This is a genomic window from Janthinobacterium sp. CG_23.3 (assembly GCF_046115965.1).
Lineage (GTDB): Bacteria > Pseudomonadota > Gammaproteobacteria > Burkholderiales > Burkholderiaceae_D > Janthinobacterium.
On record NZ_JBJXIB010000008.1, the window covers coordinates 1 to 56,681 of the forward strand.

The following is a 56,681-nucleotide window of genomic DNA, read 5'->3' on the forward strand; positions in this document are numbered from 1 at the left end:
GAGCGAGCCGAAGTGATCAGCGCCGCCAAGAGCCTCGTTGAACAGGTCGGCGTGGCCGCCGCCTGCCGCGCCCTGCGCCTGCCACGCAGCGCCCTGTATCGCGACCGAGCCGCTTGCCACGTCTGTCCATTGCCGGCCACCGCAGCACCGGCCCGGCGACCGCCGCTGGCGCTGTCGGAGCTGGAGCGCCGCGTGGTGCTCGACGTGCTCAACAGCCCACGCTTCGCCAATTGCGCTCCGGCGGCCATTCACGCCCAGTTACTCGACGAGGGACGTTACGTGGCCTCGGTGCGCACCATGTACCGCCTGTTGCAAGGCTGTGCCGCGGTGCGCGAGCGCCGCGACCAACTACGCCATCCCGAGTACGCCAAACCGGAACTGCTGGCCGTGGTGCCCAATCAAGTCTGGAGTTGGGACATCACGAAGTTGAAGGGTCCGGTCAGGGGCACCTGCTTCCACCTGTATGTCATTCTCGACATCTTCAGCCGCTACGTCGTCGGCTGGATGGTGGCCGAGCAGGAAACCGCCGAGCTGGCCGAGCAGCTCATTGCCGACAGCGCCGCCAAGGAATGCATCGCACCGGGAACGCTAACCTTGCATGCCGACCGGGGCAGCAGCATGCGCTCCAAGGCGGTGGCCACGCTGCTGTGCGACCTGGGCATCGCCAAGTCGCACAGCAGGCCTTACGTCTCCGACGACAACCCGTACTCGGAGGCGCAATTCAAAACCATGAAGTACCAGCCCGGCTTTCCGCCACGCTTTGGCTCGCTGGCCGACGCGCGCGCGCACTGTGTCCAGTTCTTCTCTTGGTACAACCGACAGCACCGCCATTCCGGCATCGGCATGATGACGCCTGAGAGCGTTCACACCGGCCGCGCCGCCGAAGTGCGCAAGCAACGACAAACCACTCTGGCAATCGCTTTCCAGCGCACGCCGAACCGCTTCAAACACCGCATGCCACAGCCGCAAAAATTGCCGACGTCGGCTTGGATCAACCCGCCACCAATGGAGAAAAAAGCTGCCTGAAATACGAGATTTAGACTCTCGCCGATTCAACCAGGTGTTTCAAAGTCATTGACACGCTCCGTACCCAGGGCTAGATTCGCTAGATTAGTGCGCAGCTGCTTAGACACCTTGTTGTCCTCGAACTGAATGTAGAGTCATCGTGCGGCTTTGCTTGCAAGTAGCGCGGTTTCCGTAGGTCGGGTTAGCGAACCACCGACGACTGCCACGGAAGTGCTTTCTCAACTAGTTTGACACATGCCTCGCCTTGGAACTCAGCGCGAGGAATTCCAGCGCCAGCGTCAGAAATATTGTGACAACTACACTTTTCTCCATGTAAAATGCGCCCCAATACGTGAATGGTGCCCTCCCGCTTGTCGGTTGGAGGGTGAAACGGGAAGCCGGTGACGCGCGAGATTTCCATCTCGCGCCAGTCCGGCGCAGCCCCCGCTGCTGTATGCCTGACGACTTTGATCGAACGCCACTGTGCATCGCACGGGAAGGCAGGACCAGGGAAGGATGACGGCAAGCCAGAAGACCGGCCAGTCACGATGCATGCGCAAAACCCGGGGTGTGGTTTTGCCTGTTATTTGTTCGTCTTTTTTTTCGTTTTGCCAACGCAATCGCACGCCGCAGCCGTGCGCGCGTCCGTTCGCCCTGCGCGCGCGGCGCGCGCCGGCGCGGCCGCGTGCGCCGTCGCGAACTCACCCCCGGGATTTCCCGGCAATTCACCACGTAGACGCCTCCATGACCCATTCCAGCCCAGCTTGTTCCACGCCCATCCGCCCCATCGCCACCGCCATCGCACTGCTGTGCGTGTCCGGCGCCTGGGCCCAGCAGACCGCGGTGATGCCGACCGTGACCGTACAAGGGGCTCTCGCGCATGAGGGAATGGGATTGCAACGCCAGAACGCCACGGCCAGCCGGCTGAGCCTGACGGCGCAGGAGCTGCCCGCCAGCGTCGAGTCGCTCAGCGCCGATACCATGCAGTCGCGCGGCGACCTGCAAGTCAAGGACGCCGTCACCCGCACCACGGGTCTGACCGATATCAGCTCGCCCGGCAACGGCGTAGCCTACTCGGCGCGCGGCTTCAGCGGCAACGGCGCCATCGCCCAGCTGGAAAACGGCCAGCGCCCGCAGGTGGCCTCGGGCACGGCGACCTATCCGTCCGATCCCTGGGGTTATGAATACATCGAAGTGCTGCGCGGCCCGAGTTCGGTTGTCTACGGCAGCGGCACCACCGGCGCCACCATCAACGCCGTGCGCAAGGCGCCGACGCGCGCCGCCTCGCTGGAGGCGATGGCCGGCATCGGTGGCGGCCGGGCGCTGCGAGGCGGCGTCGGCGCCACCGGCGCGCTGGGGGAGAACGGCGCGTTCCGCCTCGACGCCTACGCCGACCGCGGCGACGGCATGCTCGACCGGGGCCAGGCGCGCCACGGCAAAGTGCTCACCAGCCTGAGCTACGCCCTGACGCCCGAGCTGGACCTCGACATGCAGCTCGACCATCTCGAACAGAAACCGCAGCGCTACTTCGGCACGCCGCTGGTGAATGGCGGCATCGCGGGCGCGCTGCGCGGCCAAAACTACAACGTGGGCGACGCCGACATCGACTTCGTCGACGACAAGGCGGTGGCCCGTCTGACTTGGCGCGTGGCGCCGACGCTGACCATTAGCAACGAACTGGCCTATATGACAGCGCGCCGCAACTGGCGCAACGCCGAAAACTATGTTTACCACGCGGCGGCGGACGTGGTCGAGCGCAGCGACTACATCGCCATCCAGCACGACCAGGAACAGACCGGCAACCGCCTCGAGGCGCGCTGGGACGGCGGCGCCAACCGCGTCGCGGCCGGCTGGGAGGCCGCCACGGTCAATTTCACCCACACCAACAACTCGCCGTACGGCGGCGCGTCGAGCGTGGCGCCGACCGGTTTCAAACCGGGCCTGTTCGACAGCCCCGATCCCTTGCGTCCGAACTTCAGCACGCACACAGTCACCAACGCGCTGTATGTCGAGGACGCCTATAAACTCGGCGAACGGCTGCTGCTGCTGGCGGGCCTGCGCCACGACCGCTACAAGGTCGAGCGCGTCAGCCTGCTGGGGGCGGCCGGCTTCACGTCGACGCTTCAGTCGACCGCGGCGCGGCTCGGCCTGACCTGGAAGCCGGCGGCCGATACGTCGCTGTACGGCCAGTTCAGTAGCGGCAGCGATCCGGTCACCAGCCTGCTGTCGCTGAACCTGTCCAACAGCCGCTACCAGCTGACCCGGTCGCGCCAGGTGGAAGGCGGCGTCAAGCAGTCGTTGGCCAACGGCAAGGCGGAATGGACCGCCGCGCTGTACCGCATACGCAAGGATGACATCGTCACGCGCGACCCGGCAAATCCGGCGCTGTCGATCCAGGGCGGCGCGCAATCGTCGCAGGGGGTTGAGATCGGCGCCAGCGTGGCCCTGGCGCCGGCATGGCTTCTGGAAGCGAACGCCGCCTACACCGACGCCAGCTTCGACCAGCTGATCGAAGCTGGCAACGTGTCGCGCGCCGGCAACCGTCCCGCCGACGTGCCGAAGACCTCGGCCAACCTCTGGCTCAGCTACCGCGCCAACGGCTGGCGCGCCGGCACCGGCGCGCGCTACGTCGGCGAACGTTTCATCGACAATGGTAATACGCAGTCGCTTCCGGCCTATACCACGCTGGACGCCACGCTGGGCTGGAACGTCAACCGTAATGTGCAGGTGCAACTGAACCTGCGCAACCTGACCGACAAGCTGTACGCCAGCACCTCGTACAGCGCCAGCCAATACCTGCTGGGCGACCGGCGCCACGCCGAATTGACCGTGCAGTGGCGTTACTAAAGGACAAGATGATGGCAACCGCTTCCGGCTGTGCCGGAAACGCCTGTCGAGCGGAGCGCCGACAGCGCAGGCTTACTGCTGCGGCGGCAGCGCGGCGCTCTGCGACATGCCCATCTTCAGCGGCTCGCCGCGCTGGCCGCCGACGGCCCGGCTAAATTCCTCGGCAAACGTCGGCGCCACCCGCCACGTCTGGCCACCGGCGCTGCGCTCAAACGTAAAGTCGGCCTGCAAGACGGTGGAGGAGCCGACGCCGATGGCGGCGAGCAGCGGGTCGTTGCGCTCGAACATTAGGCGGCAGGCGTACTGGGTGCCCGGCTTGAGCACCCGGCAGGCGCCCAGCGGCTCGAGTTCGGCGATTTCGCGCAGGCGCTCGCGGGCGCTACGCGACACCGCCGAGGCGCGCCGCATCTGTTCCAGCATCAGCGCGTGGCGCGCGCTGGTGGCGTCGTGCCGCAGCGTGTCGACGCCGGCGCGGAAGGCGCGCTCCAGCTGGTCGCGCCCGACCGGCTCGGCTTTGTTGCCGAAGCCGCCGTCCGGGTCGATCCGGCCGAAGCGCGCCGCCACCAGGGCCGGCTCGGCGCCGGTGATGTCGAACTGCGCGCTGTCGTCGGCCGCCGGCCCGATCGTGTAGGCGTACGGCGTGCGAATGCCGTGGTCGTCGAGCTTGGCCGCGCAGCCGCGCAGCCGCGGGCCGCTGGCGTAACCGACCTCCCTCACCTCGCCCAACGACGGCGCGCCGGCCGGCGCCTCGACCAGGCGCGCGTCCTGGCGCGCCGAGACGTGCGCCAGGAATAACATGTTTCTGACCGTGTTGACGGTCAGCGCGGCGTCGCACGCGGGCACGGCAACCGGCATCAACAGGTACCAGAGCGGGCCGCCCAACACCAGCGCCACGCCGCCCAGCCACAGCCAGGGCGAGCCGGGCAGGACCTGGCGCCAGAACGCCGCCAGCAGCGCGCGGCGCGCCTGGCGCAACGTAACGCGTGCCTGTTCGACGATCTTCGACCTGGCGCGGGCGGCGCCCGAGCGTTCGGCGCGCACGCGGGCGCGCAACTGGTCGAACTGGGCGCGTTCGAGCAAGCCGCTCATGACCATCCAGGCCAGCGCCGCCGCCGGCGAGCCGAACGCCCGTTCCGACGGCGCCCGCCGCGTCGCGGCGCTGCGCTCGGCAACGCTGATCAAGCCCTCGGCGCACAGTGTCGCGATGGCCTGCCGGTTGGCCTCGCGGCGCAGCGCCAGCAAGGTCTTCATGGTCTGCTCCAACACCGCCTTGCGTTCCTCAAACGCTTCGCCCTGGCGCCTGGCAAGCAGGCGCTCGGCCGCCTTTTCGGCCAGCGCCCGCTCCGACAAGATGCCCACCGATACCAGCCACACCAGATGACGGACCAGGTCATCATCGAAGGCGACCTCGTCGTAGCGCGGATGCGCCAATGCCAAACCGCGTTGCGCGTCGGTCATCAAACCGAGCGAATTCAAGCCGGCAAAAGGGTGGTCTTGCGTGTCTGTGGTCATGGATTGCAGTCGTAAAGATAGTGCACCGGTCGACATAATATAAGAAAGACCATAATTCGTTGGTTCTTCAGACAAAATTTTCTCTCCATGTGCGCAACCGCACAGACGAAGGCGACGCTGGATGCTCTCGCCGCCTACCCATGAACCAGTTCGGCGCCATGGCGTCCAACTGTGTCAGGCAAGGCGCCGGCGCTTGCCCTACCTTTACCGGATCGGGTTGCCCATGACGCCACTACGCCATCTGTCGGGGATTGCCATGCTGCTGCTGGCAGGCGCCGCCGGCGCCAATGCGGCCGACGCCGGCGCGCCGCCCTTGTGGGAAGTGGGGCTGCTGGGCGGCGCCCTGTCGACGCCGGCCTATCCCGGTTCGAACCGACGCGCCGGCCGCGCGCTGATGGCGCCGTTCCTTATTTACCGCGGCCCGGTGCTGCGCGCCGACCGCTCCGGCGTCGACGCCCGCCTGCTGCGCGCCGGCAACACCGAACTCGACATCGGCTTCGCGCTGTCGCTGCCGGCGCCGTCGGCCGGCATCCCGGCGCGGCGCGGCATGCCGGACCTGGACTGGCTGCTGGAATTCGGGCCGCGCCTGAAAGTCGAACTGGCCCGCGTCGACGCCGACAGCGGCCTGCGGCTGGAACTGCCGCTGCGCGCCGTGTTCGCGCCGCGCGGCCCGCGCCGCCAGGGCTTGTCGCTGGAAGCCCGGCTGGTCTATGAAACCGGCCGGGCCGGCGTGTGGGGGCTGGACGGCAACCTGGGCGTCATGGCCGCCGATCGCCAGTTGCACGCCTATTTTTACCAGGTGGATCCGGCGTACGCGACGCCGCAGCGCCCGGCCTACCAAGCGGACGCCGGCCTGCTGCTGGCGCGCGCCGGCGTCAGCGGCTGGCGCCGGCTGGATGCGGACTGGCGCGTGTTCGGCCTGCTTCGCTACGACAACTACGCCGGCGCCGCCAACCGCGCCAGCCCGCTTTTCCGGCAACACAGCGGCTGGTCGGCCGGCGTCGGCTTTACCTGGACGGCGCGGCGCTCCGCCGCCCGCGCCGCGCCGTGAGCCGGCGCGCGGGTAACGCTGGAATCGAGCAAAGACGACGAGCCGGGGTCACGCCCTTGCTTTCCATTACTTAGCGGCAACCCAAGCGAGCCAACGGTCGCCTTCGGCGCCGGCGCATACAGCCGCGACAACCGCAAAGCAGGCGGCTGACGCAGGCGTGTATACTTGGCGGCTGGCCGGCTTCCGATGTGGAAGCGGCGCCGCTTCAGGAATTGCCAATGCGCCACAAAGAAAACCCTGCGGCCGTCGCCCAAGGGGCTGCATGAATTGCCGTGACAACTGCGGCGCGTGCTGCACCGCCCCTTCCATTACCAGTCCGATTCCTGGCATGCCCAACGGCAAGGCCGCAGGGGCGCGATGTATCCAGCTGGGCGACGACAACCGCTGCCGCATTTTCGGCAAGCCGGAACGGCCCGCGTTTTGCGCCGGACTGCAGCCGTCGGACGAGATGTGCGGCACCAGCCGCGAACACGCGATGCAGTGGCTGGATGCGCTGGAGCGCGCCACCGCGCCGACGCCGGACGCGTCAATTCGACCCTAGCCCGTCGCTCAACGCGGCCGGAAGCTGCGCAGCACCGGTTCGCAGGGTCAGACCGCCAGGGTTTCACCGCGGCTGTTTGCCTCTGCTTGATTTTTAGCAGTGCCGGGCCGCGGACCATGATGTTTTTGCGGGAATCGGTTGACTGTTTCTGCACGTTTGCGTATATTTGTACGCATTTCTGCACGATTACCCCACCTATGCCCACGCCGAATCTGCTGCTGAAAGAACGCCACGCCCTGATTCAACAACGCTTGCTGGCCGAGGGACGGGTGCTGGCGCTGGACCTGGCGACGCAATTGAATGTCTCGGAAGATACGATCCGGCGCGATCTGCGCGACCTGGCCGCCGCCGGGTTGTGCACCCGCGTCTACGGCGGCGCGCTGCCGCTGGCGCCGGCCGCCGGCGGCACGCTGAGCGAGCGCCGCGCCGAGGCGCCCGACCGCAAGTGGCGCTTGGCCCAGGCCGCCGTGACGCTGGTGCGCGCCAACAGCGTGCTGTTTTTCGACGCCGGCTCGACCAATATGGCGATCGCCGAGGCGCTGCCGGACCTGCCGCTGACCGTGGCGACGAACGCGCCGGGCATCGCGGTGGCCCTGCTCGACCGGCCCAACATCGAAGTCATCCTGATCGGCGGCCGGCTCGACCGCAGCGCCGGCGCCAGCCTGGGCGTCAAGGCGCTGCGCGACGCCGAGCAGATCCGCGCCGACCTGTGCTTCCTGGGCGCCTGCGGCGTCGACGCCGACGCCGGCATCACCGCCTTCAGCTACGAGGACGCCGAATTCAAGCGCGCCGTCGCCGGCATGAGCAAGGCGGTGCTGGTGGCCGCCACCAGCGCCAAGCTCGGCACCGCCGCGCCGTTCACGGTGCTGCCGGCCTCCCACCTGGGCCACCTGGTCGTCGAACACGACGCCGACCCGGCCCGGCTCGGCGCCTTCGCCCAGCTGGGCGTGCACATCCTGCGCGCCGATGCCGCCTGAACCGCCTCCGCCACCATTTCGCCACCCCACCAAGACACACTATGAACAGCATCGGCCCCCCGCAACGACGCGCGACCCGCCTGGTCTTCTTCACCGCCGGCCTGGCGATGGCCGCCTGGGCCCCGCTGGTGCCCTACGCCAAGGTGCGCCTCGGCCTGAGCGAGGGCGCGCTCGGCCTGCTACTGCTGTGCCTGGGCGCCGGCTCGCTGCTGGCGATGCCGCTGACCGGCGCGCTGGCGGCCCGCTTCGGCTGCCGCCGCGTGATCCTGGCCTCCGGCGCGCTGTTGTGCCTGGCGCTGCCCGGCCTGGCCCTGGCCGCCACCCCGCTGCAATTGGCCCTGGTGTTACTGCTGTTCGGCGCGGCCATCGGCACCTTCGACGTTTGCATCAATATCCAGGCGGTGATCATTGAAAAGGCCAGCGGCGGCGCGTTGATGTCGGGCTTCCACGCGCTGTTCAGCGTCGGCGGCTTCGCCGGCGCCGGCTGCGTGGCGCTGCTGCTGTGGCTGGGCGTGGCGCCCGGCTGGGCCTGCGTGGCGATCGTCGCGCTGCTGGTGGCGTTGTTGCTGGCGGCCGGCCCGCAATTGCTGCGCGGCGCCGAGCAGGAAGCGCGCGACGGGCCGCTGTTCGTCATGCCGCACGGCTCGGTGATCGTACTCGGCCTGCTGTGCTTTATCGTCTTCCTGGCCGAGGGTTCCATCCTCGACTGGAGCGCGCTGCTGCTGACCGGCAGCCGCGGCGTCGACGCCGCCCGCGGCGGCCTCGCTTACGCCGCCTTCGCCATCGCCATGACGGCCGGGCGCTTCAGCGGCGACTACATCGTGCGCCGCTTCGGCGGCCGCCGCGTGCTGCTGCTGGGCGGGCTGTGCGCGGCCGCAGGGTTTTTCCTGACGGTGCTGGCGCCGTCGGTCAACGGCAGCCTGCTCGGCTTCGTGCTGATCGGGCTAGGCGCCGCGAATATCGTGCCGATCCTGTTTACCGCCGCCGGCAACCAGCGCGCCATGCCGGCCAGCCTGGCCGTGTCGGCCATCACCACGCTGGGCTACGCCGGCATCCTGGCCGGGCCGGCGCTGATCGGCTTCGTCGCCCACGCCACCAGTCTGAACGTCGCGTTTGCCGGACTCGGCTGCGCGCTGCTGCTGGTGGCGGCCAGCGCGCGCATCGGCGCCCCGGCCAAGGCCCGTTAGCGGGCCGGCGATAGCGCACATCAAGCCACGGCAAAGAGCCGCGCCCAGACCCCGAGCGTCCGCCCCGGACGGCGCTAGCCCGGGCCGAGCACGCGCAGCACTTCCTCCAGCGTCGTGACGCCGCTTTGCACCTTGTTGAAGGCGTCGTCGCGCAGCGTCGAGAAGCCCTGGCCGGCAGCGTAGTCGGCCATTTCGGTGACCGGCGCGACGGTGGCGATCAGGTGGCGCAGGTGGTTGTCCGGCACCAGCAATTCGTACAGGCCGAGCCGGCCCTTGTAGCCGCTGCCGTGGCAGGCGGCGCAGCCGGCGCCCTTGTAGGCCTTGGTGATGCCGCTGGCGAAGCGCCCGCCCAGCAAGGTCAGCAGGTGCCCGTCCGGCTCGACCTCGGCGCGGCAGCCTTCGCAGCTGCGCCGCACCAAGCGCTGCGCGATCACCGCCTCCAGCGCGGTGGCGATAACGAAGGGTTTGAGCCCCAGGTCGAACAGCCGCGATATCGACGCCAGCGCCGAGTTGGTGTGCAGCGTGGAAAACACCTGGTGGCCGGTCAGCGCCGCGTGGAAGGCCACCTCGGCGGTCTCGAAGTCGCGGATTTCGCCGATCAGCAGCACGTCCGGGTCTTGCCGCAATATGGCGCGCAGGATCAACGGGAAGGTCATGCCGATCTTCTCGCGCACCAACACCTGGCCGGCCGTGTCGAGGTAGTACTCGACCGGGTCTTCGATGGTCAGATAGTTCTTTTCCGGCGTGGCGTTGCTTTGCAGCAGGCTGTACAAGGTGGTGGTCTTGCCGCTGCCGGTCGGTCCGGTGGCCAGGATGATGCCCTGCGGCTTGGCGCAGGCGTGGTTGATGCCGGCCAGGTCGGCCGGGCCGAAGCCGAGCCCGTCGAGCCGCACCACGGCGGCGTTGCGGTCGAGGATGCGCATGACGATTTTTTCGCCGTTGATGGTCGGCAGCGTCGACACGCGCAGGTCGACCACGCGCTTGGGCGTCTTCACGGCCAGGCGGCCGTCCTGCGGCCGGCGCCGCTCGGAGATGTCGAGCTCGGCCATAACCTTGATGCGCGAGACGATGGACTGGTGCATATTGTGCGGAATCTGGATCTTGTCGCTGAGCACGCCGTCGATGCGCAGGCGCACCATCACGTTCTTGGCGCGCGGCTGGATGTGGACGTCGGAGGCGCCCAGGCGGATCGCCTCGACCAGGATCGAGTTCACCAGGCGGATCGCCGGCGGCTCGTCGGTGCCCTGCAACAATTCCTCCAGGCTTTGCTCGTCGTCGTCCTCGATCAGGATCTCGATGCCCTCGTACGGGTCGGCCGAGCCGAACTCGGCGGCCACGTCGGACAGCTCGGCGCCGCACTCGTAGACCTCGGCGACCTTGCGCTGGATCGCCGTCATCGAGGCCAGCACCGGCGCGATCTCCAGCCCGGTGACGAAGCGCAAATCGTCGAGCAGGCCGACGTCGAGCGGGTCGGCCATCGCCAGCGTCAGGCGGCGGCTGTCGATGGCCAGCGGCACCACGTGCTGGCGCTGGCACAGCGCGCTCGGCACCAGCGCGGCGACGCCGGCGTCGACGCTGTACTCGTCGAGCGTGACTTGCTGGATCAGCAATTGCTTGCCGATCACGTCGTGCATCGCCTTTTCCGTCAGCCAGCCGCGCTCGACGATAAGCTTGATCATCGGCGCCTTGCGCTGCTGCTGGATGCGCATCAATTCCTGCACCTGGGCGTTGTTGAGCATGCCGCGCTTGTTCAGCATCACCGCCAACTGGCTGCGGTTGGACACGCCGAACTTGGCCAGCTGCTCGATCTCGTGGCTCTTGGCCTGGTTGTCGCGCTTCAGGCTCTTGTTTTTCTGGATCAGCTGGTGCTGCTCCAGCGCCAGCGCGACGGTGACGCGCAGGTCGTCGTCGTCCCACGGCTTGAGGATGAACTTGTAGACCGCGCCGCTCTTCATCGCGCCGACCACCGCGTTGACGTCGGCGTGGCCGGTGAGCATGATGCGGATCATGTCCGGGTGCAGCGCGCGGGCCTGCTTGAGCAGCTCGCCGCCGGTCATGCCGGGCATCATGTAGTCGCTGATCAAGAGGTGGAAGGACTCGGCGGCCAGGCGCGCCAGCGCCTCCTTCGGCTCGTTGCACAGCACCACGTCGTAGTTTTCCTGGCGGAACACGCGGCGCAGCGCCGCCAGCACGCTCGGCTCGTCGTCGACCAGCAGGATGCGGTGGCGCGCCGGCGCCGCTTCGTCCGCCGACGCCGGCCGCGGCGCCGGCGCGCCGGTAAACAGGTGGGCGTAGCCGCCGCTCACGGCGCCCCGGCCAGGCCGGCCAGCGGCAGCGGCAGCGGCAGCGCCACCGTGACGCGGGCGCCGGCGCCGGCGCCGCCGCTGTCGAGGGCGATGCTGCCGCCGTGCGCGCTGGCGATGTCGCGCGCCACCGCCAGGCCCAGCCCCATGCCGCCGCCGACGTCGCGCGTGGTGAAGAAGGGGTCGAACACGCGCGCGGCGACGGCCGCCGCCACGCCGCAGCCGTCGTCCTCGACCGACAGCTGGATGGCGCCGCCGGCGACCTGGGCGCACACGCGGATCAGGCCGCCGTCGCCGCCCAGCGCCTGGCGCGCGTTGTCCAGCAGCGCCAGCAGCATCTGCTGGATGCGCACGGGGTCGCAGACCAGCGCCGGCAGCGGCGCCAGGTCCAGCTGCAGGCGCGCGTTGGCCGGCAGTTGCTCGGCCACCAGCGCGGCCACCGCGCGCACCGCCGCGGCGACGTCGGCCGGCGCGGCCACGGCGCAGTCGACGCTGGCGTAGGCCTTGAGCTTGTGAACGATGTCGGCGACGCGGTCGGCGCCGGCCGCCGATTCGGCCAGCAGCCCGGGAAAGTCTTGCAGCAGGGCGTCGATGTCGTGCCGCTGCCAGGCCAGTTGCGCCGCCGCCGCGTCGCCGCCGCGGTAGGCCAGCAACGCCTCGGCCAGGTTGTCGACGTACAGCGCGGCGCTGCTCAGGTTGCTACGAATGAAGCCGATCGGGTTGTTGATCTCGTGCGCCATGCCGGCCGCCAGCGTGCCGACCGAGGCCATTTTTTCGGTGTGGAAGAACTGCCGCTGGGCGTGCTCGATGGCGCGCGCCTGGGCCGCCACGCGCTGCTCGAGCTGGGCCGCCAGGGCGCGGTAGCGCGCCTCCGACTGCTGCAGCGCGGCGTGCTGGACGTGCAGCGCCTGGTAGTCGGCGTGCACCGACTCCAGGTGCAGCTCCGAGGCCATGCGGTAGCGCTCGGCGCCGGCCAGCGCCAGCTCGACCCAGCCGGCGGCGCCGGCCAGTTGCGCGGCGTCGACGCCGGCGGCGCGCAGCCGGCCCAGCGTGTCGATACCCAGCCGCAGCGGCGCCTCCAGCGGCGCGGCGGCGGCGCCGTCCAAGCCCGGCCCCAGCAGCGGCGCGCCGTCCACGTCGAGCAGGTCCCAGTGCGGCCCCAGGCTGCGCCCCAGCGCGGCCGGCAGTTGGCCGCGCGGCAGCGCGCGCAGCAGCTCGTCGAGCGTGGCGTCGCGGTCGAAGCGGTCGGGCGCGCTCACGCCGGCGCCCCCAGCGCCGCGCCGAAGGCGGCGCGGCTCAGGCCGTGCGCGGCGCCCAGCGCGTATTGGCGGTCCAGGCTGTCGTACAGGCCGTCGAGCAGCGCGGCGAAGGTCGCCAGCACGCCGCCGCCCTGCAGCGCGCTGGCGAACAGCAGCGGCCACGGCGCCTGCGACCAGCGCGCCCGGATCTCGTCCTCGCCGAGGATATCGGCCAGGTCGCGCTTGTTGAACTGCACCACCAGCGGCAGCGCGCCGACGTCGAAGCCGAGGATGGCCAGGTTGGCCATCAAGTTCTCGAACGAGCTGCCGTTGTTGCTGGCCTGGTGGCGCTGCGAGTCGGCGACGAAGACCACGCCGTCGGCGCGCGACAGCACCGCCTTGCGGGTGCCGTCGTGCGCGACCTGGCCGGGAACGGTAAACAGTTTGAATTTGATCAGCAGGCCGGACGGCGCGGTAAAACCCAGCGGCAGCAGGTCGAAGAACAGGGTGCGGTCGCCCTCGGTTTCGAGCGTCATCATGTCGCCCTTGAGTTCGGCCGCCAGCAGGTCGTGCAGGCGCGTCAGGTTGGTGGTCTTGCCCGACAAGGCCGGGCCGTAATAGACCAGTTTGACGGTCAGGCGTTGCCGCTGTTGGTCCAGTTCAGCCATGATGGGTATCGGATACCTCGCGCGCGGTCGGGGCCGGGCTCGGCCCCCGGATACCCCACTCTACTTGATTGCGCCGCGCTTGCGTGACATATTTCCTAGCGCGCGCACGCCGCCGGGGTGGCACGACAGCGCGATGGCGTTGCGCAACCACGCCCCCGCTCGCGTCGCATCCGGCGAGCGCTATTCGCTCACTTCCAGCGTGCGCCCGTTCAAGGCCTGGATCGGACGCGCGTTCATCGGATACAGCTTCTGGAACGCCTTCAACTGCGCCAGCGACAGGCCGACCGGTTGTTTCAGCACCTGCCAGTGCACGCCCTCGCTGCACGGCGGCGTGGTCAAGGAGCCAATATAGGCGTAATAGCCGCGCTGCTCCGGCAGCACCGCCGCCGGGTCGAAGGAGGCCAGTTCGCGGCTGTCCCTTTCCTTGGCCGGCAGGCCGCCGAACACGTCCTTCAGCGCCGCGTTGGCCGCGCCCTTTTCAAACAGCACCGCCACCACCGCCAGCTTGCCGTCCTCGTTCTTGTGGACGAAGTGGGCCACCAGCGGGAAGCCGATGCCGTTGATCTTCTCCTCGCTCGGCGTGTGGAAGTGGAATTGCAGCAGTTTGTATTCGCCGTCCGGCAGCGTGATCGAGCCGCCGGCGGCCAGGTTGACCTGCACCGTGTGGCCGGTGTTGACGACGGTGGCGGCGCCGGCGGTGTAATTGAAGGCGATCGGCTGCAGGCTGGCCTTGGTGGCGCTGCGGATGTCGATCGGCGACTGCTCCTTGCCCAGCTTGCAACCGGAGAATCCCTCGTCGAGCTCGCTCCAATGGGTCGGGCCGCCGTGTCCGGTGTACGCCCAATGCGGGTGTTTGTCGGCGGCCTGCGCGGCGCAGCAGGCGGCGGCCAGGGCCAGCGCCAGCAGGGTTGCGTTGAATCTCATCGGTACTTCCTTTCAGCGTGTGTTGGCCGGACGCGGGGTCGATATCGGGACGAAAGTCATTGCCCCAAAGCACGGCATCGACGATGCTATCGCGCCGCCGCGCCGTGGTCAACCAGGCTAAGCGAATACCCAAGGCGTGCGCAACGAATACCAACGCCGGGCGGCGCCGGCAAACGGCGCGCCGCGCGGCCCGCGCTTGCGCCCGAATCAGAAGCGGCGCCGCTATCGTGGTAAGCTTCGACCCCGCGCGGGCGTCAAGCGGCGCCGCCATTTCCCCCACTCACCTTATTTGTACGTAGCAGAACAATACATATGGATCTTATTCTTGCGCTAAAAGCCATCGTCATGGGGCTGGTTGAAGGTTTTACCGAATTTTTGCCGATCTCCTCGACCGGCCACCTGATTTTGGCCGGCAGCCTGCTGGACTTCAGCGGCGACGTGCCGCGCGACGTCATGGAGGTGTTCGAGATCGTCGTCCAGGCCGGCGCCATCCTCGCCGTCTGCTGGGAATACCGCGCGCGCATCGCCAGCGTCGCCAGCGGCCTGTTCAGCGAGCGCAAGGCGCAGATGTTCCTGCTCAAACTGCTGGTGGCCTTCCTGCCGCTGGCGCTGCTCGGCCTGGCGCTGGGCAAGCTCATCAAGGCGGCGCTGTTCAAACCGGTGCCGGTGGCGCTGGCCTTCATCGTCGGCGGCGTCATCATTTTGCTGGTGGAGCGGCGCGCCCACAGCAACCCGATCGCCGTGCGGGTCGAGTCGGTCGACGACATGAGCCTGCTCGACGCCTTCAAGGTCGGCTGCGCCCAGGCTTGCGCGCTGATTCCCGGCACCAGCCGTTCCGGCGCCACCATCATCGGCGGCATGCTGAGCGGCCTGTCGCGCAAGGCCGCCACCGAGTTTTCCTTCTTCCTGGCGATACCGACGCTGCTGTGCGCCACCGCCTACGAGCTGTACAAGGCGCGCGCGCTGCTCTCGCCCTCCGACGTGCCCTTGTTCAGCCTGGGCACAGTGGCCGCCTTCGCCTCGGCCTTCCTGTGCGTGCGCTGGCTGCTGCGCTACATCAGTTCGCACGACTTCACCTTCTTCGCCTGGTACCGCATCGTGTTCGGCCTGGTCGTCATCGCCAGCGCGCATTTCGGCTGGGTCGTGTGGACGCACTAACATGAGCAACCAGGACCTCCAGGCGCAGGCGCTGCACCAGCTGCAAACCGTCTTCGGCTACCCGGCCTTCCGCGGCCAGCAGGGCGACATCGTCGAACACGTCGCCGGCGGCGGCGACGCGCTGGTCCTGATGCCGACCGGCGGCGGCAAGTCGCTGTGCTACCAGATCCCGGCGCTGCTGCGCGACGGCGTCGGCGTCGTCGTCTCGCCGCTGATCGCGCTGATGCAGGACCAGGTCGACGCGCTCGCCGAGGTCGGCGTGCGCGCCGCCTTCCTGAACTCGACCCAGACCTACGAGGAAGCCAGCCGCATCGAGCGGCTGGTGCGCACCGGACAGATCGACCTGGTCTACGTGGCGCCGGAGCGCCTGATGACGCAGCGCTGCCTGGACCTGTTCCAGGCCTCGAAGATCGCCCTGTTCGCCATCGACGAGGCGCATTGCGTGTCGCAGTGGGGCCACGACTTCCGCCCCGAGTACATCAAGCTGTCGGTGCTGCACGAGCAGTTCCCGGACGTGCCGCGCATCGCCCTGACGGCCACCGCCGACCCGCAGACGCGCGCCGAAATCGCCATGCGCCTGCAACTGGGCGACGCGCGCCAGTTCGTCTCCTCGTTCGACCGCCCCAACATCCGCTACCAGATCGTCGAGAAGGGCACCGGCCGCAAGCAGCTGCTCGACTTCATCACCACCGAACACGGCGGCGACTGCGGCATCGTCTACTGCCTGTCGCGCAAGAAGGTCGAGGAGACCGCCGAGTTTTTGAACGAAAACGGCATCCGCGCGCTGCCCTACCACGCCGGCATGGACTACGCCAAGCGCAGCGCCAACCAGGCCCGCTTCCTGCGCGAGGAGAACATCGTCATGACCGCGACGATCGCCTTCGGCATGGGCATCGACAAGCCCGACGTGCGCTTCGTCGCCCATCTCGACCTGCCCAAGAGCATCGAGGGCTATTACCAGGAAACCGGGCGCGCCGGGCGCGACGGCATGCCGGCCAACGCCTGGATGGCCTACGGCCTGCAGGACGTGGTGCTGCAGCGGCGCATGATCGACGAGTCCGAGGCCGACGACACCTTCAAGCGCGTGCTCGGCGTCAAACTCGACGCCATGCTGGGCCTGTGCGAAACGCTGAGCTGCCGGCGCATGCGCCTGCTCGAATACTTCGGCGAGCCGGCCACGCCGTGCGGCAACTGCGACAACTGCCTGATGCCGCCGGTCTCCTTCGACGGCACGGTGCCGGTGCAAAAGCTGCTGTCGGCGATCTACCGGGTCGACCAGCGCTTCGCCGGCGGCCACGTCATCGACGTGCTGCGCGGCGTCGAATCGGAGCGCATCAAGACCTGGCACCACGACTCGCTGTCGGTGTTCGGCATCGGCGCCGAGCGCAGCGAACTGGAATGGAAGGCGATCCTGCGCCAGGCCATCGCGCTGGGCCTGGTCACGGTCGACCACGAACAATACAGCTCGCTGAAGCTGACCGACGCCGCCCGCCCCGTGCTCAAGGGCGGCCAGAAGGTCCAGCTGCGCCAGTACCAGAAACCGGTGAAGGCGGCCAAACGCAGCTCCGGCGCGTCCTCCAAGGGCTACGTCGAAACCGACCTGTCGACGCGCGAACAGGCGATCTTCGACAAGCTGCGCTGGTGGCGCGTCGAAACCGCGCGCACCCACAACGTGCCGGCCTACGTGATCTTCGTCGACGCCACGCTGCGCGAAATCGCCAAGGCGCAACCGACCTCGCTGGAACAGCTGCGCGGCGTCAGCGGCGTCGGCGAGAAGAAGCTGGCCTCCTACGGCGACGAGATCGTCGCCATGATCGGCGACATGATCTAGGTCCGCCAGCGAAGGATTTTCGCCGGTTGGGTTAGCCCGCCAGGGCGTAACCCGACCGGCGCCGGCCGCGGCCCGGCGTCGGATTACGCGTGCCGCCCAGCCGCCCCGCGACAAAGCGGAAGGTCCGGCGAAAGCAGCTAGAAACCGCGGCGCTGGCGCAGCGGTTCGAGCGAGCTGCCGTGGTTTTGCTGGTGGTAGGCCGAGGCCGCGGCGCGCACCCGCGGCGGCGGCAGCGCCATGGCGGCGTCGCGGCCGCCGTGCGGCGCGTTGGACGGAACCCCTGGCGGGGTGATGGATCTGGCGCTGGTCTTCATACGAACCCCCGTGAATACACTAAACGATCTGGACCGGCAGCGGCGTTGCCGCGCCCCCGCCTAGTTATTCGCAAGACGCGTGCCATGACGCGCGCCAAGCTGGACGCTATCGGCGCCCGCCCAAGACCGGCCCAAACGCCTCAAAAAGAAGCAAACCCGCGCCAAAGCGGCCTTCTCCGCACCAAAGCGACGCGCCTAATAGGTGTAAAACATGCGCTGGATCTGGCGCGTGTCGTCGGTGACGCTGAGCGCCAGCATCAGCAAGATGCGCGCCTTCTGCGGGCTCAGCGTGTCGGCCACCACGAAGTCCAACTCGTCGTCCCTGGCCACGCCGTTGCGCGCCACGATACCCTGGCCGACGCGGCTGGCGCGCACCACCACGCAACCCTGGCGGCGCGCGTCCACCAGCGCCGGCATGACCCGGGCGGCGATGCTGCCGTCGCCGACGCCGGCGTGGATAACGCCGCGCGCGCCGGCGCCGACGAAGGCGTCGATCCCGATCCGGTTCATATTCGCGTGGCCGTAGACGATCTCCACCTGCGGCAGCGCCGCCAGCGCGCCGACGTCGAACTCGCTCTCCAGCGTATGGCGGCGGGTGCACTGGCGATAAAACACCGGCCGGTTGTCGTGCATATACCCGAGCACGCCCAGCTCCGGCGTCTTGAACGCGTCCGGCGTCGAGGTGTTGGTCTTGGTGACGTCGCGCGCGGCGTTGATCTGGCCGTTCAGCGCCACTAGCGCGCCCTTGCCGGCCGCCTCCGGGCTGGCCGCCAGCACCACCGCGTGGTACAGATTGCCGGGGCCGTCGGCCGACATCGCCGTCGACGGCCGCATCGCGCCCACCAGCACCAGCGGCTTGGCGCTGCGCACCACCAGGTTCAGGAAATAGGCGGTTTCCTCGATGGTGTCGGTGCCGTGCGAGATCACCACGCCGTCGACGTCGGCGCTGGCCAGCAACGCGTTGACGCGGCGCGCCAGCACCAGCCACTCGGCGTCGCCGATGTTCTCGCTGGCGATCTGGAACAGCTGCTCGCCGCTGACGTGGGCCACCGCCTTCAGTTCCGGCACGGCGTCGAGCAACTGCCCGACGCCGACGGTGGCGGCGGTGTAGCCGACCGTCGCGGTGCTGCTGGCGGCGGTGCCGGCGATGGTGCCGCCGGTGGCCAGCAGCGCAATGCGCGGCAGCCCTGGCGTTCGATGATGCGGCATGATGTCCCCCTGTATTTTTTATCCGGCGACTCTACGCCGCCGCGCCCTCCGCTGGCAAATGCCTTGTCTGCATGGATCTATGCCGGATTTGCATAATGTTTGAAAGCGGTTTTGCATTTGCCGCCAAAGGCGGTTACGATCTCGCATGGAAACCAAATGGCTTGAAGACTTCATCTCGCTCGCCGAGACCAACAACTTTAGCCGCTCGGCGGCGCTGCGCCACGTGACCCAGCCGGCCTTCTCGCGGCGCATCCAATCGCTGGAAAACTGGCTCGGCACCGACCTGGTCGACCGCACCTCCTACCCGACCAGCCTGACCCCGGCCGGCGCGGTGTTTTACGAGCAGGCGCTGGAAATGCTGGGCCAGATCAACGGCGTGCGCGCGCTGTTGCGCGGCAAGCGCGCGGCGGTGCAAACCAGCGTCGACTTCGCCGTGCCGCACAACCTGTCGCTGACCTTCATGCCGAAATGGCTGACGGCGCTGGGGCAGGGCTTCGCGCCGATCAACTGCCGCCTGATGGCCCTCAACGTCCACGACGCGGTGCTGCAACTGGTCGACGGCGGCTGCGACCTGCTGCTGTGCTACTACCACCCGCGCCTGCCGGTGCAACTGGACCCGGGCAATTACGACATGCTGGTGCTGGGCCACGAGGCGGTGCGCGCCTACGCCCGCTGCGACAAGGCGCGCACGCCCGAGTTCACGCTGCCCGGCAGCCCCGAGGCGCCGCTGCCGTTCCTGTCCTACACCAACAACGCCTACCTGGGGCGCATGGTCGAACTGATGCTGACCGACGCCAAGCAGCCGCTGCACCTGGAAACCTGCTACGAAACCGACATGGCCGAGGGCTTGAAAATGATGGCGCTGGAGGGCCGCGGCGTGGCCTTCCTGCCGGAGTCGGCGGTGGCGCGCGAGCTCAAGCAAAAGCTGCTGGCGCGCGCCGACAACGGCACCCCGGAATGGGAAATCGACATGGAAATCCGCCTCTACCGCGAGCGCCCGTCGCCGCAGCGGCCGGGCAAGGCGGTGGTGGAAAGGCTGTGGCAATACCTGGCCCAGGCGGGCAAAACGCGCGCCGGAAAACGCCGTCCCCGGGCGTCGAAAACGTAAAAAATCAAACTATGCAAGTTACGCATAGTTAAATGCGCACAAAGCATTGGCCGCCCCCGGGCGGCTTCCCCTACGATTCGGATCTCGCCGCGCTGCGCCTTGTCGCGGCGCCATCCAACGTATCGTCAGGAGCATCAAGCATGACTCGTCAACACGAACTGCCTTCCTATCTCAATCCAGAAGATCTGGGACCTTGGGGCAACTACCTTGAACAAATCGACCGCGTCACGCCCTACCTGGGCAGCCTGTCGCGCTGGGTCGAAACGCTGAAGCGTCCGAAGCGCATCCTGGCCGTCGACGTGCCGATCGAGCGCGACAACGGCACCATCGCCCACTACGAAGGCTACCGCGTGCAGCACAATATGTCGCGCGGTCCCGGCAAGGGCGGCGTGCGCTTCCACCAAGACGTGACCCTGTCCGAAGTGATGGCGCTGTCGGCCTGGATGACGGTCAAGAACGCGGCCGTCAACGTGCCATACGGCGGAGCCAAGGGCGGCATCCGCGTCGATCCGAAAACGCTGTCGAAAGGCGAGCTGCAACGCCTGACCCGCCGCTACACCAGTGAAATCAGCATCATCATCGGACCGAACAAAGACATCCCGGCGCCCGACGTCAACACCAACGAACAAGTGATGGCGTGGATGATGGACAGTTACGCCATGATCGGCGGCAACATGTCGACCGGCGTCGTAACCGGCAAACCGATCTCGCTGGGCGGCAGCCTGGGCCGCCGCGACGCCACCGGCCGCGGCGTCTACGTGGTCGGCTGCGACGCCGCCGCCAAGATCGGCATGCCGATCGCCGGCGCCAAGATCATCGTGCAGGGCTTCGGCAACGTCGGCGGCGTGGCCGCGCGCATGTTCGCCGAAGCGGGCGCCAAAGTGGTGGCCGTGCAGGACCAGAACACCACCGTCGTCCATCCGGGCGGCCTGGACATTCCCCGCCTGCTGGCCCACGTGGCCGAAGCCGGCACCGTGGAAGGCTTCCCCGGCGCCGACAGCTTCGTGCCGCGCGAGCAGTTCTGGGGCATCGACTGCGACATCCTGATACCGGCCGCGCTGGAACAGCAGATCACGGCCGACAACGCCGGGCGGATCCGCGCCAAGATCATCCTGGAAGGCGCCAACGGCCCGACCACGCCGGCGGCCGACGACATCCTGACCGACAAGGGCGTCTTGATCATTCCCGACGTGCTGGCCAACGCCGGCGGCGTCACCGTCAGCTACTTCGAGTGGGCGCAGAACTTCTCCAGCTTCTTCTGGACCGAAGAGGAAATCAACTCGCGCCTGACGCGCATCATGCGCGACGCCTTCGACACGATCTGGCAAGTGTCGCAGGAAAAGAAAGTGTCGATGCGCACCGCCACCTTCATCCTGGCGTGCACCCGCGTGCTGGAAGCGCGCGAAGTGCGCGGCCTGTACCCGTAATTTGCTAGGTCGGGTTAGCCCAAGGGACGTAACCCGACAAGGTTGGCGCCGAGCCGGCACGAAACGCTTGCGCCAACATTGTCGGATGACGCGTTGCGCTAATCCGACCTACGATTTGACGAACACCAAATCCCATACGCCGTGCCCGAGCCGCAAACCGCGGTTTTCAAACTTGGTCAGCGGCCGATACGCCGGCTGCGGCGCGTAGCCTTCGGCGGTGTTGGCCAAGCCGCTTTCGGCGCCCAGCACTGCCAGCATCTGCTCGGCGTATTCCTGCCAGTCGGTGGCGCAATGCAGATAGCCGCCCGGCGCCAGGCGCTCGGTCAGCAGCTTGACGAACGGCGCCTGGATCAGGCGGCGCTTGTTGTGGCGCGCCTTGTGCCACGGGTCCGGGAAGAACACGTGCACGCCGGCCAGCGAGTTGGCCGGAATCATATGGTTCAGCACTTCCACCGCGTCGTGCTGGATCAGCCGCAGATTGCCCAGCTCCTGCTCGCCGATCTGCTTGAGCAGACTGCCGACGCCGGGCGTGTGCACTTCGACGCCGATGAAATCCTTCTCCGGCATGCCCTTGGCGATGTGCGAGGTGGTGTCGCCCATGCCGAAACCGATTTCCAGCACCGTCGGCGCGCCGCGGCCGAAGGTCTGCGCGAAATCGAGCGGCGCCTTGTTGAATTCAAGCAGAAATTGCGGTCCCAGCGTTTCCAGCGCGCGCGCCTGGGCGATCGACAGGCGGCCGGCGCGGGTGACGAAACTGCGGATGCGGTGTTCGGTCGGATCGTACATCATTGGCCGCGCTGGGCTGTTTTGGGGCGTATCTGAGGACATGGGAATAGTGGGTAACGGGTAAAAGAACTGCGGGAGAACCGCGACGGCGCTGGCGACTTGCGCGTAAATGCGATTCCGCAAAGGCGATATTTTAACAGGCCGGGGCGCCGGCGAGGGAGCCGGGCGGGTTTGTCGTTGAAATGATCAAAGCCAAAGCGTAAGCCCGGGGGCGGACCCCGGGGGCCCGACCCCGGCGGCCCGGCCGCTGGTTCTTTTGAGCGCTGGCGGCGCTTTTACTCGGCTTGGCCGAAGTCGACCGTGCCGCACAGCGCCAGCGGGTCCAGCATCCGCTTGATGCCGCCGGCCATGGCCATGGCCCGGGCGCCCGCGTATTTGCGGTAATACGCCAGGTTGTGCGGGCCGATGCCGTGCTCGGCGCTGTAACTGCCGTCGAAACGCTCCACCACCATGGCGTAAATGTCGTCGCGCAGTTGCTGCACGATGGCCGGGTCGTAGGCCAACGCGGCCGCGTGCGGCCAGATGACGTTGAAGTGCACGCCGCCGTCGGCGATGTGGCCGAAATCGACGACCAGCAAATGCGGAAAATTGGCCTGCACGTGCGCGCTGGCCGCCTGGCGGAACGCCATCACGCGCGAACGCGGCACCGAGACGTCGAAGGCGATCGGCTTGCCGATGCTGCGCGCGCCTTCGCTGATGCCGTGGCGCAGATGCCAGAGTTCCTTGCCGTTGCCGATGACGGCGTTGGATATCAACGATTCGAATTTATCCTGCAGGAAGCGGTTCAGCGTTTCCTGCAGATCCAGGCCGGTGTAGGCCGGCGAGGCGTTCGATTCCAGTTCAATCAAGATGGCCAGGTCGGGAATCGGCTCCGGGGCGAAGGGGTTGCGCAAATTCGGCACGTGGTCGATGGCGGCGCGCATGGCGTTGGCCGACATGCCCTCGAACGCGGAGAAAAAATCGCCGAGTTCGGCTTCCAGCGAGGCAAGCAGCTCGGCGACGGCGTCGTCCGACACCGGCACCACCAGGGCGGTGGCCGACTGTTTCGGCCGCGGGTGGATTTCCAGCGTCGCCTTGGTGATCACACCGGCCACGCCCGAGGTGCCAACGAACAGTTGCTTGAGGTCGTAGCCAGTGTTGTCCTTGCGCAGCGCGCTACCGAGGCGGACGATTTCGCCGGCCGGGTGGAACAGCACCACCTCCAAGGCAAGCAGGTTGTGGCGCACGTCGCCGTAGCGGATCAGCCGGGTACCGCCGGTGTTGGCGGCGATCATGCCGCCGATCATCGGGTTGGCGCCCAGGTCCACCGGGAACCACAGGCCGTGCGGCTCCAGCTTGTCGTTCAGCTCCTGCAAGGTCACACCGGCGTCGAGGCGCACGCTGCGGTTGGCGACGTCGACCGCGCACTCGCCGCGCAGGCGGCCGAGCGACAAGACGATCTGCAAGCCCGAGCTATCCGGCGTGCTGGAGCCGACCAGCCCGGTATTCCCTCCCTGCACGACCACCTGCACCCGGTGCGCGACGCACACTTTTACCACCGCGCTGACCTCCTCGGTGGTGGCGGGGCGCACCACGCACAGCGCGACGCCGTTGCCGTAACGCGCGCCCTGCGCGTACGGCTGGCAGTCGTCGCCACGCAGCAGGCCGCGCTCGCCGACGATGGCGCTCAACTCGGCCAGCACGACGTCGCCGCCGGCCAGTCCCTCCACGCCGGTATCCTTATGCATGGTTCGCGTCTCCGCGCAGCTGCGAGCGGACCGCCTCGATGGACTGCGACTGGAGCGCCTGGTACAGCGCGATTTCGTCGTACACGCTGGCGCCCAAGGCCGCCTCGAAAGCGGTTTTCGCCTCATTCGCCGCGTAACTTTTTTGCTCGGCGCCGCCCAGGTTCGACTGGAAAATACCGGCCGCGCTGACGGGCAGGAAGTCTTCGTAGGTGATCGGCCGCGCCTGCACGTAGCCGCCGGCGACGAGCTCGTCGAGCGCGGCCGCGTCCTTGCCGCTGCCGATGGCGGCGCTGCCGGCGCCGGTCAGCGCGTAGCTGAAGAAGGCCAGGCCGGCGCGGCGGATCGCCTCCAGCTCATCCGGGAAGGCGAGGAAGGCCGTGGCCAGGCGCTGGGCGTAGTCGCCGCCGGCGCTGCCGGCCTGGTCGGCGTTGCGCACGCCGGCCAGCAGTTCGTCGTACAGCGCCCTGCCCTTGCCGGTCAGCGCCATGCCGCGCTGTTCGATTTCGCCGAAACGGGCGGTGTGGGTGCCCTGCGCCGAACTGTCGGCGCCGACGAAGGCGACCCGCTCTTCCAATGCCTTGAAGCTGGTCTGGCGCAGCAGGATCGGGCATTTGCGCGTCGGCGGGCCTTCGATCACGTCCTTGGCGCCGACGCCGCGCTTGAGCATTTCCGCCTGCGCGGCGTCGATATCCAGCGTCCTGGGCGTCAGGTGGTTGATGTGCGGTCCCTTGAAGCAGGCGACGTCGGCGATCAAGCGATGCGCCTGGTGCAGCCGGTGGTAAGTATCCTCGCCGACGGTGGCCTCGCTGTGCCAGCGGAACGTCTCGCGCACCTCGGCGACGAACTCGTCGGCCTCGCTCGACAGCAAGCCGCCGGTCGCTTCGAACTGGCGCGTCAATTCCAGCGCGCGCTCGGTGAAGATGTTGCGGCGGCTCAGGATCGCCTCGATTTCGGCGCGCACCGCGGCGTTGTCGATCAATTCCAGGCGCAACAACGAGGTGAAGACACGGAAGGGATTGCGCGTCAGCGCGGCGTCGCTGATCGGCCGGAACGCCGTCGAGTGCACCGGCACGCCGGCCACCGACAAGTCGTAGTAACCGACCGGCAGCATGCCCATCACGCCGAAGATGCGCCGCATATTGGCCAGCTCGGCGGGCGTGCCGAGGCGGATCGCGCCATGCCGCTCGACGTCCAGGCGCTCCAGTTCGCCGCTCTGCGCCAATTGCCCGGCGAGGCCGGGATTGCCCTGCATGACCGCGGCGTTGACGTCGGCCACCAGCTCCAGCAAGGTGCCGTATTGCGGCACTTCCTGCCGGTACATATCGGACATGGCCTTGGAAAAGCGAGAGCGGATCTCGTCGGTGGATACGAATGGTGGTGTGTGCATGAACATGGTGTTTTTCCGAGGTTGAGTCCGCCACGCAATCAAGCCGGCAGCGCTGCCATCATGCTGAAGAAGCATTACTAAGGCGTTAGGGGCAAGCCAAATTATCGTTGCCAACGCTGGACAGCGTCAAACGATAATGCCGCCTGACATCATTCCATTGTAGAATGACCCGTATGGCTATCCCCCGTCGATTCCTTCCGCAAATGGCAGTCCTGTGCGCCTTCGAAGCGGCGGCGCGGCACCGCAGCTTCACCGCTGCGGCCAGCGAACTCAACCTCACGCAAAGCGCGATCAGCCGCCAAATCCGCGCGCTGGAAGAGTTGCTGGGCTCGGATTTATTCGTGCGCGAGCGCCAGACCGTGCGGCTGACGCAGGCCGGCGAAGCCTACGCGGAGGAAATCCGCGGCGCGCTCAAGCGCATCTCGACGGCGACGCTGGGCTTTCGCGCCAATCCGCAGGGCGGCACCTTGAACCTGGCCATCTTGCCGACCTTCGGCACGCGCTGGCTGGCGCCGCGCCTGCCGCAATTCCTCGCCGACAATCCCGGCATCACCATCAACCTGACGACGCGGCTGGCGCCATTCGATTTCAACCTCGAATCGGTGGACGCGGCGATTCATTTCGGCCCGCCGGAATGGCCGGGCGCCGAACTCGACTTCCTGATGAACGAGACGGTGGTGCCGGCGTGCAGCCGCGCACTGCTGGCCACCCACCAATTCACGTCCGCCTCCGACCTGGTCAAAGTGCCGTTGCTGCACATGGTCAGCCGTCCGGACGCCTGGCGGCGCTGGCTGGGCGCCATGGGCGTGGAGGCCGACGACGTGCATGGCATGCTGGTCGACCAGTTTGCCATGGCGACGCAGGCGGCGATTTCGGGCTTGGGCATCGCGCTGCTGCCGCGGTTCCTCATCGAAAGCGAACTGGCGCGCGGTGACCTGGTTGAAGCGATCAACGGCCCGGTCGAAAGCGCCGAGCGCTACTACCTGGCGTGGCCGTCCAGCCGCGCCAGCTACCCGCCGCTGCAGGCGTTTCGCAGCTGGCTGAAGGCGGCGACGCGGCAGGCGCCGGCTGCAGGCCCGTTGTAGGCCCCAACAACCATCCCAAAGCCTAGTTTGCGCTTAAGGCCGGGTAGTCGGTATAGCCGGTTGCCGCCGGGGAGTAAAACGTAGCCTTGTCCGGCGCATTGAGCGGCGCGCCTTGGCGTAAGCGCTCGGGCAAGCTCGCAGCATCGTCACTGCCGCGTTGCGGCCAGCGATCTCTTAGGACACGATAGCGTGAGAACCATGCAACGACATTACCTATGACGCGGGAAGATCGTCATGCCGACGCGCTAAGCCGCGTTCATGCCTGCTCAGGCAGGGCCCAGCAAGGACGCGGAGATGAAGCCTTCATTCGATAGCGCGTTGATGGCTCCGCGAAGCAGATAGTTATTCGTAAAGCACATCGTATACTGCCGTGCACCAGGCTTGATGGGCTGCAGCATCTTCCCTTCCACCAGGCGTTTGATCTGGTAAGTGCGTTGAGCTGGATTTAGCCCAGGCATCACCTTGGCCAGATCGCCAGATTTTGCTGTGCCCAGCTTTACCACCTCGAGCAAAATCGCCTGCTCCTCATGCGTTATCAGCCGCCGCTGAACCGAGTAGGCAAGCGCGGGGATCAGGATTTTCTCTTTCAAGAAAGTGTAATCCGTCAGCCGGTCAACTTTTCGCAGTTCATCCAAGATGCCTTGCAAAACGTAGGTACACCAGAGGTCCAGGCTTTTATCTGTGCCGTTGTCAGCACAAGAAAGCATCGCATAGTAGCGCTCACGGTCGTTGCAAAAGACAGCAGTCGGATTCAACACCCGCCCGCCTGTCTTGACATTGAAACCGTACTTGATCAGAAGGGCATAGGTCATCAAACGCACGACGCGCCCATTACCGTTGCTAAACGGGTGAATCCAGCCAAAGCGATGATGTGCCAATGCAACCTTGATCAAGGCATACTTGGGAGCATCATCCCGATTGATGAATCCGATCAGCTCTTCCATGTAACCAGGTACAAGGACAGGGTCTGGCGGAAGATGGTCTGACTTGGCAATGCGGACCGCTCCCGTTCGATATGCTCCGGGCGTGCGGTCGCCCTCCCTTTCCAGGTCATGCACTGCCAGCGCGTGCAGCTCTCGGATGAAGTGTTCCGAGACTGATGAATGCGCAGTCACCACATCCTCGACGTATTGCATCGCCTTTTCGATGTTGGAAATCTCGCGTACCTGGTCGCTATCATTTGTGCCCCCTTTCACCGAAGTCTCCACATAGTCGGCAAGAGTCGTATGGTTGCCCTCGATTCGCGCAGACCCCAGACTTTCCAGCATGTGAAAAATATGCTTTAGCTGGAAGAAAGTTGATGCGGGCGTTGTCCCGCCAAGTTTCAGGCGCCGCAAGTGTTCTAGTTCCGTTAGAACATCGACAAGCGGCGAATCGAACGAGGGATTTAAAAGCTTCAGGTCAAAGTGGCGGAAGTCTGGCACAGCGATCCTGCCCTTCTTAAATGGCGTCAAGTATTAAGTTGAATTTTTAAGATAATACACCTAAAAATCATATACTTACGAACGCTATTAGACTGCCACATGTGTAATGACCCAAAATCACAAGTCGAGCTATCTACACTTCCGCCGAGTAGCGGGCTTGCAGTGCAAGTTTTTCATGTGACGAAAGACGAAAACAACGCTGCGTTTCTCGGATAAATTTCCGACTCGGCAATTGAAATGTGGGAAATTTATTGGCAAAAAATAAAAAATGCGCGACCATGAAAAGCTATTTCAGCGCTTTGTGGAGTTTTGCTTTGTGGAGCGGCGAAAGAAGGTTTCCGCCGTTTTTCATTGGAGCGGGTGAAGGGAATCGAACCCTCGTCGTAAGCTTGGGAAGCTTCTGCTCTACCATTGAGCTACACCCGCGAAGCTCGCATTCTACGCGAGTTTGCACATCGTTGACAAATTTCACTCGCGTCCAAGCAGATCCATCGAAGCTGGGCTAGCCGTCGATTGCGAACCGGTGGTTACAAATTAAGTAAGCGCGGCGCCGTTTATCTCCATTGCACTGTCAACCATACTGGCACCCAGCAGTACCGCCCCCCCACCACGACAGGAGAGAACATGCATAGCGCAATCATAGGCAAGAAAACGGCGCCGGCAAGCCGGTTTGCCACCGGCGCCCCGGCTGCAGCCGGCAACAGCCAAAACGCATGGGCGCGGCTCGCCGCGCTGGTGCTTGCAACTTGCGCCGGACTGGCGGCGGGCGCCGCGTGCGCCGGCACCCTGGGCACGTTCACGTCGGACGCCAACGGCTTCGACACCCACACTTATTATTATGACGACGGCCAGGAAGTCACGCTGATCGATACCCAGTTCGTGCCGGCGCTGACCGCCGCCATGCTGGCGCAAGTGAAGCGCCAGACCGCGTCCCCTGTCACCCGCGTCATCGTCACCCACGCCAATCCGGACAAGTTCAATGGCCTGCCCTACCTGCACCAACTCGGGGTCGACTCCATCACCAGCGCGGCCGTCGCCGCCGACATGCCGCTGGTGCATGCGTACAAGGAGAACTTCTGGGTGAACGTGGCCGAGGCCTTCAAGCAGGGCACCTACCCTGCCTTCGAGCAGGTGAAGACGACGTTTGCCAAGTCCTCGACCATTCGCCTGAAGTCCGGCGAAACGCTGTCCTTGTTCGAACTCGACAATCCCGGCGTGGCGGCGCACCAAGTGGTGGTGCGCATCGACGCCACCGGCGACCTGCTCGTCGGCGACCTGGTGCATACCAAGGCCCATCTGTGGCTCGAAGGCGGCCTGGTAGACGGCAAGCCGCACGCCGATCTGCGGCGCTGGTCCGACGCGGTGGCCGAATTGCCGCCGCTGGCCGCCGGCAAACCGGCGGCGAAGCTGTATGGCGGACGCGGCGAGGCAATCGCCGTTGCCGACGCCGTGCGTGAACAGCAGCGCTACCTGGCGCGGGCGCGGGCCTTGGTGGCCGGCTATATCGATGAACTGGGCCAGCGCAAGCGCGAATTGCGCGACCCGGCGCGAAGCAAGGCGCATTACCAGGCGCTACAGGGACGCTTCGCCAGCGCGTTCCCCGAATACCAGCTGCCTTATATGATCGGGTACAGCGTCTACGGCCTGGTCAATACGTTGGCGGACTAGGCCATTGCCGCGGTGTGGAAAAACCGCCGCCGTGGACGAAGCGGGAACGCTTGCGCGCAAAAACGATCTATACGGTAACGGCCGAATTCGGCCCAATTGCGCCCGTGGCAAGCTTGCGCCACGTCCACTTTTTCCCCGTATCGAGGCCAGCCCACTATCATGAGCACATCCGATTCCAAACACGACATCGTCCCGGTGCCGCACGAGGCGGCGGAACTGTTCCGCCTGATGGCGGAAGAGATCGAGGAATGCGCGATTTTCCTGATGGACCCGCACGGCGTCATCACCACCTGGAACCGGGCCGCCGAAGTGATGAAGGGTTACCTCGCCCACGAGGCGGTGGGCCAGTATCTGGGCATCCTGTACACGCCGGAAGACGTGGCCCGCGACCGGCCGGCGCACAACCTGCGCGAGGCGGCCAAACACGGCTATTACCGCGAAGAGACGTGGCGCAAGAAAAAGGACGGTTCGCTGTTTTTCGCCCACGTCGCCCTGACCGCGCTGCGCGACGACGGCGGCCAGTTGCTCGGCTTCTCCAAGGTCACGCTGGACCTGACGCCCCACAAAATGCTCGAACAATGCCTCGATGAAAAAGAGGAAACCCAGCGCATCATGGAGGCGGCCAAGGCCGGCACGTGGAAATGGCAGGTCGGCAACGGCCACATCGAGTTTTCCCCGGCCTTCCTCGGGATGCTCGGTTATCAGGAGCACGAACTGGGCCAGCAGGACGACGCCTGGGACAAGCTGGTGCATCCGGACGACGCGCCGGGATGGGGCGCGCAGCTGGCCGCGGTGCGCCAGCAATGCCCGGCGTTGCCGCTGGCGTGCGAGCTGCGCTTGCGCCGCAAGGACGGCGCATGGCGCTGGTTTTACATGCGCGCCGAATGGCGCTGGAACGAACGCGACCGGGCGTTTTTGCTGATGGGCGTGAACGTCGACATCCACGACAGGAAACTGCTGTCGCAGGAAAGCGAGGCGCTGGCGCTGCAGATACAAACCGAGCGCAACCGCTTTGCCGCGATCCTCGACCAGATGCCGGTGTCGGTCGTGCTCGCCGAGGTGCCAGGCGGCGCCGTGCTGTACCAGAACCAGGTGTCGCAGCGGCTGTTCGGCACGCCGCCGCTTGCGCTGCCCAGTTACCGCGACTACGCGCAATTCCAGCTGGCCGACGCCGACGGCCGGCCGCTGCCGGCGCACGAGCATCCGCTGGCGCGCGCCATCGCGCAGGACGCGCCGGCCAGCGCCGAGCAAGTGCTGGCGCGCCAGGCCGACGGCGCGCTGGCGCACTTTTCCGTCAGCGCCGCGCCGGTGCACGACGACGACGGCGTCGCCCGCGTGGCGGTGTCGGTGATGCACGACATCGAGGCGCAAACGCGCCTGCGCAAGCTGCTCGAGGCGGAAAAGGAGCGCGCCCAGGTGACGCTGAAGGCGATCACCAACGGCGTCGTCACCACCGACCTCGACGGCCTGGTCGACAGCATGAACGCCGCCGCCGAGCGCATGACCGGCTGGAGCGAGGCGCAGGCGCGCGGCCAGGCGGTCGGCGCCGTGGTCGAGCTGCGCGACGCCGACGGCGCCGCCGCGCCCGACAATCCGATCGCCTTGTGCCTGCGCGAAAACCGCGCGGTCAGCTCGCCCGGCCACGCGCTGCTGCTGGCGCGCGGCGGGCGCCGCTATTCGGTCGAGCACGCCAGCGCGCCGCTGCACCTGGCCGACGGCCGCCCCGACGGCGCCGTGCTGGTGCTGCACGACGTGACCGAGGCGCGCGGGCTGCTCGACAGCCTGAGCCACCAGGCCACCCACGACGCGCTGACGGGCCTGGTCAACCGGCGCGAATTCAGCGTGCGCCTGCAGCGCGCGCTCGACCGCAACAAGGAGACGGCCGAGAAAAACAGCGCCTTGCTGTACATGGACCTGGACCAGTTCAAGATCATCAACGACACTTGCGGCCACGGCGCCGGCGACGAGTTGCTGCGCCAGCTCGCCTACGCCTATGGCCAGCACGTGCGCGAGCGCGACACGCTGGCGCGCATCGGCGGCGACGAGTTCGCGCTGATCGTCGAGCATTGCACCGAGGCCGAGGCCATGCGCGTGGCCGACAAGCTGCTTGAAACCACCCGCGCCTTCCGCTACGTCTGCAAGGAGCGCTCGTTCCAGCTCGGCGTGAGCATCGGCCTGATCCCCATCGACGGCGTCGCCGACAGCGTCGAGGAGGCGCTGCGGCTGGCCGACCACGCCTGTTACATCGCCAAGGAGTCGGGCCGCAACCGCGTCCTCATCCAGAAAAGCGGCGACGTCGAGATGGTGCAGCGGCGCAACGACATGTACTGGACCACGCGCGTCGGCGACGCCTTCCGGGCCGACCAGCTGGAGTTGTTCTACCAGCCCATCGAGGCGCTCGGCGGCGCGGCGCGGGGCCTGCACTACGAAATCCTGCTGCGCATGAAGAACGGCAGCGCCGGCCCTATCCTGCCCGGCACCTTCCTGCCGTCGGCCGAGCGCTACGACATCATGCCCAGCATCGACCGCTGGGTGCTCGACCACAGCCTGGCGTGGCTGGAGCAGCATCCACAGCACGTCGCCGAGCTGGAGCTGTGCAGCATTAACCTGTCGCAGCGCACGCTGGCCGACCCGGCGTTCCGGCAATACGCGGTGGCGCGCATCGGCTCGTCGTCGCTGCCGCCGCAGAAACTGTGCTTTGAAATCACCGAAACGGGCGCCGCCGCCAACCTGCACAAGACGCTGTCGTTCATCAACGAGTTGAAGGCGCTCGGCTGCAGTTTCGCGCTCGACGATTTCGGCACCGGCATGGCCTCGTTCGCCTACCTGAAGCAGTTGCCGGTCGACTACGTGAAGATCGACGGCTCCTTCATCCAGGCGATGGGGTGCAGCCAGGTCGATTTTGAAATGGTCCGCTTCACCAACGAGATCAGCCACCTGATGGGCCGGCGCACGATCGCCGAATTCGTCAGCAACCAGGACACGCTGCAGCAATTGAAGGCGATCGGCGTGGATTTCGCCCAGGGCTTCCTGCTCGGCAAACCGCGCCCGCTGGCGCCGGCGCCCCGCGCTTGAGCCTTAGCCCGGCAGCAGTTCCAGGCGCTGCTGCGCCTGCGCCAGCTCGGCGGCGCCCATGCGCGCCGCCGCCTGCCGGATGAACTTGGCGGCGCCGTGGGCGCCGCCCTTGTCGGCCAGCGACAGCCACAGGTAGGCTTGCAGCGGGTCGGCCGGCGCGCCCTGGCCGCTGGCGTACATCAGCCCCAGGTTGAGCTGGGCCCGCGCGTGCCCCTGCTGGGCCGCCTTGAGGTACCAACAGTGGGCCGCCGCGTAGTCTTGCGGTACACCTTGGCCGTTGTCGTAGCGCAGGCCAAGGGCGAACTGCGCCTGCGTGTGGCCTTGCTCGGCGGCCTTGCGGAACCACGCGTGCGCCTGGGCGCCGTCCGGCGCCGGGCCGTCGTCCTGGTCGTGCAGCAGCGCCAGCATGTATTGCGCGGCGGCGTAGTCCTGCTCGGCGGCGCGGCGGTACCAGGCCAGCGCCAGGCGCGCGTCGCGCGGCACGCCCTGCCCGGTTGCATAGCGCAGGCCGAGGTCGAACTGGGCCCGCGGGTGGCCCTGGTCGGCCGCCTTGCGGTACCAGAACACCGCCTCCTGCGGGTCGGCCGGCAGGCCGTAGCCGTGCTCGTACAGCAGGCCGAGGTGGTATTGCCCGGCCGCGAAGCCCTGCTCGGCGGCCTTGCGATACCACAGCTGGGCCTGGCCGTAGTCTTGCGCCACGCCCTGGCCGTGCTCGTAGTGCAGGCCGAGGTTGTTCTGCGCCGCCGCGTGGCCCTGCCCGGCCGCCTGGCGATACCATTGCTGCGCCTTGAACTCGTCGCGCGGCACGCCCTGGCCGTTGTCGAAGATCAGGCCGAGGTTGAACTGCGAGCTGGCGTGGCCCTGTTCGGCGGCGCGCCGGTACCACAGGATCGCCTGCTCGCTGTCCCGTTCCAGCAGAGGGTCGGCGCCCTTGTCGTGGCGCAGCGCCAGGTTGAACTGGGCCGGCGCGTAACCCTGCTCGGCGGCCTTGCGGAACCAGGCCGTGGCCTGCTGGCGGTCCGGCGCCACGCCCTGCCCGTTGTCGTAGCGCAGCGCCAGGTTGAACTGGGCGCGCGCGTGGCCCTGCTCGGCCGCCTTGCGGTACCAGGCGACGGCCAGGTTCAAGTCCCGCGGCACGCCCTTGCCGTTGTCGTACATCATGCCCAGGTTGTTTTGCGCGCCGGCGTCGCCCTGCTCGGCCGCCTTGCTGAACCAGTGCATCGCCAGCGCGCTGTCCTGCGCCACGCCGTGGCCCTTGGCGTGCAACCAGCCCAGGTTGTACTGCGCCGCCGCGTAACCCTGCTCGGCGGCCTGCCCGTACCAGTGCGCCGCCTGTTCGTAACTCTGCTCGACGCCCTGGCCCTTTTGGCACATTACGCCGAGGTTGTATTGGGCGTGTTCCAAGCCCTGCGCCGCGGCGCGCCGGTACCAGGCCACGGCCGCCGCGTAGTCCTGCGCCGCGCCCTGGCCGTTGAAGTACATGAAGCCCAGGCTGTGCTGGGCGTTGGCGACGCCGCGCTCGGCCAACGCCTTGACGCGCAGCAATTCGGCGGTGAAGTGGCCGCTGGCGGCGGCCTCGGCCACGCTGGCGCTCGGGTTCGGCATCGCCGCTTAAGCCTTGGCCGCCAAGTGCCGCGCCGCGGCGGCGGCGGCGGCGGCGGGTCGGCGCTGCTGCTGCAAGACGTCGATGAAATCGTCCAGCGAGATGGGCCGGTGGTACAGATAGCCCTGCATCGTGCTGCAGCCGTTGGCCTGCAGGTAGCGCGCCTGCACCTCGGTCTCGACGCCCTCGGCGATCAGGTGCAGGCCGAGCCCGCGGGCGATTGAAATGATCGCCAAAATCACCGGGAAGTGGCCGTGCTCGTCGTGGATTTCCTTGACGAAGGATTGGTCGATCTTGATCGTGTGGATGGGAAAGCGGTGCAGGTAGGACAGCGACGAATAGCCGGTGCCGAAATCGTCGATGGCCACCGAGACGCCCAGCTGGCACAGTTTGTTGAGCTGTTCGATCGCGTACTGCGGGTTGCGGATGCAAATGTTCTCGGTGATCTCGACTTCGATCTGCGCCGGCGAGATACCGTAGCGTATCAGCGCGCCGCGCATCTTCTCGAAGAAGTCGCCGCGGTCCAGGTACTGCGGCGAGACGTTCAGCGACAGGCGGATGTCCTCGCCGCCGGCGGCGTTCCATTGCAACAGGTCGCGGCACAGCGCGCCCAGCATCCAGTCGGAGATCGGCAGCATCAAGCCGTTTTCCTCGGCGAACGGCAGGAACTCGCCGGCCGACAGCAGGCCGCGCTGCGGGTGGTTCCAGCGCATCAGGCCCTCGGCGCCGATGATGCGCCCGCTCGCCACGTCGATCTGCGGCTGGTAGTACATTTCCAGCTGGTTCAGCTCGAGCGCCTTGCGCAGGCTTTGCTCCAGCGCGATCTTCTGGTGCGACACGTCCAGCATCGAGGTGTGGTAGAAGCTGTGGCCGTTCTTGCCGAGCGCCTTGACCTGGTACATGGCGATGTCGGCGTGGCGCAGCAGCTCGTCGATGCCTTCGCCGTCGCCCGGGTAGATGGCGATGCCGATGCTCGCCGAAATATGCACCTGGTGGCCGTCCAGGTCGAACGGCCGCTGCAGGCTGTCGAGGAATTTGTCGGCGATCAGCTTGGCGTCCTCGCGGTCGCGCAGCTCCGGCAGCACGATGGTGAACTCGTCGCCGCCCTGGCGCGCCAGCGTGTCGCCGCGGCGCAGGCAATCCTTCAGGCGCTGCGCCACCTGCTGCAACAGCTCGTCGCCCTTGACGTGGCCGAGCGTGTCGTTGACCAGCTTGAAGCGGTCCAGGTCGATGAACATCACCGCCAGCTCGCTCAGCTTGCGCTTGGCCTGGATCACCGCCAGGCCGAGCCGGTCCTTGAACAGCATGCGGTTCGGCAGGTCGGTCAGGATGTCGTGGTAGGCTTGGTAGGAAATCACCTCCTCGGCGCGCTTGCGGTCGGTGATGTCGCGCGCCACGCCGTAGGTGCCGAACAGCTCCGCCTTCTTGGCGCCCAGCGGCGGCGCGTGCATGCCGATGGCGTTCAGGCCGATCATCATCAGGGTATTGCTGAAGGTGCGGTCGGCGCCGTTGCCGTTGCGGCATTTCAGGCGCAGCTCGACGTTGCGCGAGGCGCGCTCGTCGAGCCGGCGCTCGTTGAAGGCATAGCGCGCGCGCTCCTGGTCCTCGTCGTGCACCAGGGTCGTATAGTGCTTGCCGATCAGCTCCTCGCGGCTGAAGCCGAGCAATTGCTGGACGCGGTCGTTGACGTAGGTGATACGCCCGTCATGGTTGAGCGTGTAGATGATGTCCGGCGAGCTGTCGACCAGGTAGCGGTACATGCGCTCGGAGTTTTCCAGCTGCGAGGCGATGCGCTCGTTCTCGATCGCCAGCTTGCGCTTTTGCAGCGCGTTGTCGACCGTCTTCAGCAGCTCCTCGCGGCTGTAGGGTTTGCGCAGGTAGTCGTAGGCGCCGCGCTTCAGGGCGCCGATCGCCGCCTCGATGCCGACCTCGCCGCTCATGACGATGACGTCGCCCTCGATGCCGCGGCTGTTCATGTAGTCCATGATCTCGTGGCCGCTCATGTCGGGCAGGCGCAGGTCGAGCAGGATCAGGTCGAAGCGCAGCTTGCCCAGCTCGGCCAGCGCCTCGCCGCCGCAGGTGGCGGTGACGAGCTGGTAGTCGCGTCCGCGCAGCAGTTCGTAGAGCGAGGACAGCAGCCGCGGTTCGTCGTCGACCAGCAGGATGCGGGCGCAGTGTTCGGTGTCGAAACCGTGCGGCGTCGCGGCGGCGGGGTGCGTGGCGGCGGCGCCGGCGGGGTTCGCGTTCATTCTGGCCTTAAACTGGGTCCATCGCCCGCGTTTGCACGCCGGACGGTTGGCTGTTGCCGCTGCGCGCGGGCAGCAGGATTTCAAACGAGGTACCGTTGCGGCCGCTGCGGCAGCTGATCATGCCCTGCATTTTCTTGACCAGGCCGTGCACGATGGACAGGCCGAGGCCGTGGTGGGCGCCGTCCTTGGCGCTGCGCACCGGCGCGAACAGGTTGGCCAGCACCTCGGCCGACAGGCCCGGGCCGGTGTCGCTGACGCACAGTTCCAGGTACAGGCGGCGTTCGCGGTTGACGTGGCCGCGGTTGGCAATTTCCACCGTGCCGCCGGCCGGCATCGCCTCGACCGCGTTCTTGACCAGGTTCACCAGCACCTGCTTGAGCATGTCGGCGTCGGCCTCGACCTCGGCCGGCTGGTCGTGCATGCGCGCGACGATCTGCACCGAGGCGGGCACGAAGTCGGTGGCGCGGAACAGGCGCAGCACCTCGGCCGCCACCCGCGCCGCGTCGGTGGCGCGCGCCGTCTCGCTCGGCTGCAGGTCGGCCAGTCCGCCGACCAGCTGGCCGACGCGGTCGATTTCCTCGTTCAAAATGGCCATTTCGCCGAGCACCGGCTCCTGCCGCGCCAGCTTGCTGTCGAGCACGCTCAAATAGTTCTTGATGATAGACAGCGGGTTGTTCACCTCGTGCACCACGCGGCGCGACGCCTCGCGGTACTCCTCGGCGACGTGGGCGAGTTGCCGGCGCGCGTGGCCGCGCTCGCTCATCGCCGTCTCCAGCGCGGCGGCGGCCTGGTGGCCGAACGCTTGCAGGAAGCGCTCGCGCTTCAGGTAGCCCGGCACCTGCCAGGCCCGCGCGCCGCCGACCAGCAGACCCAGGCAGCGTTGCCCGGCCACCAGCGGCAGGCACACCAGGGTGTCGCTGGCCAGGATGCGCAGCAACTGCTCCTCGGCGATGCCCAGGGCGGCGTCGCCGCGGCCGACGCAGGCCAGGCGGCGCTGCAGCGCGGCGCCGGCCAGCGGCCCGCCCCCGGCCAGCGGCACCGCGAACTCGGCCAGGCGTTGCTGCTGCTCGCCGCCGGCGGCGCCGACCAGCGCGTGGCCGGTCGGGTTTTCCAGCAGCACCGCGGTGGCGTCGAAATCAAACAGGATGCGCGCCGAGCGGGTGATGGAGTCCAGCAGCCCGGCCTCGCCCTGCTGGCGGGCGAAGGTCTGGCCCATTTCCGACACCAGCACCATGTTGCGCACCTCTTCCGACAGGCGCTGCTGCACCGGGTCGGGCGGCGCCGCCGCGCAGGCCGGCGGCGCCACCACGTCGTCGGCGCCGCTCAGGTCGATGCCGAGCTGGTCGGCCGCCTTGGCGACCTGCCGCGCGGCCGTCTGGACGACCGCCGCCAGCCGCTCCCGGTCCAGGCCGCACAGGCGCACGGCGTCGTCGATGGCGCCCTGCTCGTCGCGGTGGCAGCACAGCAGATGCGCCAGGCGCACGATGCGGATCAGCGGGTGGGCCGACTCCAGCCGCGCGGCCGGTTCGTGGTGGTACAGCACGCTGTCGGCCAGGAAGGAGTCGAGGTGCCAGCGCTCGATGAGCCAGGCGCCGGCTTCGGAATGGGTGATTTGCAGCGTGCGCTGCTCGACCGCGCACAGCGCCTCGTCGTCGCGCGCCATGAAGTTGACGGCGTATTCCTTGGGCGCGGTGGCCAGCAGCGCCAGCCGGCCGACGTTGTGCAGCAGCCCGGCCAGGTAGGCTTCCTCGACGTGCGGGTAGTCCATCGCCTTGGCGATGTCGCGGGCGATGACGGCCGCCGTCAGCGAGGTTTTCCAGAAGCCGCGCAGGTCGGTGCTGCCGGAGTGGGGGAAGCTGCTGAAGGTCTGGAACACCGATTCGCTGATGACCAGGGTCTTGATCATGTCGGTGCCCAGCGACACCAGCGACTGCTCCAACCCGACGCTGCGGCCGGGCCGGTGGTAGGCCGAACTGTTGGCCACCGCCAGGATCTTGCTGGTCATGCCGGCGTCCTTGGCGATCAGCGCGGCCAGCTCCGGCATGCCGGCGTCGTCGGCCTGCAGGTGCTCGATCAGCTTGATGAGTATCTGGGGCATCGCCGGCAGGCGGGCAATCAGCAGGCGATTGCGAATATCTTGGTCTGAATGATGCATCGTATCAAGCACAGCCGCCAAAAGAGAGGGTCGGATCGGAGGTGCGCTGGAACGGCGCAGCGCAGCCACGTTGGTTGACTCTGGAACTCAGCTGAAGCGGCTGTTTTGTTAGTGCGAGCCGATTCGACAAAAAAGTGATATTAGCATAAAGCGCAGAATAACTTGCAAATAAGAAAAACTAGTTGAGCATTTCCCTATACCCGTTCGTACCGTGACGTGGCTCGAACCAAGGACGTCAGCCCTCCGGGATTGTCGCCGGTCGGGTTAGCCCGCCAGGCGTCACCCGACCGGCGCCGGCGGCGGCTCGGCGGCGGACGACGCTTTGCCAACCCGACCGGCGCAAGCCTGGCTGAGCGGCGTTAAAACGGCGCCGCGACGTCCTTGCGCCAGCGTTCGCGGAACAGCCGCGAGGCGGTCCACAGCGCCAGCGAGATCGCCGCGCAGGCCAGTTGGCCCGCCGCCAGCCACAGCACCGAGTGCGACAGGAACGGCGCGATGACGCCGGCCACCAGCGCGCCCAGCAGCGTCTGCGCGAACGACTGGCACGACGCGACGGTGCCGCGGATGTGCGGAAACAGGTCCATCGCCAGCATCGTCGCGCCGGGCGTGACCAGCGACATGCCGAAGGTGTAGAAGAACAGCGGTGCGACCGACCACGGCAGCGACGGCGCGAACAACAGGTGGTAGCCGACGTTGCAGACGGCGGCGCCCAGCAGCAGGGCGAAGCCGATGCCGATCTGCCGCACCAAGGTGATCGAGCCGGCCAGGCGGTTGGCCGCCAGCGCGCCGAGGAAGATGCCGCTGACGGCGGGGATGAACAGCCAGCCGAACTGGTCGGGGCCGAGGTGCAGATGCCGCGGCAGCATCACCGGCGCGGCCGTGATGTACAGGAACAGGCCGGCGAAATTGAAGGCGGTGACGCCGGCCTTCATGTGGAACAGCGGCGCGCTCAGGATCTGCCGGTAGTTGCGCGCGATGTAGTGCGGGTTGAACGGCTGGCGCAGGTGCGGCGGCAGCGTTTCCGGCAGCCGCTTGTAGCAAAACCACAGCAGGATCAGGGTGTAGGCGAACAGGAACAGGAAGATCGCCCGCCAGTCCAGCAGCTTGACGATCCAGCCGCCCATGATCGGGGCGATGGCCGGCGCGATCGAAAAAATCATCGTCACCATCGACAGCAGGCGCGCCGCCGGCGCGTCCGAATACAGGTCGCGGATAATGGCGCGCCCGACCACCACGCCGGCCCCGGCGGAGACGCCCTGCAGCACCCGGAACGCCCACAGGTAATGCACGGTGCTGGCGGCCGCGCAGCCCAGCGTGCCGATGGCGAACAGCGCCAGCGAGATCAAAATCAGATTGCGCCGGCCGAACGAGTCCGACAGCGCGCCGTGCCACAGCACCATGCCGGCGAAGGCCAGCATGTAGACGGTGAGCGACTGCTGCACCTCGATGGCGCTGGCGTTGAGCGAAGCCTGGATGGCCGGGAAGGCCGGCAGGTAGGTGTCGATCGAGAACGGCCCGAGCATGGCCAGCAGCGCCAGCATGGTCGCCAGCGCGACGCCGCTGAGCGGCGCCATGTGGCTGGGCGGCGGCGGCGGCGGCACCGGCGTCACCGGATCGGCTGGAATGTTCGGCGTGGGAGTGGGGAACATGGGAATCCTGGTAAGCCGGGCGTGCCGGGGGTCGCTGGTATGGGGGGGCTGGCGGCGGCAGGCCGGGCCGGGCTGCCGACCCGGCCCGCGCCGCCGCGGCGTCAGCCCGCGGCCGGGCCCTTCGGTTTGGCTTCCTCGCGGCGGTTGTAACCGGCCACCATGTCAAAGCGGAACAGCCGGCATTCCAACGCGCCGTTGAAGAACGGCGTTTTACGCGCCTCTTTCAAGCGCAGCAGGCGCGGCAGGCCCAGGTCGGCGGTAAACAGGAACACGGTCCAGCCGGCGAAGCGCTGCTTCAGCGTGGTGCCCATGGCCGAGTAGAACGCGCTCGACAACTCGTCTTCCGGCAGCGTGCTGTCGCCGCGCACGCCGATACGCTCGCCGTACGGCGGGTTGGTCAGCATGATGCCGGCGAGCTCGCTCGGCGGCTTGACTTCCTGCGCCTCGATCTGCTTGAGCGGAACCTCGAACACCACGCCGGCGCAGCGCAGGTTGTGGCGCGTCATCGCCACCATGTCGCCCGAGATGTCGCTGCCGAAAATGGTCGGTTCCAGCGGCAGCGGGTTCGCCTTGATGGCGTTTTTCAGGTCTTGCCACGGCTGCGGCTTGAAGCCGTTGAAATTCTCGAAGGCGAACTGGCGGCTGGCGCCGGGCGGAATGCCCTGCACCATCTGCGCCGCTTCGGCCAGGATGGTGCCGGAACCGCACATCGGGTCGAACAGCACCATGCCCGGCTTCCAGCCGGACACGCGCAGCAGGCCGGCGGCCAGGTTTTCGCGCAGCGGCGCGTCGCCGGTCTCTTCGCGCCAGCCGCGCTTGAACAGGGCCTCGCCCGAGGTGTCGAGGTACAGCGTGAAGGTGTGCGCGTCGAGGAAGCCGACGATGCGCATGTCCGGCGTCTTGGTGTTGACCGACGGGCGCTCGTTGCACTGGTCGCGGAAGCGGTCGCAGATCGCGTCCTTGATCTTCAGCGTGGTGAACTCCAGGCTGCGCAGCGGCGATTTGACGGCGGTGACGTCGACGCGGATCGTGTGGTGCACGCCGAACCAGTCTTCCCACGGCTGCGCCAGCGCCAGGTCGTAGATGTCGTTTTCATTCTTGTAGCCCGCATGGGCCATGCGCATCAGCACGCGCGAGGCGATGCGCGAATGCAGGTTGACGCGGTAGGCGTCGGTCAGGTCGCCGGAGCAATGCACGCCGCCGGGTACCTGGTTGTGCACCTTCAGGGTCGCGCCTGCCTGCTGGGCGATCTCGCCCAGTTCCTCGGCCAGCGCCGCTTCCATGCCGCGCGGGCATGGGCAAAAATATGAAGCCATGGTGTACCTTTTATCCGTTGAAAACAAAAAAACAAAAAACTGCCGCGGTAAAAAATACCGGGGCGCGACCAGACGCTGCGCCGCACATCAAAAAAACAAGGCAAGGGCCGATTACTTGTCCACGTCGCCGGCGAAGGCGCGTTCCAGGAAGTCCAGGCGGTCCTGGCCCCAGTAGCCTTCGCCGTCGAAGACGTACCACGGCGAGCCGAACACGCTGGCCGCGCTGGCGTCCTCGGTGTTGCGGTCGTACTCGGCCTGCACGCTGGCGGTCTGCGACGACTTCAGCAGCATGCGCCCGTCCAGCTCGCAGCTATTGGCGATCTGCACCAGCGACTCGTCGTCGCCGATGTTGCGCTCCTCGGCCCACAGGCCGCGCATGATCGCCTGCGACAGTTCCAGCGCCACCTCGACGCCCAGCGCCAGCCGGGTGGCGATGATCAGCTTGGCGGCGGCGTCCGGCGAGACCGGGAAAAACTTCGGCTGCGGATTCAGCGGCATTTGCAGGAACGCCGACCAGCGCGCCAGCTCGGCCAGGCGGTAGGCCTGGCGCTGCGGCGCGCGCTTGGCCAGCGGCAGACCGCCCGACAGGCTGAACACCTTGCCCAGGTCGAAGGGCCGCACCTCGATTTGCACGCCGTGCCGCTTGGCCATGGCCACCATGCGCGCGTGCCCCAGATAGGTCCACGGCGACTGCGGGGCGAAAAAATACTGGCAAATTTTGCTCATGCTGCTCCGATCAGAAAGGCTTGACGACCACCAGCACGACGATCGCCAGCAACAACACCACCGGCACTTCGTTGAACCAGCGGAACCAGGCATGGCTGCGCTGGTTGACACCGTTCTCGAACTTTTTCAAGATCGCGCCGCAGGCGTGGTGGTAGCCCAGCGCCAGCACCACGAAGGCCAGCTTGGCGTGCATCCAGGCCGGCATCTTCATGCCGGCGGCGGCGCCGCCGTACTGCATCCACAGCAGCACCAGGCCGAGCGCCAGCGCCGGCAGCGCCAGCATGCCCATGAAGCGGTACAGCTTGCGCGCCATCAGCAGCAGCCGCTCGGTGGTCACGGTGTCGCTTTCCTGCGCCAGGTTGACGAAGATGCGCGGCAGGTAAAACAGCCCGGCGAACCAGCTGGTGACGAAAACGATGTGTAAAGCTTTAATCCAGAGCATGGCTGTCCCGCGTGGTTATGTGCGCACTTCGCCGTGGCCGAACACCACGTATTTCAGCGAGGTCAGGCCGTCCAGGCCGACCGGCCCGCGCGCGTGCAACTTGTCGTTCGAGATGCCGATTTCGGCGCCCAGGCCGTATTCGAAGCCGTCGGCGAAGCGCGTCGAGGCGTTCACCATCACCGAGGCCGAATCGACCTCGCGCAGGAAGCGCATGGCGGCGCTGTAGTCCTCGGTGACGATGGCCTCGGTGTGCTTGGACGAATACGCGTCGATATGGTCGATCGCCTCGTCGATGCCGGCCACCACCTTGACCGACAGGATCGCCGCCAGGTACTCGGTGCTCCAGTCGGCCTCGCCGGCCGCGGCCAGGTGCGGGTAGCCGGCCAGCAGCGCGTGCGCCTCCGGGTCGGCGCGCAGCTCGACCTGCTTGGCCAGGTACAGCTCGGCCAGCTTGGGCAACACCTGCGGCGCGATCGCCCGCGCCACCAGCAGCGTTTCCATGGTGTTGCAGGTGCCGTAGCGCTGGCACTTGGCGTTGAAGGCGATCGCCAGCGCCTTGGCCAGGTCGGCCTTGGCGTCGATGTAGACGTGGCAGATGCCGTCCAGGTGCTTGATCATCGGCACCGTCGCCTCTGCCATCAGTCGCGCGATCAAGCCCTTGCCGCCGCGCGGCACGATGACGTCGACGTATTGCGGCATGGTGATCAGGGCGCCGACGGCGGCGCGGTCGGTGGTGTCGACCACCTGCACCGCGTTCTCCGGCAGTCCGGCGCCGGCCAGGCCCTCCTTGACCAGCTTGGCCAGCGCGCGGTTGCAATGGATCGCCTCGGAGCCGCCGCGCAAAATGGTCGCGTTGCCGCTCTTGATGCACAGGCCGGCGGCGTCCACCGTCACGTTCGGACGGGCCTCGTAAATGATGCCGATGACGCCCAGCGGCACCCGCATCTGGCCAACCTGGATGCCGCTCGGGCGAAATTTCATACCGCTGATCTCGCCGATCGGGTCGGCCAGCGCGACGATCTGCCGCAAACCTTCCACCATCGTGGCGATGGCGCCGTCCGACAGCGTCAGGCGGTCCAGCATGGCCGGCGCCAGGCCGTTGGCGCGCGCCGCCGCGAGGTCGAGCCGGTTGGCTTCGCGCAGCAGGTCGGCGTCGCGCACGATCGCCGCGGCGATCAGCGCTAGCGCGCGGTTGCGCGTGGCGCTGTCGGCCTTGGCCATCGCCCGCGAGGCGGCGCGCGCCTGTTGGCCGACCTGTTCCATGTACTCAGTGATGTCCATCGTCATTGCCTTATCCTTCGCGCTGATTGTTCGCGCTGATTGTCCATCAACCGCGCGCCACCTTCAGCGCCAGTTGTAGCATTGCGTCCCAGGCGTCGCCGGCGTAAGCCTTGGCGCGCAGCCCCTTGATCATCTTGTCCACCTGCGCCGCCTGCCGCAGCGCCGCCTCCAGCGTCGGCAGCGAAATGCGCCGCAGCGCCGGGTCCATCATGCGCTCGCGCGGTCCCCAGATGCGGTATTCCTTGAGCAGCGCGCCGAGCGGGCGGCCCTGCGCCATCCCGGCCTTCAATTTTAACAGCGTGCGGATTTCCTCGGACACCGCCCACAGCACCAGCGGCAGCGCCTCGCCCTCGCCCTTCAAGCCTTCGAGCATGCGCACCAGGCGCGCCGGGTCGCCCGACAGCATCGCCTCGCTGAGCTTGAAGACGTCGTAGCGCGCCACGTTCAGCACCGCGTCCTGCACCTGCTCGTAACTGAGTTTGCCCGGCTCGTGCAGCAGGCCCAGTTTCTGGATCTCCTGGTGCGCCGCCAGCAGGTTGCCCTCGACCCGGTCGGCGATAAAGTCGATGCTGTGGCGCTCGGCGCTTTGGCCCTGGGCCGACAGGCGCCCGGCGATCCAGTTCGGCAGGTGGGCGCGCTCGACCGCCGCGATCTCGATATACACGGCGGCCTGCTGCAGGCTGGCGACCCAGGCCGCCTTCTGCGTGGCCCAGTCCAGCTTGGGCAGCGTGATCAGCGTCAGGTTGTCCGGGCTCAGGTCCTTGGCGTAGCTTTGCAGCGCCGCGCCGCCGTCCTTGCCCGGCTTGCCGGTCGGGATGCGCAGCTCGATCAGCTTCTTGTCGCCGAACAGCGACAGCGCCTGGTTCGCCGCCAGCAACTCGCCCCACTTGAAACTGCGCTCGACGGTCAGCACCTCGCGCTCGGAGTAGCCGTTGGCGCGGGCGGCGCGGCGGATCTTGTCGGCCGCCTCCAGCGCCAGCAAATGCTCGTCGCTGCTGATCACGTACAACTGCGCCAGCGGTTTGCCCAAATGGCCGTCCAGCGCTTCAACCCGCAATTGCATGGCGCCGTCCTATGGCTTGACCGCGGCGGCGGGTGCCGCGGCCGACGGCACCGACATCGCCGGCAGCGCCAGCTTGACGGCGGCGATGCGGCGCATCATCTGCTGCACCATGTCGGACTTCATGTCGCGGTACAGCAGCGCCTCTTCGGTTTCCTTGGCCAGCAGTTGCGACTCGTTGAGGCTGATCGGCCGCGTCAGCGAAATCGTCGTCGGCCCCAGCAACTCGGTGCCCTGGCGGTCGAGCACGCGGAACACGATGGTGTAGCTGAGCTGGTACTCGCGGACCCGGCCGTTGTTGCTCAGCGACAGGATGGTCTTGCCGCGGGTGGTGTCCGGATCGCTCAGCACGTCGATGATGCCGTCGGCGCCGTCGCGCGCCTCGAGGATCTCGGTGCCGCCATTGACGCGGATGTTGCGCTTCAAGTCGATCGCCAGCGGCGACAATTTCGGCAGCGTGATAAACAGCGTCGCGAACGGCAGGTTGAAGCTGCCGTTCGCGCCGCGCAGGTGGAAGCCGCAGGCCGACAGCGCCAGCGCCGCCAGCAACATCAAGCCCGCCACGCGGGCCCGTTGAATCGTCATGAAAGCGCTCATCGTCTACACCACAATGCTGATTAATTTGCCCGGCACGACGATGATCTTCTTCGGCGCGGTGTCAATGTACTTCTGCACGCTCTCGCAGGCCAGCGCGGCCGCTTCGATGCTGGCCTTGTCGGCGCCCTTGGCAACGGTGATCGAGCCGCGCAGCTTGCCGTTCACCTGGATCATCATCTCGATCTCGGCCTGTTCCAGCGCGGCCGGGTCGACCTGCGGCCACGGCGCGTTGAGGATGTCGCCATGCACGCCGGCGTAGCCCAGCTCTTGCCACAGCACATGGGTGATGTGCGGCGCGACCGGGTTCAGCAGGCGCAGGAAGATCGCCAGGCCCTCGGCCACCAGCGCGGCCGAGGCGGCGCCGTCGTCGAGCTTGGCCGACTCCAGCGTGTTGAGCATCTTCATGCAGGCCGACACCACGGTGTTGTATTGGATGCGCTTCAAGTCGTAATCGGCCTGCTGCAGGATCTTGTGCAATTCGCGGCGCAGGGTTTTCTGCGCGTCGCTGGCGGCGCCCGCCGGGGCCGAGGCCAGCGCCATCGCAATGCGCGGCGCCTGGGCGTAGCTGTAGGCCCAAACCCGGCGCAGGAAGCGGTTGGCGCCCTCGACGCCGCTGCCCGACCATTCCAGCGTCTGCTCCGGCGGCGAGGCGAACATCGTAAACAGGCGCGCGGTATCGGCGCCGTACTGCTCGATCTGCGCCTGCGGGTCGATGCCGTTGTTCTTCGACTTCGACATCTTCTCGGTGCCGCCGATCTGCACCGGCTGGCCGTCGGACTTCAGCGTCGCGCCTTGCGCTCGGCCCTTGTCGTCCAGCGTCAGGTCGATGTCGGCCGGATTGAACCAGACCTTCTTGCCGGACGCTTCCTGGCGGAAGTAGGTTTCGTTCAGCACCATGCCCTGCGTCAGCAGGTTGACGAAGGGCTCGTCGAACTTGACCAGACCGAAGTCGCGCATGATCTTGGTCCAGAAGCGCGCGTACAGCAGATGCATGACGGCGTGCTCGATGCCGCCGATGTACTGGTCCATCGGCATCCAGTAGTCGTTGCGCGCGTCGACCATGGCGTCCTTGCTGCCCGGCGAGGTGTAGCGCATGTAGTACCACGACGAATCGACGAAGGTGTCCATCGTGTCGGTTTCGCGGCGCGCCGGCTTGCCGCACTGCGGACAGTCGCACTGCAGGAAGGCTTCGTATTTATTGAGCGGGTTGCCGCTGCCGTCCGGCACGCAGTCTTCCGGCAGGATCACCGGCAAGTCTTTTTCCGGCACCGGCACCACGCCGCAGTCGGCGCAATGGATCATCGGGATCGGCGTGCCCCAGTAGCGCTGGCGCGAAATGCCCCAGTCGCGCAGGCGGAAGGTGGTTTTCTTCTCGCCCAGGCCGCGTTCGGCCAGGTCGGCCGCGACGGCGTCGACGGCGGCGGCGTAGTGCAAGCCGTCGTATTTGCCGGAGTCGACGCAGACGCCGCTGTCCTTGTCGCCGTACCATTCCCGCCAGGCGTCGGTCGAGTATTGCTTGCCTTCGACGGCGATTACCTGCTTGATCGGCAGCGCGTATTTTTGGGCGAACAGGAAGTCGCGCTCGTCGTGCGCCGGCACGCCCATGACGGCGCCGTCGCCGTAGGTGATCAAGACGTAGTTGCCGACCCAGACCTCGACCTGGGCGCCGGTCAGCGGATGGGTGACCAACAGGCCGGTCGGCATGCCCTTCTTCTCCATCGTCGCCATGTCGGCCTCGATCACGCTACCGAGCTTGCACTCGGCGATGAAGGCGGCCAGCGCCGGGTTGCTTTGCGCGGCGTGCGCGGCCAGCGCGTGCTCCGGCGCCACGGCGCAGAAGGTCACGCCCATGACGGTGTCGGGGCGGGTGGTGAAGACGTACAGCTTGCCCTCGCCGATCAGGGCGCCGTCGGCGTCGGCGATCTGGTGCGGGAAGGCGAAGCGCACGCCGGTCGACTTGCCGATCCAGTTGGTCTGCATGGTGCGCACGCGCTCCGGCCAGCCCGGCAGCTTGTCGTCGACATAGGCCAGCAGCTCCTCGGCGTAGTCGGTGATGCGGGCGTAGTACATCGGAATTTCGCGCTTCTCGATCGGCGCGCCGGAACGCCAGCCGCAGCCGTCGACGACCTGCTCGTTGGCCAGCACGGTCTGGTCGACCGGGTCCCAGTTGACGGTGCCGGTCTTCTTGTAGATGATGCCTTTTTCCAGCATCTTCAGGAACATCCACTGGTTCCACTTGTAGTATTCGGGGGTGCAGGCGGTCATTTCGCGCGACCAGTCGATCGCCAGGCCCATCGACTCCATCTGCTGCTTCATGTGGGCGATGTTCGAATAGGTCCACTGCGCCGGCGGCACGTTGTTGGCCATCGCGGCGTTTTCGGCCGGCATGCCGAAGGCGTCCCAGCCCATCGGCATCAGCACGTTGTAGCCGTTCATGCGCAGGTAGCGGTACATCACGTCGTTGATCGTATAGTTGCGCACGTGGCCCATGTGCAGCTTGCCCGAAGGGTAAGGCAGCATCGAGCAAGCGTAGTACTTGCCCTTCGGGAAACGCGGGTCGTGCTCGACGGCTTTGTAGGCGTCGATCGCCTTCCAGTGCGATTGGGCGGCTTGTTCGACGTCGGCGGGACTATATTTATCTTGCATGATGTGCGGCCAAAAGTGAATATGAACCAAGCATTATACTGGGTTCATGCGTCCCGATAGCAGGTCGATGCCTGGCTGGCCGCCCCGCGGCCGGCGCACTCTTGTTTATTTTCCAATTGCTTGCGCGGATTCGATGGCAGCGTGGGGTTTTCAACCATTAAACGGGGAACGAGATGATCAAAGGACTGCGCACGATGATTTATGCGAAGGCATCCGCGTGGCCGAGCTGCTCGAGCCGTACGGCAAGCAGGTCGGGCTGATCGAGAATCGTCGGTCGGATTAGCCGAACGCGTCATCCGACGCCGGGCCGCTGCCGACGCCAGTCGGGTTACGCCCGATGGGCTAAGCCGACCTATGAAAATCCCGCGGGGTTCAGCGCAATACCAGCTTGAGCGCCGGTTTTTCGCCGTAGTCCTCGTAGCGTTCGTTGATGCCGGCGATGCAAAAAGTCACTTCCTCGAGGATGTCCGGCACTTGCAGGCGCATCGCCTCGGCGTCCCGCACCACGATTTCCAGCGTTTCGTCGGGCTTGAGCAGGAATTGCGTCATGCCGTCCTCGTCGCGCAGGTAGCTCAGGCAGTCGACCCAGGCGTCCATGGTGTCGGCGTAAAACTCGGGAAAGCCGAGGGCGCGCTTGCATTGTTCGTGGAAGCTGGTCCAGTCGGTGATGGCACTGCCGTTGAGTATGGCGCTTGGCATATTATTTCTTTTCTTTGTTGGGGTCGGTGACAAAACTCAGTTTGCTCAGGCCGTTGGACTGGGCCGCCGCCATGACTTGCGCCACCGCTTCGTAGCGGGTGGCCTTGTCGGCGCGCAGCTGCAGTTCCGGTTGCGCCGGCAGGGCGGCGGCCCGCGCCAGGCGCGCCCCCAGCTCGGCCGGGGTGAGCGCGTCGTTGTCCCAGAACACGGTGCCGGCGGCGTCGATCGCCAGGGTGACGGTGGCGCCGGGGTTCCGCGGCGCGGCGGCGGCCTGGGCGCGCGGCAGCTCAAGCTTGACCGCGTGCGTGAACATCGGCGCCGAGATGATGAAAATCACCAGTAGCACCAGCATCACGTCGACCATCGGCGTGACGTTGATGTCGGCCATCAGCGGCTGCTGCCGGTGGTGGTTGAAGCTGCCAAAAGACATCGTGCCTCCTCCTTTACGCGAATGCCGGCGGGCGCCGGTTAGTGCCGCCGGGCGCGGGCGCCGCTGGTCAGGTAGGCGTGCAGGTCGTGCGCGAACGCGTCCAGCTCGGCCAGGGTCAGGCGGTTGACGCGGTTCAAGCCGTTGTAGGCCAGCACGGCGGGAATCGCCACCGACAAGCCGATGCCGGTCATCACCAACGCCTCGCCGACCGGTCCGGCGATCTTGTCGATCTGCACCACGCCGGCGCTGGAGACGGCCGCCAGCGCGTGGTAAATGCCCCAGACCGTGCCGAGCAGGCCGACGAAGGGCGCGGTCGAGCCGATCGAGGCCAGCAGCGTCAAGCCGCTTTCCAGCCGGGCGCCGCCGCGGTGGATCGCCAGGCGCAGGACCCGGGTGATTTGTTCGGCCGGTTCCATCTCGGCGCCCAGCGAGGCGCCGCCAGCGGCCGCCAGGTGCGCGGCGCCGTGCTGCGCCAGCGGCGCGTAGACTTGTTCCGGGTCCGCCAGGGTCAGCGCGGCGACCGCGTCGGCCATGCTGGGGGCGGCCCAGAACGCGTCCAGCGCGACCGCGCTGCGGCGGATGCGCCAGGCGCTCCAGCCCTTGGACAGGATCAGGTACCAGCTCAGCAGCGACATCGCCAGCAACACGTAGGCCACCGCGTGGCTGATCGCGTCGCCCTGCGACCAATAGCGCGCCAGGCTGAAATGGTTGTCGAGGGTCGGGTTCATCGTCGGGCGGCGCTCGCGGTTAGCGCTTCAGCGCCAGCACGTCCTGCATGTCGTACAGGCCGCTGGTCTTGCCCGCCAGGAAACGCGCGGCGCGCAGCGCGCCCTGGGCGTAGGTGGCGCGGCTGCTCGACTTGTGGCTGATTTCAATGCGCTCGCCGATGCCGGCGAACAGCACGGTGTGGTCGCCGACGATGTCGCCGCCGCGGATGGTGGCAAAGCCGATCGTCGACGGGTCGCGCTCGCCGGTGACGCCTTCGCGGCCGTAGACGGCGCACTCCTGCAAGTTGCGCCCGAGCGCGGCCGCCACCACTTCGCCCATTTGCAGCGCGGTGCCCGACGGCGCGTCGACCTTGTGGCGGTGGTGCGCCTCGACGATTTCAATGTCGTAGCCTTCGGACAGGCTCCTGGCGGCCATTTCAAGCAGCTTGAGCGTGACATTGACGCCCACGCTCATGTTGGGCGCCATCATGATCGCGGTCTTTTCGGCGGCGGCGGCGATGGCCGCCTTGCCGGCGGCGTCGAAACCGGTGGTGCCGATGATCATTTTGATGCCGTGCTCGGCGCAGTAGGCCACATGCTTCAGCGTGCCCTCGGGGCGCGTGAAGTCGATCAGGTAGGCGGCGCCGGCCAGGCCCTCGGCCAGCTCGGAGGCGATGGCCACGCCGGCCGGCTTGCCGAGGAAGGCGGCGGCGTCCTGGCCGATGCCGGGCGCGCCGGCCACGTCCAGAGCGCCGGCCAGCACGGCGTCGGGCGCCTGGTCGATCGCTTCGATCAAGATACGGCCCATGCGTCCGCTGGCGCCGGCAATTGCAATTTTCAGTTCGGTCATCGCTATTCTCAAGGAATTATTTAGTCACTTCGGGCGTCGGCGCGGGCGTCGGCGGCTTCGCCGCCGGGGCCGGCGCCGCGCTCGTCAAGGCCGGGGCCGGTCCGGCGATGCGGGCGATGTATTCCTTTTCGGTCGGCAGGTTGCCGCCCTCGAAGCGCTCGACCTTGCCGTCCTTGAAGAAGACGACCACGCGGCTGGTGGTCAGTTCGCCATTGCCCTTGGCCAGGCGGAACGGATAGTCCCAGCGCTCGCCGTGGAACACGTCGGTCAGCAGGGGCGTGCCGAGGATGAAGCGGACTTGCTCGCGGCTCATGCCGACTTTCAACTGCGCCAGCATTTCCTCGGAAATAAAGTTACCTTGCTGAATCACCGGACGGTAGGGCGAAAACACCCACAGGAATTTTTGCAGCGGCGTCACGGTGCTGGTCTGCGCGCCGCTGGCCGGTTCGACGGCGGCGCCGCCTTCCTTGGTCGCGGCTGGCTTCTCGCCGAGCACGCTGCGGCCCGCGCAGCCGGACAGCGCCAGCGCGGCGCACACCAGGCCGGCGAGCAGTGGCGTCCTTGACGCAATACGGTGCAGCAAAGATGGCGATAAAGCCGTGGTTACGCGCATAAGTGTCCTCAATTCGATTGAGCAGAAGTGCTAAAACGCTATATGATAAAGCACATGAACCATATGCGAGCAAAACATGAGTAACAATCCTAGCGATCTGAAGGCCAGCGGCCTGAAAGCCACGCTGCCCCGCCTAAAGATTCTGGACATTTTCCAGAGCAGCCCCGTACGCCATTTGACGGCCGAAGACGTGTATAAGGTCCTGTTGGCCGACAATATGGACGTTGGCCTGGCCACCGTCTACCGCGTGCTGACCCAGTTCGAGCAAGCCGGCTTGCTAAACCGGAATCATTTCGAAACCGGCAAGGCGATCTTCGAATTGAACGAAGGCTCGCACCACGACCACCTGGTGTGCCTCGACTGTGGCCGCGTCGAAGAGTTTTTCGACGAGGAAATCGAGCTGCGCCAGCAACGCGTGGCCGAGGAACGCGGCTTCAAGATTGCCGAGCACGCGCTGGCGATCTACGGCAACTGCATCAAGGTTGCTTGCCCGCACCGGGCATAATACGCTACGCGCCGCGGGTCTTTCCTATGTGGCGCGCCGCGTCAATGCTGGCTGAGCGCGCTCGATAACAGCTTCGCCGTGATGTCGACGATCGGGATCACGCGCTCGTAGGCCATGCGCGTCGGCCCGATCACGCCGAGGGTGCCGACGATTTTGCCGTTCACCTCGTAAGGCGCGGTGACCACGCTCATCTCGTCCATCGGCACCAGGTTCGACTCGCCGCCGATGAAGATCTGCACGCCGGTGGCCTTGCTCGACACGTCCAGCAGTTGCATCAGCCCGGTCTTTTGCTCGAACATGTCGAACATTTGCCGCAGCGAACTCATGTTCGAGGACAGGTCGCTGACGCTGAGCAGGTTGCGCTCGCCGGAGATGACCATGTCGTCCGAGTTGTCGGCCATCGCCTCGCTGCCGGCCTCGACGGCCGCCTGCATCAGCCGCCCCATATCGTCGCGCAACTGGCGCAGCTCGCCCTGCAGGCGGATGCGCACGTCGTCGAACGACAGGCCGCCGTAGTTTTGGTTGATGTAGTTGGCCGACTGCACCAGTTGCGCCGGCGTGTAGTCGGACGCGGTCAGCAGCAGGCGGTTTTGCACGTCGCCGGTGGGGCCGACGATAACCAGCAGGATGCGCTTTTCCGACAGGCGCAGGAATTCGATTTGCTGGAACACCGATTCGCGCCGCGGGCTCAGCACCACGCCGGCGAACTGCGACAGCGACGACAGCATTTGAGCAGCGTTGGCGATCATTTTCTGCGGCTGCTGGATTTGCAGGCGCATGCGCGACTCGACCGCGTGCTCGTCGATGTGCTGCACCGTCAGCAGCGTGTCGACGAAGATGCGGTAGCCGCGCGGGGTCGGGATGCGCCCGGCCGAGGTGTGCGGACTCGACACGTAACCCATTTCCTCCAGGTCGGCCATGATGTTGCGGATGGTCGCCGGCGACAGCTCCAGCCCGGAGATCTTCGACAGCGCGCGCGAACCGACCGGCTGGCCGTCGGCGATGTAGCGCTCGACCAGGGCTTTGAGCAGTGTTTGGGCACGGATATCGAGTTGCATAAGTCTATTCTCGGCAGACGCGGGGTGCGCTAGTTACTTGGCTCCATTATGCACGCTGGCAGGCGCGCCGTGCATCATTCTTCCGCATGGCCGTCGAGCCAGAGCAGCAGTTCGTCAAACGTCGCGCAAATAGCGTCCGGACGCACGCCCGCTTCAAGGTGGGCCTCGCCGCCGAGGCGGTTCAGCCACAGCGCGCGCATGCCGGCGTTTTGCGCCCCGACCACGTCCAGCTGCAAATCGTCGCCGACGTAGACCGCCTCGGCCGGCGCCACGCCCAGCGCCGCGCAGGCGGCGTGGAAAATGGCCGGGTCCGGCTTGGCGCGGCCGAAGCGGTTGGCCGCCAGCGACACCGTGAAATGGTGGGCCATGCCGATGCTGTCGAGGTCGGCCACGCCGTTCGAGATCGATCCCAGCAAGATCGTGCCCTTGAGCCTCTCCAGCCCCGGCAACACGTCGGCGTAGGGCGTGACGGCGTTGCGCGCGGCGTGGAACAGCGCCATCGCCGGCGCCACCTTGGCGGCGTCGGCGCCGACCTCCTCGAAGGCGGCGTGCAGGCCGATGCGGCGCAGCTCGCCCAGGTCGATGTGCAACTCGGGCCGCTCGGCCAGCAGGGCCAGGCGGCGCGCGCGCAACTGCGCGATTGAAAACCGCCGCGCCACCGGCGGCGCATGCCGCGCCAGCCAGTCGTGCAGCGCGAGCTCGGCGCGGGCGATGACGGGGCCGATCGGCCACAGCGTGTCGTCGAGGTCGAACAGCATGGCTTTCGGGCGGGGCGGGCGTAACTGCTTCATGGATATGGGGGGCTTCGCTGTGGATGGCCGTATTGTCGCACTTATCGGCGCCGCCGGCCTGCGTGCGCGGCGCCGGGCGCGCCGCCGCGCAAGGGGAAAATTGTTACAGGGAGATACAACAGGGGGAGCCCGGATGTTGCCGGATAGACTAAAATAGCTGCCGCGAGCGCGCACGCGCGGCGCCGGCCCCGTTACCTGATTCGTTTGGAGAATGTATGAAAAACTTGTATATGCGCTCGATGCTGGCGCTCGCCTGCGCCGCCACCCTGGCCGCTTGCGGCGGCAAAGACGACGGCAACCTGAGCCTGGGCGGCAGCGTCGTCGGCCTCTCGAAAACCGGGCTGCAACTGAAGAACGGCAGCGCCACCCTCGACGTGGACGCCAACGCCGGCACCTTCGCGTTTACCGAGCGGATCGCCTCCGAGTCGAACTACGACGTGCAGATCAACAAACAGCCGACCGGCGCCGATTGCACCGTGCTCAACGGCAAGGCCAAGGCGTCCAACTTCAACATCACCAGCGTGGTGATCTCCTGCCTGACCAAGCAACACAAGCTGGGCGGCACCGTCAGCGGCCTCGAGGCTAGCGAAAGCGTGACCCTGATCAACGCCCCGGAGCAGCTTGTCCAGACCGGCAGCGGCGCCTTCACCTTCGCCTTCACGGTTGGCGAAGGCAATAACTACGGCGTGAGCGTGCTCAAGTCCTCCCCCGGGAAGGTGTGCAGCCTGCCAAACGGCGGCGGCACCATGCCGACAACCGACTTTAACGGCTTGACCGTCACCTGCGTTCCCGAATAACCCTACCGACGCCGGGCCGGGCGCCGCCGGCACCATTTATCCCTGGAGACACACATGAAACTATCTTATCCGCGCACCCTCGCCGCGCTGGCCATCGTCCTGAGCCTGTCCGCCTGCGGCGGCAAGGAATCGTTCCAGGTCAACGGCACGCTCAGCGGGGTGAGCGACAACGACCTGGTGCTGACGAACAACGGCGACACGGTGTCGCCAAAGAAGGGCGATACCAGCTTCACGTTCCCCAAGCAAATCGACTATGGCACCGCGTATAACATCACGGCGAACCAGCCGGCGCACATGAATTGCAGCGTCGCCGGCGGCAGCGGCAGCGCCGGCCACTTCACCTCGATTACCGCGACCGTCGTCTGCACGCGCCAGACCCGCTTGTTGGGCGGCAGCGTGACGGGCTTAAAAGTGGGCAACACCGTGAAATTGGCGAACGGAAAGATCGAAACCATCACCGTGACCGGGACCGCCGCCGCCAGCGTCGCCTTCCAGTTCGCCGTGGTTGCCGACGGCACGCCGTACAGCGTGGTGGTGGTGCCGCCGCAACCCAACGCCCCCAACCAGACATGCAGCGTCGCCAACGGCGCCGGTGTGATGGGCACGGCCGCCGTCGGCAACGTACTGGTCACTTGCATCTAAATAGGAAGGCAGATATTCAAATTCCATATGAACGATATGTGAAATATAAATTGGCGTTATATGCGGCGCCACAGCATAATGCATCTGTCTCCTCCAACTCTTCCAAGAATTGGATTTAGCCCGCTTTTACCAGCGGGCTTTTTTTTGCCCGGCTTTTCGTGGCGGACGCGGCGGTGGACGTAAAAAAAACCAGCGCGAGGGGCGCTGGTTTTTTGACGTCCGCCGCGGCCTTTACGCCGGCGCCTTCAGCAGGTTGGCCAGCGCGACGTACTGGGCCAGGCCCACCGTCTCCGGGCGCATGCTCGGATCGATGCCGGCTTCGACGATCTGCGCCTCGGTAAACATGCCGGCCAGGCAGTTGCGGATCACCTTGCGGCGCTGCGAGAACGCCTTCATGACGACCGCCTCCAGCGTTTCCAGGTCGCACGGCAGGCGCTCGGCCAGCGGGATCATGCGCACGATCGCCGACTCCACCTTCGGCGGCGGGTCGAACGCGGTCGGCGGCACGATGAACAGCAGGTGCATGTCGTAGCGCCATTGCAGCATCACCGACAGCCGGCCGTAGGTCTTGCTGCCGGGCGCGGCGACCATCCGTTCGACGACCTCCTTTTGCAGCATGAAGTGCTGGTCTTGCACCAGCGGGGCGATTTCCGCCAGGCGGAACAGCAGCGGACTGGATATGTTGTATGGCAGGTTGCCGACGACGCGCAGCTTTTTGCCCTCGGGCACGGGGATCGTCGCGAAGTCGAACTTCAGCGCGTCGCCGGCGTGGATCGTCAGCTTGGCCGGGTTGAAGGTCTTTTCCAGGCGCGCGACCAGGTCGCGGTCGAGTTCGACGACGTGCATCTTGTCGAGCCGCTTCAGCAGCTGCTCGGTCATCGCCCCCAGGCCGGGGCCGATTTCAACCAGGGCGTCGTCGGACTGCGGCGCGATGGCGGCGGTGATCTCGTCGAGGACGTATTTATCGTGCAGGAAATTCTGGCCGAAGCGCTTGCGGGCAATGTGTTTCATATTCTTGTTTTCAGTGGGGTGGGACGCGCGGCGCAATCAGCCGGCGCCGGCGCCGTGGCGGCGGCGCGCTTGCACCATCCGCACGGCGGTGTGGATGGCCGCTTCCATGCTGGCGCAGTCGGCCAGGCCGAGGCCGCGCGCGGCCAGGTCGAGCGCGGTGCCGTGGTCGACCGAGGTGCGGATCAGCGGCAAGCCGAGGGTGATGTTGACGCCGTTGCCGAAGGTGGCGTATTTGAGCACCGGCAAGCCCTGGTCGTGGTACATCGCCAGCACGCAGTCGGCCTCTTGCAGGTATTTCGGTTGGAACAGCGTGTCGGCCGGATACGGGCCGCGCGCGTCGATGCCGCGCGAGCGCGCCGCCGCGATGGCCGGGGCGATCGTCTCGATCTCCTCGCGCCCCAG

General features: G+C 66.8%; 47 protein-coding genes, 1 tRNA gene and 1 riboswitch (1 of these 49 running past the window's edge). Of the genes, 16 read left to right on the plus strand and 32 right to left on the minus strand.

Annotated elements, in window-relative coordinates; translation table 11 throughout:
* Positions 1-12: 12 nt before the first annotated feature.
* Positions 13-1,026, plus strand: a complete 1,014-nt coding sequence (locus ACFDR9_RS04080; protein WP_409030205.1) for an IS3 family transposase — start codon at positions 13-15, stop codon at positions 1,024-1,026.
* Between the two features lie 319 nt (positions 1,027-1,345).
* A riboswitch (cobalamin riboswitch) is annotated at positions 1,346-1,564 on the plus strand.
* 185 nt (positions 1,565-1,749) lie between these two features.
* Complete coding sequence (locus ACFDR9_RS04085) at positions 1,750-3,852, plus strand: TonB-dependent receptor (protein ID WP_409030157.1); 2,103 nt, start codon at positions 1,750-1,752, stop codon at positions 3,850-3,852.
* Between the two features lie 72 nt (positions 3,853-3,924).
* Here the strand turns inward: ACFDR9_RS04085 and ACFDR9_RS04090 are convergent, their stop codons facing one another.
* Positions 3,925-5,364 carry a hypothetical protein gene (locus ACFDR9_RS04090; RefSeq protein WP_409030158.1) on the minus strand — a complete coding sequence of 480 codons (1,440 nt, stop codon included), beginning with the start codon at positions 5,362-5,364 and terminating at the stop codon, positions 3,925-3,927.
* Positions 5,365-5,620: 256 nt separating this feature from the next.
* Between ACFDR9_RS04090 and ACFDR9_RS04095 the strand changes: the two genes are divergently transcribed.
* The 4 genes from ACFDR9_RS04095 to ACFDR9_RS04110 all read left to right on the plus strand — a co-directional run bounded on the left by ACFDR9_RS04095 (position 5,621) and on the right by ACFDR9_RS04110 (position 9,120).
* A complete protein-coding gene (locus tag ACFDR9_RS04095; RefSeq protein WP_409030159.1) occupies positions 5,621-6,415 on the plus strand; it encodes a MipA/OmpV family protein in 795 nt (264 codons plus the stop codon).
* A gap of 262 nt (positions 6,416-6,677) precedes the next feature.
* Positions 6,678-6,956, plus strand: coding sequence for a YkgJ family cysteine cluster protein (locus ACFDR9_RS04100; protein ID WP_409030160.1), 279 nt, complete (start codon positions 6,678-6,680; stop codon positions 6,954-6,956).
* A 197-nt stretch (positions 6,957-7,153) separates the two neighbouring features.
* Positions 7,154-7,933 carry a DeoR/GlpR family DNA-binding transcription regulator gene (locus ACFDR9_RS04105; RefSeq protein ID WP_409030161.1) on the plus strand — a complete coding sequence of 260 codons (780 nt, stop codon included), beginning with the start codon at positions 7,154-7,156 and terminating at the stop codon, positions 7,931-7,933.
* 41 nt (positions 7,934-7,974) lie between these two features.
* On the plus strand, positions 7,975-9,120 hold the full coding sequence (locus ACFDR9_RS04110) for an MFS transporter (RefSeq protein ID WP_409030162.1): 1,146 nt from the start codon (positions 7,975-7,977) through the stop codon (positions 9,118-9,120).
* A 74-nt stretch (positions 9,121-9,194) separates the two neighbouring features.
* Here ACFDR9_RS04110 and ACFDR9_RS04115 read toward each other — a convergent pair whose 3' ends face one another.
* From ACFDR9_RS04115 to ACFDR9_RS04130, 4 genes are all read right to left on the minus strand, one after another.
* Complete coding sequence (locus ACFDR9_RS04115; protein ID WP_017879443.1) at positions 9,195-11,426, minus strand: ATPase, T2SS/T4P/T4SS family; 2,232 nt, start codon at positions 11,424-11,426, stop codon at positions 9,195-9,197.
* Positions 11,423-12,682 (minus strand): sensor histidine kinase, encoded by a 1,260-nt coding sequence (locus ACFDR9_RS04120; protein WP_409030163.1) that lies wholly within the window; start codon positions 12,680-12,682, stop codon positions 11,423-11,425. Before ACFDR9_RS04120 ends, ACFDR9_RS04115 begins: the two co-directional genes overlap by 4 nt.
* Complete coding sequence (locus ACFDR9_RS04125; protein WP_017879445.1) at positions 12,679-13,329, minus strand: ATP/GTP-binding protein; 651 nt, start codon at positions 13,327-13,329, stop codon at positions 12,679-12,681. The genes ACFDR9_RS04120 and ACFDR9_RS04125 overlap by 4 nt, the downstream gene beginning before the upstream one ends.
* 180 nt (positions 13,330-13,509) lie before the next feature.
* Complete coding sequence (locus ACFDR9_RS04130; protein WP_409030164.1) at positions 13,510-14,253, minus strand: carbonic anhydrase; 744 nt, start codon at positions 14,251-14,253, stop codon at positions 13,510-13,512.
* Between the two features lie 312 nt (positions 14,254-14,565).
* Here ACFDR9_RS04130 and ACFDR9_RS04135 point away from each other — a divergent pair, with 312 nt between their 5' ends.
* Positions 14,566-15,411, plus strand: coding sequence for an undecaprenyl-diphosphate phosphatase (locus tag ACFDR9_RS04135; RefSeq protein WP_409030165.1), 846 nt, complete (start codon positions 14,566-14,568; stop codon positions 15,409-15,411).
* Between the two features lies 1 nt (position 15,412).
* Positions 15,413-17,242 carry a DNA helicase RecQ gene (gene recQ, locus ACFDR9_RS04140; RefSeq protein WP_409030166.1) on the plus strand — a complete coding sequence of 610 codons (1,830 nt, stop codon included), beginning with the start codon at positions 15,413-15,415 and terminating at the stop codon, positions 17,240-17,242.
* A gap of 137 nt (positions 17,243-17,379) precedes the next feature.
* Here recQ and ACFDR9_RS04145 read toward each other — a convergent pair whose 3' ends face one another.
* Both ACFDR9_RS04145 and ACFDR9_RS04150 read right to left on the minus strand, forming a co-directional pair.
* A complete protein-coding gene (locus ACFDR9_RS04145; RefSeq protein ID WP_017879449.1) occupies positions 17,380-17,556 on the minus strand; it encodes a hypothetical protein in 177 nt (58 codons plus the stop codon).
* A gap of 195 nt (positions 17,557-17,751) precedes the next feature.
* On the minus strand, positions 17,752-18,765 hold the full coding sequence (locus ACFDR9_RS04150; RefSeq protein WP_409030167.1) for a type II asparaginase: 1,014 nt from the start codon (positions 18,763-18,765) through the stop codon (positions 17,752-17,754).
* A gap of 145 nt (positions 18,766-18,910) precedes the next feature.
* On the opposite strand from ACFDR9_RS04150, the gene ACFDR9_RS04155 reads away from it, so the two are divergent.
* Together ACFDR9_RS04155 and ACFDR9_RS04160 are read left to right on the plus strand one after the other, a co-directional pair.
* Positions 18,911-19,873, plus strand: a complete 963-nt coding sequence (locus ACFDR9_RS04155; protein WP_017879451.1) for a LysR family transcriptional regulator — start codon at positions 18,911-18,913, stop codon at positions 19,871-19,873.
* Between the two features lie 140 nt (positions 19,874-20,013).
* Positions 20,014-21,300 (plus strand): Glu/Leu/Phe/Val family dehydrogenase, encoded by a 1,287-nt coding sequence (locus ACFDR9_RS04160; protein WP_409030168.1) that lies wholly within the window; start codon positions 20,014-20,016, stop codon positions 21,298-21,300.
* Positions 21,301-21,408: 108 nt separating this feature from the next.
* Here ACFDR9_RS04160 and trmB read toward each other — a convergent pair whose 3' ends face one another.
* The 3 genes from trmB to ACFDR9_RS04175 all read right to left on the minus strand — a co-directional run bounded on the left by trmB (position 21,409) and on the right by ACFDR9_RS04175 (position 25,200).
* Complete coding sequence (trmB, locus tag ACFDR9_RS04165; protein WP_017879453.1) at positions 21,409-22,089, minus strand: tRNA (guanosine(46)-N7)-methyltransferase TrmB; 681 nt, start codon at positions 22,087-22,089, stop codon at positions 21,409-21,411.
* Between the two features lie 272 nt (positions 22,090-22,361).
* Positions 22,362-23,813: an FAD-binding oxidoreductase gene (locus ACFDR9_RS04170; protein ID WP_409030169.1), complete on the minus strand. Its 1,452-nt coding sequence runs from the start codon at positions 23,811-23,813 to the stop codon at positions 22,362-22,364.
* On the minus strand, positions 23,806-25,200 hold the full coding sequence (locus ACFDR9_RS04175; RefSeq protein WP_409030170.1) for a VOC family protein: 1,395 nt from the start codon (positions 25,198-25,200) through the stop codon (positions 23,806-23,808). Before ACFDR9_RS04175 ends, ACFDR9_RS04170 begins: the two co-directional genes overlap by 8 nt.
* A gap of 173 nt (positions 25,201-25,373) precedes the next feature.
* Between ACFDR9_RS04175 and ACFDR9_RS04180 the strand changes: the two genes are divergently transcribed.
* Positions 25,374-26,285, plus strand: a complete 912-nt coding sequence (locus tag ACFDR9_RS04180) for a LysR family transcriptional regulator (protein WP_409030171.1) — start codon at positions 25,374-25,376, stop codon at positions 26,283-26,285.
* A 266-nt stretch (positions 26,286-26,551) separates the two neighbouring features.
* On the opposite strand, the gene ACFDR9_RS04185 is transcribed toward ACFDR9_RS04180, so the two are convergent.
* Together ACFDR9_RS04185 and ACFDR9_RS04190 are read right to left on the minus strand one after the other, a co-directional pair.
* Positions 26,552-27,739, minus strand: coding sequence for a Fic family protein (locus tag ACFDR9_RS04185; RefSeq protein WP_409030172.1), 1,188 nt, complete (start codon positions 27,737-27,739; stop codon positions 26,552-26,554).
* A 322-nt stretch (positions 27,740-28,061) separates the two neighbouring features.
* Positions 28,062-28,135, minus strand: a tRNA-Gly gene (locus ACFDR9_RS04190).
* A gap of 198 nt (positions 28,136-28,333) precedes the next feature.
* On the opposite strand from ACFDR9_RS04190, the gene ACFDR9_RS04195 reads away from it, so the two are divergent.
* Positions 28,334-29,377 carry an MBL fold metallo-hydrolase gene (locus ACFDR9_RS04195; RefSeq protein WP_409030173.1) on the plus strand — a complete coding sequence of 348 codons (1,044 nt, stop codon included), beginning with the start codon at positions 28,334-28,336 and terminating at the stop codon, positions 29,375-29,377.
* A gap of 159 nt (positions 29,378-29,536) precedes the next feature.
* Entirely contained in the window at positions 29,537-32,452 is a 2,916-nt protein-coding gene (locus ACFDR9_RS04200; RefSeq protein ID WP_409030174.1) for an EAL domain-containing protein, read from the plus strand.
* A gap of 3 nt (positions 32,453-32,455) precedes the next feature.
* Here the strand turns inward: ACFDR9_RS04200 and ACFDR9_RS04205 are convergent, their stop codons facing one another.
* From ACFDR9_RS04205 to ACFDR9_RS04280, 16 genes are all read right to left on the minus strand, one after another.
* Entirely contained in the window at positions 32,456-34,057 is a 1,602-nt protein-coding gene (locus ACFDR9_RS04205; RefSeq protein ID WP_017879512.1) for a tetratricopeptide repeat protein, read from the minus strand.
* 6 nt (positions 34,058-34,063) lie between these two features.
* Positions 34,064-36,304: a putative bifunctional diguanylate cyclase/phosphodiesterase gene (locus ACFDR9_RS04210; protein WP_409030175.1), complete on the minus strand. Its 2,241-nt coding sequence runs from the start codon at positions 36,302-36,304 to the stop codon at positions 34,064-34,066.
* A gap of 7 nt (positions 36,305-36,311) precedes the next feature.
* Entirely contained in the window at positions 36,312-38,402 is a 2,091-nt protein-coding gene (locus ACFDR9_RS04215; protein WP_409030176.1) for an HDOD domain-containing protein, read from the minus strand.
* 416 nt (positions 38,403-38,818) lie between these two features.
* Positions 38,819-40,108, minus strand: a complete 1,290-nt coding sequence (locus ACFDR9_RS04220) for a multidrug effflux MFS transporter (protein WP_409030177.1) — start codon at positions 40,106-40,108, stop codon at positions 38,819-38,821.
* Between the two features lie 101 nt (positions 40,109-40,209).
* Positions 40,210-41,424, minus strand: coding sequence for a class I SAM-dependent RNA methyltransferase (locus tag ACFDR9_RS04225; RefSeq protein WP_409030178.1), 1,215 nt, complete (start codon positions 41,422-41,424; stop codon positions 40,210-40,212).
* A 111-nt stretch (positions 41,425-41,535) separates the two neighbouring features.
* On the minus strand, positions 41,536-42,150 hold the full coding sequence (locus ACFDR9_RS04230) for a 2-hydroxychromene-2-carboxylate isomerase (RefSeq protein WP_017879517.1): 615 nt from the start codon (positions 42,148-42,150) through the stop codon (positions 41,536-41,538).
* A gap of 10 nt (positions 42,151-42,160) precedes the next feature.
* On the minus strand, positions 42,161-42,592 hold the full coding sequence (locus tag ACFDR9_RS04235) for a CopD family protein (RefSeq protein ID WP_017879518.1): 432 nt from the start codon (positions 42,590-42,592) through the stop codon (positions 42,161-42,163).
* A 15-nt stretch (positions 42,593-42,607) separates the two neighbouring features.
* A complete protein-coding gene (locus ACFDR9_RS04240; protein ID WP_409030179.1) occupies positions 42,608-43,873 on the minus strand; it encodes a glutamate-5-semialdehyde dehydrogenase in 1,266 nt (421 codons plus the stop codon).
* A 46-nt stretch (positions 43,874-43,919) separates the two neighbouring features.
* Positions 43,920-44,936 carry a DNA polymerase III subunit delta gene (holA, locus tag ACFDR9_RS04245; RefSeq protein WP_409030180.1) on the minus strand — a complete coding sequence of 339 codons (1,017 nt, stop codon included), beginning with the start codon at positions 44,934-44,936 and terminating at the stop codon, positions 43,920-43,922.
* 9 nt (positions 44,937-44,945) lie between these two features.
* Positions 44,946-45,518: an LPS assembly lipoprotein LptE gene (gene lptE / locus ACFDR9_RS04250; RefSeq protein WP_409030181.1), complete on the minus strand. Its 573-nt coding sequence runs from the start codon at positions 45,516-45,518 to the stop codon at positions 44,946-44,948.
* Between the two features lie 15 nt (positions 45,519-45,533).
* Entirely contained in the window at positions 45,534-48,176 is a 2,643-nt protein-coding gene (gene leuS / locus ACFDR9_RS04255) for a leucine--tRNA ligase (protein ID WP_409030182.1), read from the minus strand.
* Positions 48,177-48,548: 372 nt separating this feature from the next.
* Entirely contained in the window at positions 48,549-48,875 is a 327-nt protein-coding gene (locus ACFDR9_RS04260; RefSeq protein ID WP_409030183.1) for a barstar family protein, read from the minus strand.
* 1 nt (position 48,876) lies between these two features.
* Complete coding sequence (locus tag ACFDR9_RS04265) at positions 48,877-49,305, minus strand: biopolymer transporter ExbD (protein WP_017879524.1); 429 nt, start codon at positions 49,303-49,305, stop codon at positions 48,877-48,879.
* 38 nt (positions 49,306-49,343) lie between these two features.
* Entirely contained in the window at positions 49,344-50,033 is a 690-nt protein-coding gene (locus tag ACFDR9_RS04270) for a MotA/TolQ/ExbB proton channel family protein (RefSeq protein WP_409030184.1), read from the minus strand.
* Between the two features lie 19 nt (positions 50,034-50,052).
* The gene (gene dapB / locus ACFDR9_RS04275; protein ID WP_409030185.1) at positions 50,053-50,862 is read right to left on the minus strand and encodes a 4-hydroxy-tetrahydrodipicolinate reductase; all 810 of its coding nucleotides are present in this window, start codon (positions 50,860-50,862) and stop codon (positions 50,053-50,055) included.
* A 16-nt stretch (positions 50,863-50,878) separates the two neighbouring features.
* Positions 50,879-51,475 (minus strand): outer membrane protein assembly factor BamE, encoded by a 597-nt coding sequence (locus ACFDR9_RS04280; protein ID WP_081612042.1) that lies wholly within the window; start codon positions 51,473-51,475, stop codon positions 50,879-50,881.
* A gap of 76 nt (positions 51,476-51,551) precedes the next feature.
* Between ACFDR9_RS04280 and fur the strand changes: the two genes are divergently transcribed.
* Positions 51,552-51,980 carry a ferric iron uptake transcriptional regulator gene (fur, locus tag ACFDR9_RS04285; RefSeq protein ID WP_017879528.1) on the plus strand — a complete coding sequence of 143 codons (429 nt, stop codon included), beginning with the start codon at positions 51,552-51,554 and terminating at the stop codon, positions 51,978-51,980.
* A gap of 41 nt (positions 51,981-52,021) precedes the next feature.
* On the opposite strand, the gene hrcA is transcribed toward fur, so the two are convergent.
* Both hrcA and ACFDR9_RS04295 read right to left on the minus strand, forming a co-directional pair.
* On the minus strand, positions 52,022-53,038 hold the full coding sequence (gene hrcA, locus ACFDR9_RS04290) for a heat-inducible transcriptional repressor HrcA (protein ID WP_409030186.1): 1,017 nt from the start codon (positions 53,036-53,038) through the stop codon (positions 52,022-52,024).
* Between the two features lie 74 nt (positions 53,039-53,112).
* Positions 53,113-53,829 (minus strand): HAD family hydrolase, encoded by a 717-nt coding sequence (locus tag ACFDR9_RS04295; RefSeq protein WP_409030187.1) that lies wholly within the window; start codon positions 53,827-53,829, stop codon positions 53,113-53,115.
* A gap of 215 nt (positions 53,830-54,044) precedes the next feature.
* Between ACFDR9_RS04295 and ACFDR9_RS04300 the strand changes: the two genes are divergently transcribed.
* Positions 54,045-54,626: a hypothetical protein gene (locus tag ACFDR9_RS04300; RefSeq protein ID WP_409030188.1), complete on the plus strand. Its 582-nt coding sequence runs from the start codon at positions 54,045-54,047 to the stop codon at positions 54,624-54,626.
* A 54-nt stretch (positions 54,627-54,680) separates the two neighbouring features.
* Positions 54,681-55,268 (plus strand): hypothetical protein, encoded by a 588-nt coding sequence (locus ACFDR9_RS04305; protein WP_409030189.1) that lies wholly within the window; start codon positions 54,681-54,683, stop codon positions 55,266-55,268.
* Between the two features lie 231 nt (positions 55,269-55,499).
* Here the strand turns inward: ACFDR9_RS04305 and rsmA are convergent, their stop codons facing one another.
* Positions 55,500-56,279: a 16S rRNA (adenine(1518)-N(6)/adenine(1519)-N(6))-dimethyltransferase RsmA gene (gene rsmA / locus ACFDR9_RS04310; protein ID WP_017879533.1), complete on the minus strand. Its 780-nt coding sequence runs from the start codon at positions 56,277-56,279 to the stop codon at positions 55,500-55,502.
* Between the two features lie 36 nt (positions 56,280-56,315).
* Positions 56,316-56,681, minus strand: the final stretch of a protein-coding gene (gene pdxA, locus ACFDR9_RS04315; protein ID WP_409030190.1) for a 4-hydroxythreonine-4-phosphate dehydrogenase PdxA. It continues 714 nt past the right edge of the window; 366 of the gene's 1,080 nt are visible here — the last part of the coding sequence; the start codon falls outside the window, past its right edge; the stop codon is at positions 56,316-56,318.

What these genes read in the sequence shown, in the direction of transcription:
- recQ (WP_409030166.1), top strand. Translation starts at nt 15,413, where the DNA reads ATGAGCAACCAGGACCTCCAGGCGCAGGCGCTGCACCAGCTGCAAACC.
- lptE (WP_409030181.1), bottom strand. Translation starts at nt 45,518, where the DNA reads ATGACGATTCAACGGGCCCGCGTGGCGGGCTTGATGTTGCTGGCGGCG.
- ACFDR9_RS04305 (WP_409030189.1), top strand. Translation starts at nt 54,681, where the DNA reads ATGAAACTATCTTATCCGCGCACCCTCGCCGCGCTGGCCATCGTCCTG.
- ACFDR9_RS04145 (WP_017879449.1), bottom strand. Translation starts at nt 17,556, where the DNA reads ATGAAGACCAGCGCCAGATCCATCACCCCGCCAGGGGTTCCGTCCAAC.
- ACFDR9_RS04135 (WP_409030165.1), top strand. Translation starts at nt 14,566, where the DNA reads ATGGATCTTATTCTTGCGCTAAAAGCCATCGTCATGGGGCTGGTTGAA.
- ACFDR9_RS04205 (WP_017879512.1), bottom strand. Translation starts at nt 34,057, where the DNA reads ATGCCGAACCCGAGCGCCAGCGTGGCCGAGGCCGCCGCCAGCGGCCAC.
- ACFDR9_RS04105 (WP_409030161.1), top strand. Translation starts at nt 7,154, where the DNA reads ATGCCCACGCCGAATCTGCTGCTGAAAGAACGCCACGCCCTGATTCAA.
- ACFDR9_RS04175 (WP_409030170.1), bottom strand. Translation starts at nt 25,200, where the DNA reads ATGCACACACCACCATTCGTATCCACCGACGAGATCCGCTCTCGCTTT.
- fur (WP_017879528.1), top strand. Translation starts at nt 51,552, where the DNA reads ATGAGTAACAATCCTAGCGATCTGAAGGCCAGCGGCCTGAAAGCCACG.
- ACFDR9_RS04265 (WP_017879524.1), bottom strand. Translation starts at nt 49,305, where the DNA reads ATGTCTTTTGGCAGCTTCAACCACCACCGGCAGCAGCCGCTGATGGCC.
- dapB (WP_409030185.1), bottom strand. Translation starts at nt 50,862, where the DNA reads ATGACCGAACTGAAAATTGCAATTGCCGGCGCCAGCGGACGCATGGGC.
- ACFDR9_RS04235 (WP_017879518.1), bottom strand. Translation starts at nt 42,592, where the DNA reads ATGCTCTGGATTAAAGCTTTACACATCGTTTTCGTCACCAGCTGGTTC.
- ACFDR9_RS04220 (WP_409030177.1), bottom strand. Translation starts at nt 40,108, where the DNA reads ATGTTCCCCACTCCCACGCCGAACATTCCAGCCGATCCGGTGACGCCG.
- ACFDR9_RS04100 (WP_409030160.1), top strand. Translation starts at nt 6,678, where the DNA reads ATGAATTGCCGTGACAACTGCGGCGCGTGCTGCACCGCCCCTTCCATT.
- hrcA (WP_409030186.1), bottom strand. Translation starts at nt 53,038, where the DNA reads ATGCAACTCGATATCCGTGCCCAAACACTGCTCAAAGCCCTGGTCGAG.
- ACFDR9_RS04180 (WP_409030171.1), top strand. Translation starts at nt 25,374, where the DNA reads ATGGCTATCCCCCGTCGATTCCTTCCGCAAATGGCAGTCCTGTGCGCC.
- ACFDR9_RS04085 (WP_409030157.1), top strand. Translation starts at nt 1,750, where the DNA reads ATGACCCATTCCAGCCCAGCTTGTTCCACGCCCATCCGCCCCATCGCC.
- ACFDR9_RS04240 (WP_409030179.1), bottom strand. Translation starts at nt 43,873, where the DNA reads ATGGACATCACTGAGTACATGGAACAGGTCGGCCAACAGGCGCGCGCC.
- ACFDR9_RS04155 (WP_017879451.1), top strand. Translation starts at nt 18,911, where the DNA reads ATGGAAACCAAATGGCTTGAAGACTTCATCTCGCTCGCCGAGACCAAC.
- ACFDR9_RS04170 (WP_409030169.1), bottom strand. Translation starts at nt 23,813, where the DNA reads ATGCATAAGGATACCGGCGTGGAGGGACTGGCCGGCGGCGACGTCGTG.
- ACFDR9_RS04195 (WP_409030173.1), top strand. Translation starts at nt 28,334, where the DNA reads ATGCATAGCGCAATCATAGGCAAGAAAACGGCGCCGGCAAGCCGGTTT.
- leuS (WP_409030182.1), bottom strand. Translation starts at nt 48,176, where the DNA reads ATGCAAGATAAATATAGTCCCGCCGACGTCGAACAAGCCGCCCAATCG.
- ACFDR9_RS04150 (WP_409030167.1), bottom strand. Translation starts at nt 18,765, where the DNA reads ATGCCGCATCATCGAACGCCAGGGCTGCCGCGCATTGCGCTGCTGGCC.
- ACFDR9_RS04300 (WP_409030188.1), top strand. Translation starts at nt 54,045, where the DNA reads ATGAAAAACTTGTATATGCGCTCGATGCTGGCGCTCGCCTGCGCCGCC.
- ACFDR9_RS04230 (WP_017879517.1), bottom strand. Translation starts at nt 42,150, where the DNA reads ATGAGCAAAATTTGCCAGTATTTTTTCGCCCCGCAGTCGCCGTGGACC.
- ACFDR9_RS04210 (WP_409030175.1), bottom strand. Translation starts at nt 36,304, where the DNA reads ATGAACGCGAACCCCGCCGGCGCCGCCGCCACGCACCCCGCCGCCGCG.
- ACFDR9_RS04280 (WP_081612042.1), bottom strand. Translation starts at nt 51,475, where the DNA reads ATGCGCGTAACCACGGCTTTATCGCCATCTTTGCTGCACCGTATTGCG.
- holA (WP_409030180.1), bottom strand. Translation starts at nt 44,936, where the DNA reads ATGCAATTGCGGGTTGAAGCGCTGGACGGCCATTTGGGCAAACCGCTG.
- ACFDR9_RS04295 (WP_409030187.1), bottom strand. Translation starts at nt 53,829, where the DNA reads ATGAAGCAGTTACGCCCGCCCCGCCCGAAAGCCATGCTGTTCGACCTC.
- ACFDR9_RS04270 (WP_409030184.1), bottom strand. Translation starts at nt 50,033, where the DNA reads ATGAACCCGACCCTCGACAACCATTTCAGCCTGGCGCGCTATTGGTCG.
- ACFDR9_RS04110 (WP_409030162.1), top strand. Translation starts at nt 7,975, where the DNA reads ATGAACAGCATCGGCCCCCCGCAACGACGCGCGACCCGCCTGGTCTTC.
- ACFDR9_RS04090 (WP_409030158.1), bottom strand. Translation starts at nt 5,364, where the DNA reads ATGACCACAGACACGCAAGACCACCCTTTTGCCGGCTTGAATTCGCTC.
- ACFDR9_RS04095 (WP_409030159.1), top strand. Translation starts at nt 5,621, where the DNA reads ATGCTGCTGCTGGCAGGCGCCGCCGGCGCCAATGCGGCCGACGCCGGC.
- ACFDR9_RS04225 (WP_409030178.1), bottom strand. Translation starts at nt 41,424, where the DNA reads ATGGCTTCATATTTTTGCCCATGCCCGCGCGGCATGGAAGCGGCGCTG.
- rsmA (WP_017879533.1), bottom strand. Translation starts at nt 56,279, where the DNA reads ATGAAACACATTGCCCGCAAGCGCTTCGGCCAGAATTTCCTGCACGAT.
- ACFDR9_RS04130 (WP_409030164.1), bottom strand. Translation starts at nt 14,253, where the DNA reads ATGAGATTCAACGCAACCCTGCTGGCGCTGGCCCTGGCCGCCGCCTGC.
- trmB (WP_017879453.1), bottom strand. Translation starts at nt 22,089, where the DNA reads ATGATGTACGATCCGACCGAACACCGCATCCGCAGTTTCGTCACCCGC.
- ACFDR9_RS04260 (WP_409030183.1), bottom strand. Translation starts at nt 48,875, where the DNA reads ATGCCAAGCGCCATACTCAACGGCAGTGCCATCACCGACTGGACCAGC.
- ACFDR9_RS04215 (WP_409030176.1), bottom strand. Translation starts at nt 38,402, where the DNA reads ATGCCCCAGATACTCATCAAGCTGATCGAGCACCTGCAGGCCGACGAC.
- ACFDR9_RS04200 (WP_409030174.1), top strand. Translation starts at nt 29,537, where the DNA reads ATGAGCACATCCGATTCCAAACACGACATCGTCCCGGTGCCGCACGAG.
- ACFDR9_RS04160 (WP_409030168.1), top strand. Translation starts at nt 20,014, where the DNA reads ATGACTCGTCAACACGAACTGCCTTCCTATCTCAATCCAGAAGATCTG.
- ACFDR9_RS04125 (WP_017879445.1), bottom strand. Translation starts at nt 13,329, where the DNA reads ATGGCTGAACTGGACCAACAGCGGCAACGCCTGACCGTCAAACTGGTC.